Source organism: Flavobacterium procerum, from assembly GCF_042431625.1.
Lineage (GTDB): Bacteria > Bacteroidota > Bacteroidia > Flavobacteriales > Flavobacteriaceae > Flavobacterium > Flavobacterium procerum.
Genome location: NZ_JBHLYW010000032.1, coordinates 1 through 57,671, shown reverse-complemented (window position 1 = coordinate 57,671; position 57,671 = coordinate 1). Strand labels below are relative to the sequence as shown.

The 57,671-nt window shown below is 34.9% G+C and carries 45 protein-coding genes and 1 other RNA gene; 31 read left to right on the top strand and 15 right to left on the bottom strand.

Features of this window, described 5'->3' with window-relative positions; translation table 11 throughout:
- The first annotated feature begins 227 nt into the window (after positions 1-227).
- The 8 genes from ACFFLS_RS24435 to ACFFLS_RS24400 all read left to right on the top strand — a co-directional run bounded on the left by ACFFLS_RS24435 (position 228) and on the right by ACFFLS_RS24400 (position 7,135).
- Positions 228-713, top strand: a complete 486-nt coding sequence (locus tag ACFFLS_RS24435; RefSeq protein WP_379682571.1) for a hypothetical protein — start codon at positions 228-230, stop codon at positions 711-713.
- Positions 714-1,171: 458 nt separating this feature from the next.
- Complete coding sequence (locus ACFFLS_RS24430) at positions 1,172-1,969, top strand: hypothetical protein (protein ID WP_379682570.1); 798 nt, start codon at positions 1,172-1,174, stop codon at positions 1,967-1,969.
- Between the two features lie 70 nt (positions 1,970-2,039).
- Positions 2,040-2,834, top strand: coding sequence for a hypothetical protein (locus ACFFLS_RS24425; RefSeq protein ID WP_379682569.1), 795 nt, complete (start codon positions 2,040-2,042; stop codon positions 2,832-2,834).
- Positions 2,835-3,401: 567 nt separating this feature from the next.
- Complete coding sequence (locus ACFFLS_RS24420) at positions 3,402-3,653, top strand: hypothetical protein (RefSeq protein ID WP_379682568.1); 252 nt, start codon at positions 3,402-3,404, stop codon at positions 3,651-3,653.
- A gap of 465 nt (positions 3,654-4,118) precedes the next feature.
- Positions 4,119-4,769: a hypothetical protein gene (locus tag ACFFLS_RS24415; RefSeq protein WP_379682567.1), complete on the top strand. Its 651-nt coding sequence runs from the start codon at positions 4,119-4,121 to the stop codon at positions 4,767-4,769.
- 9 nt (positions 4,770-4,778) lie between these two features.
- Entirely contained in the window at positions 4,779-5,207 is a 429-nt protein-coding gene (locus tag ACFFLS_RS24410) for a hypothetical protein (RefSeq protein WP_379682566.1), read from the top strand.
- Between the two features lie 344 nt (positions 5,208-5,551).
- Positions 5,552-6,697 (top strand): N-acetyl-alpha-D-glucosaminyl L-malate synthase BshA, encoded by a 1,146-nt coding sequence (bshA, locus tag ACFFLS_RS24405; RefSeq protein ID WP_379682565.1) that lies wholly within the window; start codon positions 5,552-5,554, stop codon positions 6,695-6,697.
- 15 nt (positions 6,698-6,712) lie between these two features.
- Positions 6,713-7,135 (top strand): protease complex subunit PrcB family protein, encoded by a 423-nt coding sequence (locus ACFFLS_RS24400; RefSeq protein ID WP_379682564.1) that lies wholly within the window; start codon positions 6,713-6,715, stop codon positions 7,133-7,135.
- 373 nt (positions 7,136-7,508) lie between these two features.
- On the opposite strand, the gene ACFFLS_RS24395 is transcribed toward ACFFLS_RS24400, so the two are convergent.
- Positions 7,509-8,006: a hypothetical protein gene (locus ACFFLS_RS24395; RefSeq protein WP_379682563.1), complete on the bottom strand. Its 498-nt coding sequence runs from the start codon at positions 8,004-8,006 to the stop codon at positions 7,509-7,511.
- Between the two features lie 130 nt (positions 8,007-8,136).
- A complete protein-coding gene (locus tag ACFFLS_RS24390) occupies positions 8,137-8,958 on the bottom strand; it encodes a UDP-2,3-diacylglucosamine diphosphatase (RefSeq protein ID WP_379682562.1) in 822 nt (273 codons plus the stop codon).
- Positions 8,959-9,146: 188 nt separating this feature from the next.
- On the opposite strand from ACFFLS_RS24390, the gene aroC reads away from it, so the two are divergent.
- The 3 genes from aroC (at position 9,147) to ACFFLS_RS24375 (ending at position 13,850) form a co-directional block, all read left to right on the top strand.
- Positions 9,147-10,205, top strand: a complete 1,059-nt coding sequence (aroC, locus tag ACFFLS_RS24385) for a chorismate synthase (protein ID WP_379682561.1) — start codon at positions 9,147-9,149, stop codon at positions 10,203-10,205.
- A 52-nt stretch (positions 10,206-10,257) separates the two neighbouring features.
- On the top strand, positions 10,258-11,520 hold the full coding sequence (locus ACFFLS_RS24380; RefSeq protein ID WP_379682560.1) for a dicarboxylate/amino acid:cation symporter: 1,263 nt from the start codon (positions 10,258-10,260) through the stop codon (positions 11,518-11,520).
- A 149-nt stretch (positions 11,521-11,669) separates the two neighbouring features.
- Positions 11,670-13,850 carry a response regulator gene (locus ACFFLS_RS24375; protein ID WP_379682559.1) on the top strand — a complete coding sequence of 727 codons (2,181 nt, stop codon included), beginning with the start codon at positions 11,670-11,672 and terminating at the stop codon, positions 13,848-13,850.
- Here ACFFLS_RS24375 and ACFFLS_RS24370 read toward each other — a convergent pair.
- Positions 13,847-15,094: a DEAD/DEAH box helicase gene (locus ACFFLS_RS24370; RefSeq protein WP_379682558.1), complete on the bottom strand. Its 1,248-nt coding sequence runs from the start codon at positions 15,092-15,094 to the stop codon at positions 13,847-13,849. The two genes, ACFFLS_RS24375 and ACFFLS_RS24370, sit on opposite strands and share 4 nt — an antisense overlap.
- A gap of 135 nt (positions 15,095-15,229) precedes the next feature.
- Positions 15,230-16,267 carry a formimidoylglutamase gene (locus ACFFLS_RS24365; RefSeq protein WP_379682557.1) on the bottom strand — a complete coding sequence of 346 codons (1,038 nt, stop codon included), beginning with the start codon at positions 16,265-16,267 and terminating at the stop codon, positions 15,230-15,232.
- Between the two features lie 98 nt (positions 16,268-16,365).
- On the opposite strand from ACFFLS_RS24365, the gene ACFFLS_RS24360 reads away from it, so the two are divergent.
- Entirely contained in the window at positions 16,366-17,244 is an 879-nt protein-coding gene (locus tag ACFFLS_RS24360) for a DUF8428 domain-containing protein (RefSeq protein WP_379682556.1), read from the top strand.
- Between the two features lie 66 nt (positions 17,245-17,310).
- Here the strand turns inward: ACFFLS_RS24360 and hutI are convergent, their stop codons facing one another.
- Entirely contained in the window at positions 17,311-18,549 is a 1,239-nt protein-coding gene (gene hutI, locus ACFFLS_RS24355; RefSeq protein WP_379689710.1) for an imidazolonepropionase, read from the bottom strand.
- Between the two features lie 114 nt (positions 18,550-18,663).
- Positions 18,664-19,713, bottom strand: a complete 1,050-nt coding sequence (locus ACFFLS_RS24350; protein ID WP_379689708.1) for a glutaminyl-peptide cyclotransferase — start codon at positions 19,711-19,713, stop codon at positions 18,664-18,666.
- Positions 19,714-19,801: 88 nt separating this feature from the next.
- Here ACFFLS_RS24350 and ffs point away from each other — a divergent pair.
- From ffs to ACFFLS_RS24325, 5 genes are all read left to right on the top strand, one after another.
- Positions 19,802-19,899, top strand: an RNA gene (ffs, locus tag ACFFLS_RS24345) — signal recognition particle sRNA small type.
- A gap of 183 nt (positions 19,900-20,082) precedes the next feature.
- Entirely contained in the window at positions 20,083-20,886 is an 804-nt protein-coding gene (locus tag ACFFLS_RS24340; protein WP_379689706.1) for an SDR family oxidoreductase, read from the top strand.
- Between the two features lie 4 nt (positions 20,887-20,890).
- A complete protein-coding gene (locus ACFFLS_RS24335; protein ID WP_379682555.1) occupies positions 20,891-21,082 on the top strand; it encodes a F0F1 ATP synthase subunit B family protein in 192 nt (63 codons plus the stop codon).
- A 248-nt stretch (positions 21,083-21,330) separates the two neighbouring features.
- Positions 21,331-21,987 carry a fructose-6-phosphate aldolase gene (fsa, locus tag ACFFLS_RS24330; protein WP_379682554.1) on the top strand — a complete coding sequence of 219 codons (657 nt, stop codon included), beginning with the start codon at positions 21,331-21,333 and terminating at the stop codon, positions 21,985-21,987.
- A 91-nt stretch (positions 21,988-22,078) separates the two neighbouring features.
- Positions 22,079-22,573: a hypothetical protein gene (locus ACFFLS_RS24325; RefSeq protein WP_379682553.1), complete on the top strand. Its 495-nt coding sequence runs from the start codon at positions 22,079-22,081 to the stop codon at positions 22,571-22,573.
- Positions 22,574-22,697: 124 nt separating this feature from the next.
- Here ACFFLS_RS24325 and ACFFLS_RS24320 read toward each other — a convergent pair whose 3' ends face one another.
- The 3 genes from ACFFLS_RS24320 to ACFFLS_RS24310 all read right to left on the bottom strand — a co-directional run bounded on the left by ACFFLS_RS24320 (position 22,698) and on the right by ACFFLS_RS24310 (position 26,370).
- Positions 22,698-24,449 (bottom strand): MFS transporter, encoded by a 1,752-nt coding sequence (locus ACFFLS_RS24320; RefSeq protein WP_379682552.1) that lies wholly within the window; start codon positions 24,447-24,449, stop codon positions 22,698-22,700.
- Between the two features lie 177 nt (positions 24,450-24,626).
- Entirely contained in the window at positions 24,627-25,328 is a 702-nt protein-coding gene (locus ACFFLS_RS24315; protein WP_379682551.1) for a LytR/AlgR family response regulator transcription factor, read from the bottom strand.
- Positions 25,318-26,370, bottom strand: a complete 1,053-nt coding sequence (locus ACFFLS_RS24310) for a sensor histidine kinase (protein WP_379682550.1) — start codon at positions 26,368-26,370, stop codon at positions 25,318-25,320. The genes ACFFLS_RS24315 and ACFFLS_RS24310 overlap by 11 nt, the downstream gene beginning before the upstream one ends.
- Positions 26,371-26,641: 271 nt before the next feature.
- Here ACFFLS_RS24310 and ACFFLS_RS24305 point away from each other — a divergent pair, with 271 nt between their 5' ends.
- From ACFFLS_RS24305 to ACFFLS_RS24275, 7 genes are all read left to right on the top strand, one after another.
- Positions 26,642-29,674 (top strand): SusC/RagA family TonB-linked outer membrane protein, encoded by a 3,033-nt coding sequence (locus ACFFLS_RS24305; RefSeq protein WP_379682549.1) that lies wholly within the window; start codon positions 26,642-26,644, stop codon positions 29,672-29,674.
- 10 nt (positions 29,675-29,684) lie between these two features.
- A complete protein-coding gene (locus tag ACFFLS_RS24300) occupies positions 29,685-31,265 on the top strand; it encodes a RagB/SusD family nutrient uptake outer membrane protein (protein WP_379682548.1) in 1,581 nt (526 codons plus the stop codon).
- Between the two features lie 99 nt (positions 31,266-31,364).
- The gene (gene nagB / locus ACFFLS_RS24295) at positions 31,365-33,302 is read left to right on the top strand and encodes a glucosamine-6-phosphate deaminase (RefSeq protein ID WP_379682547.1); all 1,938 of its coding nucleotides are present in this window, start codon (positions 31,365-31,367) and stop codon (positions 33,300-33,302) included.
- A 147-nt stretch (positions 33,303-33,449) separates the two neighbouring features.
- Positions 33,450-35,516 (top strand): beta-N-acetylhexosaminidase, encoded by a 2,067-nt coding sequence (locus ACFFLS_RS24290; RefSeq protein ID WP_379682546.1) that lies wholly within the window; start codon positions 33,450-33,452, stop codon positions 35,514-35,516.
- 487 nt (positions 35,517-36,003) lie between these two features.
- Positions 36,004-40,740 (top strand): T9SS-translocated chitinase ChiA, encoded by a 4,737-nt coding sequence (chiA, locus tag ACFFLS_RS24285; RefSeq protein ID WP_379682545.1) that lies wholly within the window; start codon positions 36,004-36,006, stop codon positions 40,738-40,740.
- Between the two features lie 254 nt (positions 40,741-40,994).
- Positions 40,995-41,768, top strand: a complete 774-nt coding sequence (locus ACFFLS_RS24280) for a TlpA family protein disulfide reductase (RefSeq protein WP_379682544.1) — start codon at positions 40,995-40,997, stop codon at positions 41,766-41,768.
- A gap of 243 nt (positions 41,769-42,011) precedes the next feature.
- Positions 42,012-43,631, top strand: coding sequence for an ABC-F family ATP-binding cassette domain-containing protein (locus ACFFLS_RS24275; RefSeq protein ID WP_379682543.1), 1,620 nt, complete (start codon positions 42,012-42,014; stop codon positions 43,629-43,631).
- Positions 43,632-43,765: 134 nt separating this feature from the next.
- Here ACFFLS_RS24275 and ACFFLS_RS24270 read toward each other — a convergent pair whose 3' ends face one another.
- The 3 genes from ACFFLS_RS24270 to ACFFLS_RS24260 all read right to left on the bottom strand — a co-directional run bounded on the left by ACFFLS_RS24270 (position 43,766) and on the right by ACFFLS_RS24260 (position 46,412).
- The gene (locus tag ACFFLS_RS24270) at positions 43,766-43,936 is read right to left on the bottom strand and encodes a hypothetical protein (protein ID WP_379682542.1); all 171 of its coding nucleotides are present in this window, start codon (positions 43,934-43,936) and stop codon (positions 43,766-43,768) included.
- A 114-nt stretch (positions 43,937-44,050) separates the two neighbouring features.
- Positions 44,051-45,529: an NACHT domain-containing protein gene (locus ACFFLS_RS24265; RefSeq protein ID WP_379682541.1), complete on the bottom strand. Its 1,479-nt coding sequence runs from the start codon at positions 45,527-45,529 to the stop codon at positions 44,051-44,053.
- Between the two features lie 25 nt (positions 45,530-45,554).
- Positions 45,555-46,412 carry a pentapeptide repeat-containing protein gene (locus tag ACFFLS_RS24260; RefSeq protein ID WP_379682540.1) on the bottom strand — a complete coding sequence of 286 codons (858 nt, stop codon included), beginning with the start codon at positions 46,410-46,412 and terminating at the stop codon, positions 45,555-45,557.
- Positions 46,413-46,621: 209 nt separating this feature from the next.
- Between ACFFLS_RS24260 and pyrR the strand changes: the two genes are divergently transcribed.
- The 7 genes from pyrR (at position 46,622) to ACFFLS_RS24225 (ending at position 51,715) form a co-directional block, all read left to right on the top strand.
- Positions 46,622-47,161: a bifunctional pyr operon transcriptional regulator/uracil phosphoribosyltransferase PyrR gene (gene pyrR, locus ACFFLS_RS24255; protein WP_135221786.1), complete on the top strand. Its 540-nt coding sequence runs from the start codon at positions 46,622-46,624 to the stop codon at positions 47,159-47,161.
- A gap of 32 nt (positions 47,162-47,193) precedes the next feature.
- The gene (locus tag ACFFLS_RS24250) at positions 47,194-47,835 is read left to right on the top strand and encodes a DUF6891 domain-containing protein (protein WP_379682539.1); all 642 of its coding nucleotides are present in this window, start codon (positions 47,194-47,196) and stop codon (positions 47,833-47,835) included.
- 76 nt (positions 47,836-47,911) lie between these two features.
- On the top strand, positions 47,912-48,838 hold the full coding sequence (locus ACFFLS_RS24245) for an aspartate carbamoyltransferase catalytic subunit (protein WP_065449375.1): 927 nt from the start codon (positions 47,912-47,914) through the stop codon (positions 48,836-48,838).
- A 126-nt stretch (positions 48,839-48,964) separates the two neighbouring features.
- Complete coding sequence (locus tag ACFFLS_RS24240) at positions 48,965-49,297, top strand: ribonuclease Z (protein WP_379682538.1); 333 nt, start codon at positions 48,965-48,967, stop codon at positions 49,295-49,297.
- Between the two features lie 96 nt (positions 49,298-49,393).
- The gene (locus ACFFLS_RS24235; protein ID WP_379682537.1) at positions 49,394-50,299 is read left to right on the top strand and encodes a ribonuclease Z; all 906 of its coding nucleotides are present in this window, start codon (positions 49,394-49,396) and stop codon (positions 50,297-50,299) included.
- A gap of 82 nt (positions 50,300-50,381) precedes the next feature.
- Entirely contained in the window at positions 50,382-51,026 is a 645-nt protein-coding gene (pdxH, locus tag ACFFLS_RS24230) for a pyridoxamine 5'-phosphate oxidase (RefSeq protein ID WP_379682536.1), read from the top strand.
- Positions 51,027-51,211: 185 nt separating this feature from the next.
- Positions 51,212-51,715 carry a CAP domain-containing protein gene (locus ACFFLS_RS24225; RefSeq protein ID WP_379682535.1) on the top strand — a complete coding sequence of 168 codons (504 nt, stop codon included), beginning with the start codon at positions 51,212-51,214 and terminating at the stop codon, positions 51,713-51,715.
- 130 nt (positions 51,716-51,845) lie between these two features.
- Here the strand turns inward: ACFFLS_RS24225 and ACFFLS_RS24220 are convergent, their stop codons facing one another.
- The 3 genes from ACFFLS_RS24220 to ACFFLS_RS24210 all read right to left on the bottom strand — a co-directional run.
- On the bottom strand, positions 51,846-53,768 hold the full coding sequence (locus ACFFLS_RS24220; protein ID WP_379682534.1) for an OmpA family protein: 1,923 nt from the start codon (positions 53,766-53,768) through the stop codon (positions 51,846-51,848).
- Between the two features lie 12 nt (positions 53,769-53,780).
- Positions 53,781-54,698 (bottom strand): PorP/SprF family type IX secretion system membrane protein, encoded by a 918-nt coding sequence (locus ACFFLS_RS24215; protein WP_379682533.1) that lies wholly within the window; start codon positions 54,696-54,698, stop codon positions 53,781-53,783.
- 74 nt (positions 54,699-54,772) lie between these two features.
- On the bottom strand, positions 54,773-57,671 hold a 2,899-nt coding region (locus ACFFLS_RS24210; RefSeq protein ID WP_379689704.1), incomplete at its 5' end, for a T9SS type B sorting domain-containing protein.

The following is a 57,671-nucleotide window of genomic DNA, read 5'->3' as shown; positions in this document are numbered from 1 at the left end:
TTATTAAACCCTGTCTCGTCCTAAAATAAGTTTACATAATTTAAAAAAAAATATACAGGCACGAGCGGGACGCTCTCGCTAGCAGGGGCAAAAAGATGTAAAGCTTAGAGTTTACAGCTTTTTTTTATATCAAATAAACCCTTATACAATACAATTAAAACTAATAAGGGCATTTAAAAAAACTACAGCAATCTAAGTTTACGCTTATTAACTAAAAACTTAGCATTATGCCATTAGAAAATTTAAACGGACTGCATTACACTGCAGCCGAAAAAACAACGGTAAACACCGCACTTAATAGTTTGATGACTGCACTTTCGGCAAAATTTAAAAACCTGTTGCCAGAAGAACGCAGCAGGTATGGGAGTGTCAATGAGCAAAACAAGCTTTTAATAAATAAAGTAAAAGACTTTAGAAACAGTCAGCCAGCAATGAGTAGCCCTGATGTGGATTGGGTAGAATTTCAGAATGATTGCGATTCAAGGGAGTTTCTAGAAAGTGCCATTACTAGATTAGAAGCATTAGTTGGCAGTCTAAAAAACAACAAAACCCTGCACGATTACGATTGCTACCACGCCGCACTTACTGATTATGATTACAGCAAATACAAAGCAGGCAGTAAAACAGCTGGTTATGAAGTAAAAGTAAAAGAGTTGGCGCAGTTTTTTCCGCGAACTAATACAGCTAAAACAGCAGAAGATCCTGCTTTGTAAAAGTCTTCTATAGAAGGCAAAACCTCGTGAGTAAATTCAGGAGGTTTTTTTTATGCATTACCCCAAAACATTCTCAGTTTAGGTCTTTTCGTGATGTACTAGGGTTATTTAGCCAAACGTTTAGGCAAGCTGCCTAAAAAAATAGCCTTTCAGACGCAAAATTTTAGATTCGACAGTTAATGGTTTGGGTTGGAAGAGGAAATTTTTAGCCATTTAGTTTAAACTTTTAGGGCAATTGCATAAGCACATCACCAAAAGACCTAAACGCTTCTGCTACTTATATATTGGGTTTTATTTATGTGTAAAACAAGCTGTTGCATTCAAATTAACCCTTTTGTGATATAAATAAACCCTTTGATGGTAAACAAGCCAATGAATCAAGTTTAAGTTTGCTTCGAAAATAAAACTAAGACAAATATTATATTGAATACAATTAGTAATTTTTAAGTTCCTTTAAAATGAAAAGAATTATACTTATACTCCTGATGATTTATAGTGGGGTTATGATGCCACAAGCCAAAACAGTAGTGACGCAATACGGAGAAAAAGTTGTTGTTCACCCAAATGCCAACAATGGGCTAAACACCAATAATGGGTTTGTACAACTAGGTGGCGAATTAATGCAGCCTACCACAATAAAAACAACAGGAGCCAATACATTGGCCATAAGCGACCTTACTGTCAGCACCGATACAAGCGACACTCCAATTGTAACAACAGCAGCTGGTGTTTTAAAAAAAGGAGCTTTTCCGTCTATTAACATCATTCCCGATGACATTGGTACTGTAATGGCCATAGATGGTAAATTAGAAGTCGCCCAAGAAATTACGGCATTAATGTCTACAAACTTTCTGTTAGGTGTAACAACAGGCAAAGCTATTGGCAACATAACCAATGTACTGATAGATAACAAAGGTACATTTACAGGAACCGGTACAACAAATTCATTCAAAGTAAAAACGGATGGACTTTACTTCATTACCATAAATCTGCCCATTTTAAATGCAGGATCTGGAACGCCAGCAATTGGTGTCTATTGCGATACCGACGACGAGTGGGTAACACGCATAAGTTCTGAAGCTAAAGACGTCAGAATAAATCTTACCTTACTCACTTCGCTATCTTTATCGGCAGCCAAAACCTATTCCTTTAGAGCTGCTGTAAGTGCTGGCGCCTCTGCGACTGTAGAAGCTGTTAATTCGGGTACAACCGGAAACGGTCCTGTTGCTTTTTTCTCTGTTAAAAGATTAAGATAAGCGCAGAGCTCCAATTTATTTACAAAATAATACAGAAGCAAATTGTAGAACTTTATTTAGAGGCATCAAAATGAGAAAACTTTTCTATATACTGTTGTTGTTAATCCAGACCTGGATTAGTACAGCTCAAACTAAAACCGTTTTAAGTCCTTACGGCGAAAAAATAACTATTAATCCGTATACCCAAAATGGAGTGAGTGGCAATGCAGGTTTTATCCAACTCGGAGGAGATTTGACACAGCCAACTGTTATAAAAACCTCGACAGATAATACTTTATCGTTAGAGCTTCCAACAAGTACAGACACAAAAGACACCCCAATTGTAGTAACCTCAGACGGAACATTAAAAAAAGGCGCTTTTCCAAGCCCGAACATCGTACCCGACGAAATAGGCACCATAATAGCCATAAACGGCAAACTTGAAGTAGCGCAAGAAATTACCGTTTTATTAGGAGCCGATTTTAATTTTGATTATATATCAGCTACAACTCCTTCCATTGTAGGAAATCTAACCAATGTCTTGATCGATAATAAGAATATGTTTACAGGCAGTGCTACTACCAATTCGTTTAAGGTTGCTGCAGACGGCGTGTATCTTATTAATATAAATGCTTCAATTATTAATGGAAGAACTCCAGTAATAGGCGTTTGGTGCAATGATGACAATAAATGGATCGCACGTATAAACAGTTATACTAGCACACGCGCGAACATCACATTAATAACGGCTGTTTCAATGTCTGCTGCAAAAACGTATTCCTTCAGAACATTAACTGCAATAGCAACAGGAACTCCAGCAACATTAGAAGCTTTTAACTCGGGTACTTTGGCAGGGTCTGTTTTTTCTGTTAAAAGATTGAAATAAAAACTAAAATTGTAGCAAGAGCAATAGTTTTTACTTGTCGCAAATCCAGGACAAGCTGTGTATTTTCGAAATCGACAAGATTATGGATGTATTTTCGTGGCAAACATAGCCCGTGGTTTCAACCACGGGAACGCAATGCATATTCAGCATACCGTTTCCTGCGGTTGAAACCGCAGGCTATGTTTTATTGTGTTAGGTGTGTTCAATAATTTCAACCGATAATGCAGATTTTTGATCCTTGCCCACAAGAGCAAGACGCAATGTGTTTTTTCTCTATTGAGATTCCATGTCCACAAGGATAAGATGCAAAGTAAAAAGCTGTAAAACCTAAGGGTTTTACAGCTTTTTTTATGTTTCGATAGCTCTAATTGTAATTTTAGATTTGATGCAAAATCCGTAAAACTACGTGGTGTTGATTTTTAATTTATTGGTATAATTGTCTGGAAATAAATTTGGTAGATTATGGATTTCTGTAAAATTGAGAATTTTTTACTTATGAAATTTGTTGTATTAAAGAAGGAGTAATTAAATCATCAGTATAATTAATCTTAAAAAATAACAACTATCATGATTACAGTCGTAAATAATGTCAAAAAACTAAAGGAAAATCCTAAGTTGTTTATAGATGCAAATGCTATTATGAATGATCAAGTTCAAACAATTATAAAAGACATAACCCAGAAAATTAAAAGAGTAAGTACACCACACAATGCGAAAGTTGTAATAAATGGAGATTCTAAAGGTTTTACGTTTACTATTGATTCAGAAGATGATGAAACGATTAAATTAATTGAAGATGTTTTAAATAAATTAAGGTAGCTAAAATAAGAAGAGGGAAGTTTTTTATAATTTAAAGTCATGATAGAAGCTACTTGTCTCGTCCTAAAATAAGTTTACATAATTTTTTAAAAAAAATATACAGACACGAGCGGGACGCTCGCGCTAGCTGTGAAAAAATAATTAAGTTGCTTCTTAAAATCGATTGACAATAAAATCAGCGCTAGCAATCTTTTCGTTATAGCTTCAAAGGATAAGCCTCGCGCTATCGGGGGACAAGATTATGGCTATATTTTCGTGGCAAACATAGCCCGTGGTTTCAACCACGGGAACGCAATGCATATTCAGCATACCGTTTCCTGTGGTTGTAACCGCTATGTTCCAGAATTTTTAGCAGCGCCAAAAAAAATCCTTTTTTTATGTCTTTTTTGATGTTTTTTCTGAATATTTTTTATCTATATTTACCCACGAATTACTAAGAAAATAGTTATAAAATTTAAAATTTTTATGAAAGAAGAAATTAAAATCGCAGCCAAAATTACCGCAAAAACCTCTCTAAAATGGTTTACTATTGTTTTTATCGGAGGATTATTTACCCTGATTTGTTTTTTAATCATTTTGTTCCAGAATATGGGGCTTGGTGGTGGCGGGCACGGAAATGCATATGCGTTTACTGTAAATTTATTTTTGAATAACATATGCGGTTTTCTTCTTTTTGTAGGTGCTCCTGCTTTTGCAGCGGGTTATTTTATGATTGCTAATAAAGTGGCTATTCAGACCATGATTCATCAGGTTTGGGAAAATAAAATGGGGAAATATATTGAGGAAAAAGTAATTCTGCTGGTTGATAAATTGACCGCTTCGCAAAATTGGGCTAATTCTGCTTCGAATGCGACTATGCTACGATTAAAACTTTTGGAAGCAAACAAAAATGACAAAGAAACCTCTGTAATTAAGAAAAGGATTATCGGTTATTTTTTTGCTAAAATCAATTTGGATGATATCGATTTTAGTAATAAAGATTTAAAATTATCTGAAATTATTTCTTTTAAACTGAATAGGTTTATTTCTGAGACTATCGAACCATCGTTTTTATTTTTCTGGCTTTTATTGGCTTTTCAGCTAATATTGATTATTGCGGCTCAGTTTTTTAATTAAATTTTAGTGATGATAGACGGGAATTTGGGTTTTCGCTGGATGAAAGTTAAAAACAGCAGATTACATTTTGCTGCAATCGAACTGGATGTTCAGAAGAATAATCTGAAGAATGAGATTGTAGAAAACTACTTGATAAACGGTTACGATAATAATTCGGAAGGTATCAAAATATGGAAATTGGGATTGCTTAAAGGTTTGGAATTTGCACTTTCAAAAAGTTCTGATTTCTGGACGATTACCATAAAAAGTCTAGAAGCTCCTGTATTGGATTCTAATCCGACAATTATTGGTTATACTGCTTTATTGGCTTTTAGTGAAAAGGCTAAAATTACAGTTGATTCGAATGATTTGGACAAGGTTGAAAACTTTGTTTATGACAGTTGGAAAGGTAACAATGCAGAAAAAATCCCTAATTTTTTTAAACTGATTTTCGAATAGTAGTTTTATTGCTTGGTTTCTTCTGAAAAATAAAACAATCTTTTTTAGCCCCGATGGTAGCGGCATCTCCCGATTTAGAAAAACAAGGCTTTTTCAGCCGTAGTTTTTGTTAATCGGGAATATAGCGAACAGCGGGACGGTCGTCTTAATTAGAACAAAACGTTCTGCTCCTGATAAAAGAAAATATTTTTCTAGCCAAACTTGAAACCTGAAACCTGAAACCTGAAACTTGAAACCTGTAATTTGAAACAAATCGAACCATGAAACATTTCGCAAAAATGTAACAATCTAAATGTTCGATTAACCGCTATTTTTGAGTATTTTCGTAGCATTAAATTTAATACATGAAAATAGCAATAGTTTGTTATCCTACTTTTGGCGGGAGTGGCGTTGTCGCTACAGAACTCGGTCTTGAGTTGGCCAGAAGAGGACACGAAATACACTTTATAACTTACAGCCAGCCGGTAAGATTGGCACTTTTGAATCCGAATGTACATTATCACGAAGTAAATGTTCCGGAGTATCCTTTATTTCATTATCAGCCGTATGAATTGGCTTTGTCAAGCAAGCTGGTCGATATGGTGAAATTGTATAAGATTGAGCTTCTGCATGTGCATTATGCTATTCCGCATGCTTATGCGGGCTATATGGCAAAACAGATGCTTAAAAATGAAGGGATTAATCTGCCAATGATTACAACGCTTCACGGTACAGACATTACGCTGGTCGGGAATCATCCGTTTTATAAACCGGCGGTGACTTTTAGCATCAACAAATCAGATTATGTTACTTCGGTATCGCAGAGTCTGAAAGATGATACTTTGAAATTGTTTAAGATTAAGAATAAAATCAAGGTTATTCCGAATTTTATTGAGCTTGATAAACCTAAAAAAGATCCACAGGCGCCTTGTCATCGTTATGTAATGGCAAAGGAAAACGAGCGAATTATTACGCATATCAGTAATTTCAGGAAAGTAAAACGTATTCCGGATATTATTAAGATTTTCTACAATGTGCAGAAAGAGATTCCGGCAAAACTGATGATGGTAGGAGATGGTCCTGAAAAAGAAAAAGCAGAGATTTTATGCCAAGAACTGGGTATTCTGGATAAAGTGATTTTCTTTGGAAACAGCCATGAAATCGATAAGATTTTGTGTATGACCGATTTGTTTCTGCTTCCGTCAGAAACAGAAAGTTTCGGACTTGCGGCTTTAGAAGCTATGGCTTGCGGGGTTCCGGTAATATCGAGTAATTCGGGCGGTCTTCCAGAAGTAAATTTTGATGGATTTTCGGGTTATTTAAGTAATGTCGGAAATGTAGAAGAAATGGCGACCAATGCGATTAAAATTTTGAAAGATGATAAAGTCTTAAGTCAGTTTAAGGCAAATGCGCTTGAAGTGGCCAAGAAATTTGACATACACAATATTCTGCCAAAATATGAGGCATTATATCAGAAAGCAGTTGACGATTATAAATTGGAAAAACATTAATTAAAAAGTAAGATAATGAAAAAAGTAGTTTCGATTATAGCAGTTTTTATTTTGTTTTCCTGCGGAGCTAAGAAAACATCGGGTGCTGCGCCTCTTTATGAAGTTTTAACGACGCAGTCTAGCGGTGGCGGAAATATTAAGTTTTTTGAAATCCTGACAGAACCGAACGAAATAAAAATGCTTGAAAATGATCCGTTATTGGCAGATAAGGTAAAAGAAACCGATACGAATAGTGCTAATTATGTTATTCTGAATATGGGTGAAAAAAATACTAGCGGTTATAGTATTGAGGTTGTAAACGTGGAAGAAACGGACAAAAACATCATCATAACGGTTAAAGAAAATAATCCTTCTCCGGATGCTATGACGATGCAGATGATCAGTTATCCGTATACGGTTGTAAAAATAAATTCTAAGAAGGAGATTATTGTTAAGTAGAGAAAAGAATATAGAATATAGAATATAGAGGCTTGGATTTAGTTTAAGCCTCTTTTTTATAAGCTTCGGAGAAGCGAAATATTTATAGCAAACATTATGATTTGCAATATAAAGCTCCAGCGGAGCGACACATTTTTTGACAATGAATAATTTATGTCGCTCCACTGGAGCTTTTTTTATTTGTCTTGTCGGAATTCTATAAATATTTTACCCCGCTGGAGCATTTGCTAATATTGTTGTTTGCAGATATTTCGTCTTGTAAAAAGTGTTGCGCTTTGATTGTAGATTTTATACGGAAGCAAAATGTTTTTATAAAAAAAACCTGCCGATTTAACGCGACAGGTTTCTTCTTACAATTATTTTTTACTTTTTTTTAGAATCTGAATTTAACCCCTAAACCGACGTCAAATCCAAAATTGTCATCATCATAATATCCTGAACCAATCTCTGGTCTAGCATCTAATGATAACGTAATTGGCACTTCTTTGAATCTGTATTCAATACCAATATCTCCTGCCGCAAAAACATAAGTTCCACGGTCGTCATATCTGAAATTGTCGTTGTAGTAATCGTATCTCCATGATGCAACACCTCCACCGACACCAGCGTACCAGTTAAAACCGCCATCAATGTTCCAAACCCATTGGTAAAGAGCAACCCCTTTAACAGCGTCAACATGTCTGTTGTTTCTCCAGCCTAAATCAAATTCCAGTCTGTTTTTTTGGTTTAGTCCAAGCTGATAGGATACCTCGCCTCCAAATCCGTTATTGTCTCCTAAACGTAATCCTAGAGCATGTTTTGAAATTTCTTGCGATTGAGCCGTAAAGGCTAAACCTAAAATCATAATGGCTGATAAAAATATCTTTTTCATAAAAATGGTTATTAATTTTTGTCAAAATTATTATTCGAGTCGTAAAGAGAACGTATAATATTTTTGAAAATTGTTATATAATTTACATTTTTATGTGGAGAATCTGTAAAATGCTGGTTTTAAAATGCTTTTATTTTAAAATAATAGACGAGATGAGTTGAGAGGTTAATATGTCTTCCATTTCAAAAAGGTTGTCTTCTTCTATAAAATTACTGGCTTTATAAGAGAATAATTTCCAACGTTTTTTGTGATATTCGAGAGCGGTAAGGTTTTCTACCCAGTCGCCCGAATTTAGGTAAAGGGTTGAGCCGTGCTTGTTTTCTTTGGTCATGATTTTAGGTTCGTGTATATGACCGCAGATTACATAATCGTAGTTTTTTTCAATAGCAAGATCGGTTGCTGTGGTTTCAAAATCAGAAATAAATTTGACTGCTTTTTTTACGCTGGCTTTGATTTTTTTAGAAAAAGAGTAGGGTTCACGCCCTAGTTTTGCGAGACACCAGTTTACGAAACGATTGATCAGAATCAGGTAATCATATCCCAGACCGCCCAGTTTTGCAATCCATTTTGAATGCTGTACAGAAGCATCGAAGACATCACCGTGAAAAATCCATGCTTTTTTATCGTCTAATTCTAAAACTAATTTGTCAACCAAAGCAAAATTTCCCATATTCATGTCGCTGAATTTGCGAAGGATTTCGTCATGATTTCCGGTAATGTAATACACCTTTGTGCCTTTAGAGGCCATGCCTATTATGCGTTGTATCACACGCAAATGAGCTTTAGGAAAATACGATTTTCTAAACTGCCAGGCATCAATAATATCACCGTTTAAGACTAGAGTCTTTGGTTTAATGCTTGAAAGATAGTTGTTTAGTTCTTTTGCGTGACTTCCGTAAGTTCCCAAATGAACATCAGAAAGAATGACCAACTCGACATTTCTTTTTTTCAATTTTTCGTAATTTGAAGTTTAACAAATAAAAGAAAGTTTGATCATTTTTATTTTATCAAAAGGTTATGAAAAAGAGGATATTTTTACCAAATTGTAATTTTTAGTCCGTTTAATGTTTCGTTAATAATACCAGTTTTAAATTTTTTAATTTAATTCATAAAACTTACATTTGCTCAAAACTAATTACAATGGCAGGAAACAGCTACGGCACACTATATAAAGTTACTACATTTGGAGAATCTCATGGCGAAGCCTTAGGAGGCGTTATTGATGGTTGTCCTCCAGGAATACAACTTGATTTTGAGGCAATTGAATTGGATATGGCCCGCAGAAAACCAGGACAGTCAGCAATTGTAACCCAAAGAAAAGAACCAGATGCGGTTCAGTTTTTATCCGGAATTTTTGAAGGAAAAACCACAGGTACTCCGATTGGGTTTATTATTCCGAATACAAATCAGAAATCAGACGATTATTCGCATATAAAAGACAATTACAGGCCAAGCCACGCAGATTACGTTTACGACCAGAAATATGGTTTTCGCGATTACCGTGGAGGCGGAAGAAGCTCTGCCAGAGAAACGGCAAGTAGAGTAGTGGCGGGAGCAATTGCAAAACAGATGCTTCCGGAAATTAAGATTAATGCTTATGTTTCTTCTGTTGGACCAATTCATTTAGAAACTCCTTACCAAGAATTGGATTTTTCAAAAATAGAAAGTAATCCAGTTCGTTGTCCAGACGAAAAATCGGCGGCAATTATGGAAGAATATATTCGTGATATCCGCAAACAGGGAGATACTGTTGGTGGTGTTGTAAGCTGCGTTATTCAGAATGTTCCGGTTGGTTTAGGTGAACCTGTTTTTGATAAGCTTCATGCTGAGTTAGGAAAAGCAATGCTTTCGATAAACGCAGTAAAAGGTTTTGAATACGGAAGCGGTTTTTCGGGTTCTGAAATGAAAGGTAGCGAACATAATGATTTGTATAATCCGGACGGAACTACAAAAACAAATCTTTCTGGTGGTATTCAAGGTGGAATCAGCAACGGAATGGATATTTATTTCAGAGTTGCGTTTAAGCCGGTTGCTACTATCATGCAGACTCAAGACTCACTAGATAATAAAGGAAACATTACACCAATGACGGGAAAAGGCCGTCATGATCCGTGTGTAGTGCCTCGCGCAGTGCCAATTGTAGAAGCAATGGCAGCAATTGTTTTGGCAGATTTTTATTTAATCAACAAAACATATTAGTAAAAGGTAAGACAGTGAGGGTCTTATATTTTAATAATCAAAAAATAAATTAATGCAAGAAGTTAAAGAAACTAAAAAAAAATCATTCCTTTCAGGTTTAACAGGGCAGATTATAATTGCAATGGTTCTTGGGGCTATTCTCGGAATCATATTGCATAACACCATTTCGCCTGAAGCTGCGCAATCTTTTAGCTCTAAGATTAAGATGCTGGCAACCATTTTTATTCGTTTAGTACAAATGATTATTTCTCCTTTGGTTTTTACAACTTTGGTAGTGGGAATTGCAAAATTAGGAGATGTCAAAACGGTTGGAAGAATTGGTGGAAAAGCTATTGGATGGTTTTTTACGGCATCATTTATTTCTTTGTTGATTGGTTTGTTCTATGTAAATATTCTAGAACCAGGTGTCGGTTTAAAACTGGAACATGTCGATATGTCGGCAGCTTCTGAAGTTACAGGTAAGACACAAAATCTTTCTTTTGATAATTTTGTTGAGCATATTGTACCAAAGAGTATTGTTGAAGCTATGGCCACAAATGAGATATTGCAAATTGTAGTATTTTCTATTTTCTTTGGTTTAGCGGCAGCTTCTTTAGGGGCGACTGTAAAGCCTATTATTGGCGCTTTTGATAAATTGTCTCATATTGTTTTAAAAATGGTGAACTATGTAATGAACTTTGCTCCAATTGGAGTTTTTGGTGCCATTGCAGCCGTTTTTGCTGTCAGAGATGCTGAAGAATTGATAATTACTTATTTTAAATTTTTCGGGTCGTTTTTAATCGGTATCGGTACTTTATGGGTAATTCTGATTGCTGTTGGTTATATTTTCTTAAAAGGAAGAATGACAGAATTGCTGAGACGTATTACAGGACCTTTGGCAATTGCTTTTGGAACAACAAGTAGTGAAGCTGTATTTCCTAAATTGACTGAAGAATTAGAAGGTTTTGGTGTAAAGGATAAAATTGTTTCTTTTATGCTTCCTTTAGGCTATTCTTTTAACCTTGACGGAAGTATGATGTACATGACTTTTGCGAGTATTTTTATTGCTCAATTTTATAATGTGCATTTGGATTTAGGAACTCAAATGGCAATGCTTTTAGTCTTAATGCTCACTAGTAAAGGAATTGCGGGCGTACCTAGAGCGAGTTTGGTTGTTGTTGCGGCAACTTGCGGTATGTTTGATATTCCGATTGAGGGTATAGCTTTGATTCTGCCAATCGATCACTTTTGTGATATGTTTAGAAGCGCTACAAATGTGTTAGGAAATGCTTTGGCAACTTCTGTAGTAGGACAGTGGGAAAGCGATAATGAATAAATAATTAGGGTAATAATACATGTCTTTTCTGCGAAAGAATTGTTTAATGTGTTTATTATTAGTTGTATATAAAGGTTGAAAGCTGTATTTTTTTTAAATACAGCTTTTTTTTTATTTTAAAGTGTATATTTGATGAAATTAGCCTATTAATGCTCCCAAAACGAATTTTCTTATTTCTGCTTATTTTATGTAGTTTCGCTACCATAGCGATAGGGCAGTCTGATCCTGTTTCTGAGAAACAGATCAATAAGCTTACTAAAAAGGCTTGGGGATATTACAAGGAATCTAATTTTGAGAAATCACTTATCACTTCCAGAATAGCGCTGAATCATGCTTTTGCAGCAAAAAACAATTATTATACTGCAAAGGCATACAAGATTATTGCCGGTAATTATGGTGAACTTTCGGAGTTTAATAAAGCAATCTTTTTCTATAACAAGGCATTGTATTACGCTTCCAAAACAGATAACGATTCAATAAAATACAGTCTCTATAACAATCTTGGAAATATTTACTGTTTTGAAAGAAAACAATTTGATAAAGGGATTAAATGCTACAAGAAGTCAATTGCTTATGGCTTTAAGATCAATAATGTAAGGCAAGTATATTTTACGAATGTCAACATTGCCTGGGCTTATTTTGATGTTGGAAAATTTCAGGAAGGATATCCATATCTCGAATTTGTTGGAAATAATATTCGGAAATATGGTGATGAGTCTACAGAGATTGCAATCAATATGCTGTACGGAATGTACTATAACCATACCAATCAGAATAGTCGTGCCGAAATGTATTTCAAAAAAGCCTTAGAAGCTGGAGTAGACAGCGAAGAGCAATCTGATTTGTCTTATGCACATCTTGAGTATTCTAAGTTTTTGACTAAGGTCAAAAAATACAAAGAAGCTTATGAAAACCTTATTTTATTTAATCAGATAACCGAAAGGCTGTACAGTGAAGAAAAACTGAAAAAAGCTTCAGTGGCAGGTTTTAATCTAGAACTTGACGAATATAAAAGACAGATTGATAAAATCGAAAACGAGAAGACTATACAGTCGCAAAGCTTAAAAAAATCAAGGATTATCGTTGTGCTTTTCATCTTGATTTCGTTTATCCTTATTTTCCTGATTATAACTTTGGTGAAGAATATTCGTTTTAAAAAGAAACACAATTTGGAGCTCCTAGAGGCAAAAGAAATTGCAGAAGAAGCTTCGCTCCTCAAAACTCAATTTATTTCGACTATAAGCCACGAATTGCGTACACCGCTTTATGGTGTGGTCGGTATCACGAATATGTTGCTCGAAGAGCACAAAGAATTGTCAAGAAGCCAGCATCTGAGTTCGCTTAAGTTTTCTGCGAGGTATTTATTGTCGCTGGTAAATGATCTTCTTCAGATTAATAAAATTGAAGAAAACAAGGTGGTTTTGGAAAGTCTTACTTTTAATATTTCAGATGAAATTAATATGATCAAAAATTCGTTGTCTTTTTTATCGCAGAAAAACAATAATAAGATAACCGTTATTATTGATCCGATGATTCCCGAATATTTAATAGGAGATAAATTAAGGTTGGCGCAGATTTTAATGAATCTGGTAAGCAATGCATTAAAATTCACGAAAGAAGGCGAGGTAGAAATTATCGTAAATCTCCATAAAAAAGAAGGAAAGCTTCATTATTTGGATTTTTTGATAAAAGATAACGGAGTCGGAATTGCAGTAGTCGATCAGAATAAGATTTTTGAAAAGTTTGTTCAGGTAGGCAGAAAAGAAGAAGATTATCAGGGAACGGGTCTTGGACTCAGTATCGTTAAAAAATTATTAGGCCTTTTTGGCAGCTCGATTACGCTTGACAGTGATCTAGGAAAAGGAACTTCTTTTTCTTTTATTATTCCGTTTGAGCATGATTTGGAAAAAACGAAAAATATTATTGACGAAATAGAAGTTGATCTAACTTCTGATGAGGTTTATCGAATTTTGGTCGTTGAAGATAATTTGATTAATCAGCTGGTTACACGAAAAATTATCGAAAAAAACAATTATCTCTGCAAAGTAGTAGATGATGGTTTTGCCGCATTGAAAATTCTAGAAGAAGACGAATTTGATTTGATTTTAATGGATATCAATATGCCTTTAATGAATGGATTTGAAACGACAAAACGAATTCGTTTGATGGGTATTGAAACGCCAATAGTTGCGCTGACAGCATTTGATAAAGATGAAATAGCAGATGATGCATTTTCGTCAGGAATGAACGATATTATTATAAAACCATTCGAACCGGTAAAACTCTTTAAAATAATCAATCATCTTATAAACGAAAAAAGCGCTGTTTAGTACCAGCGCTTTTTGTTTTTCTTTGATGCATCGGATTTTCTAGATTTATGAGCACCACCGCTTCTGTTTGAGTTTTTTGGTTTTTCTCCAGCTTCAGGACTGCCTGAATGCCATGGGTAAGGATGGTCTGAAATCGTTTTTACATCAACTTTTATAAGTTTTTGAATGTCTTTCCAATAAGGAAGTTCATCTTTTCCGCAGAAGGAAATTGCAATGCCGCCATTTCCTGCACGTCCCGTACGGCCAATGCGGTGTACATAAGTTTCAGGAATGTTAGGAAGGTCAAAATTGATTACAAATGGTAATTGTTCGATGTCAATTCCTCTTGCGGCAATATCTGTTGCAACCAGAACGCCGACTTCTTTGTTTTTAAAAGCATCCAGAACACGTTGTCTGGCATTTTGAGATTTATCACCATGAATGGCCTCTGCAGGAATATCTTTTTTGCGAAGTGCTTTTACAACATTATCTGCTCCGTGTTTTGTTCTCGAAAATACTAGTACGTTGGATAAGTTTTCTTCCTTAATTAACTTGTATAATAAATTTCGTTTTTCAGTTTTATCTACGAAATAAACGCGTTGTTCAACATTTTCTGCTGTTGATGAAACAGGCGAAACTTCTACTTGTTCTGGATCTTGCAGAAACATTTCGGCAAGTTCGCGTATTGCAATTGGCATTGTTGCAGAAAAAAGCAATGTTTGTCTGTTCTTTGGCGTAAGTTTTACAATTTTTTTGACATCATTTATAAAACCCATATCCAGCATCTGATCGGCTTCGTCTAAAACTAAAGTATGCAGATGATTTAAATCTAAAAAACCTTGTTTTTGAAGGTCTAGCAAACGTCCAGGCGTAGCAATTAGAATATCAATTCCGTTTTTGAGTGCGTCAACTTGCGGATTTTGTGACACGCCTCCAAAAATTGTAAGCTGTGTTAAATTGGTGTATTTGCCATAAGTGTCAAAGCTCTGACCTATCTGAACGGCAAGTTCGCGTGTAGGTGTTACTATAAGAGCACGAATTTGTTTGGCTTTTTTAGAAGAACCTACAATTCGATGTAATTGATGTATGATTGGAATGGCAAATGCAGCTGTTTTTCCTGTTCCGGTTTGCGCGCAACCAATTAAATCACGTCCAGATAAAACAACCGGAATTGCTTTTTCTTGAATTGGAGTCGGATTTAGGTAGCCTTCCTCAAATACGGCTTTTTGTATACTTTTTGAGAGTGAAAGATCTTCGAATAACATATCTTGGGTATTAAGTATTTTAGCTTTAAGTACTAAAATGCTGTGCAAAGATAGGCTTATTCATTCAATCGTTTATTTTAATTGACTTTTATTTAGGAAAAATGCTTTTTCTTTTTCTTTTAAAATTATAGAATTTTAAATTTTTTCATTGCTGGCTTTCATAAAATCGGTTACGAGATAACCAATCAATTTGCCAATTAAATTATTGTTTGGCGAATTATCTAAATCTGGCGCTCCTTCGCAGATATGCAGATATGCCGCATTTTTATGTTCTCCAAAAAACGATACAAACTGACGAAGCTCTTCAACAGAAAAACCGCTTATAGTCATAGCGCTGCTGGCAATGTTTGGAATAGCGTCCAGATCAATTTCAATTCCAAAGGCATCATTTTTTATAAAGTCTAATGCACCAATCATTTCTCTATTAAAATCTTTCTCTTTTCTGATATTGATGCTGTCATACGTGTTGTATCTTACACGGTCTTCGAGTTTTTTTATAATATCAAGAACGCTTTTTGAAGTATAGTTTTCATGAAGCCCGAAAATAAAATACTTTTTTAGAAAACCTTCTTCATAGGCATACGAAAAGCCATTGCCGCTATGGCGTCCTTCGAGAATTCTGAAATCTGAATGAGCATCAAAATTAATCGCGTTTACAGGTTTTCCTTTCGCTAGAGCGGCACCTTTGATATTTCCGTAAGCATTATTATGACCGCCACCGATAATAATAGGTATTTTTCCGGCTTTGATGATGGTAAATATGATATGAGATACTTCCTTGTCAATTTTTTCAACCAATTGGCTCAATTTAGAGCGGTCGTCTATGTCGTTAAAATCCAGATTTTCGACATCTCTCATTTCTTCGGCTACATTGATTTGTCCTAAAACAATAATCTGGCTTCCTTTAGAAAAACGGTTATGCTGGATGTTGGCAATGCTTTTGATGGCGCTCTGCCAAGCCGATGCTGCACCAGGTCTTCCGTAATTGGCGCGCACACCGATATCCTCCGGAATTCCTAGCAGAACATATTTGGCTTCGCTTTCTTTAAGAAAATCAATCTTGTCAACCCCATTAGGAATGATAATCATCTTTTCTCCGAACTTTATTTCACCACTTCTATGATTGGTGACTTTTGCCAAATCATTTATAGTAAAAGGGATTAATTTCTCCATGAAAAAAATTTATTTTCCAAAAATAATATAATTGTAGAAACTTACGTTATTACCTTATATTAATTCTTAAATTTGTTATTAAAGAAAATTATTTAAATATGGAAAACCCAAAGAACAACAATTCAAGTCTAAAGGCGGTAATCGCAGTTTTAGCAGTCCTACTAGTTGGTAGTTTAGTTTATATTTTTAAATTGTCGTCTGATTCTGATGTTACAAAGACAGAACTTACAACGACCTTAACAGAGAAAGAATCTGTTATGAAAGATTTGCAGGAATTAAAAGCCACTTACGATGCTGCAATCGCTGAAAACACTTCTATGTCTGACGAATTAATCCAAGAAAGAGACAAAGTAGTAGCTTTAATGGATGATTTGAACAAATCTAAAGGAGATGTTTCTAAATACAAATCTCAAGTTCAGGCAATGCAGAGCAAAATGAAAACTCTTGTTGCAGAAAATGACGAATTGAAAAAACAAAATGGTGTTTTAACAACTCAAAGAGATAGTACGATTGTAGTTTTAGGAGAATCTAAAAAATACAACGAAGTACTTGTAGGTCAAAACGAAGAATTAGCTAAAACTGTAGAAAAAGGTTCTAAGCTGTCAATTTTAAACACTAAAACTGCAGCTTATAAACTTAAAAGTTCAGGAAAACAAGTTGAAACTGATAAAGCAAGCCGTGCGGATGTTTTAAAAATCAGTTTTACAATTGCTGAAAACCAAATCGCAAAATCTGGTGATAAAACGTATTATGTACAAGTTATCGATGCTAAAAACAATGTTTTAGGAGATAAGAAAACAGAAAATTTTGGTGATAACTCATTAACTTACAGTTTTAAAACTACAGTACAGTACGAAAACAAATCTGTAAACGTAGTTCAAGATCTTCCTGGTAAAGATTTTGCAAAAGGAACTTATTTTATCAATGTTTTTGATAATGATGAATTAGTTTCTAAAACAAGCTTCAGCTTAAGATAATCAGCCAAAGGGATAATACCACTTTGATATTAAAGGTCTGTGATTTTCACAGACCTTTTTTTTATGTTAATTTATGAGCTTTCCTTCTATAAAAACGCTTTCAATTAAATTACTTCCAAAAGCATAAGGAATCTGGTAATAAGAAGAAATAGGTTTGGTTATAATTAAATTTGCTTTTTTTCCTTTTGTAATGCTTCCATGAGTTTCAGAAAGCCCCATTGCATAAGCGCCGTTTATTGTCGCGGCATTGATGGCTTCTTCAGGAGTCATTTTCATTTTAATGCAGGCCGTTGATACAACAAAATTCATATTTCCCGATGGAGTAGAGCCTGGATTAAAATCAGAAGCTAAAGCTAATGGGAGTCCAGCTTTAATCATTTCACGAGCGGGAGTGTACGGAATACTTAAAAAGTAAGAACAAGAAGGCAGTGCAACCGGCATAGTTTCCGAGTTCTTCAAAGCTTCAATATCTTCCGGATTCATAATTTCTAAATGATCTACAGAAAGTGCATTAAATTTGACACTCGCCAGAACACCTCCAATTGAGTTAAACTGATTGACGTGTATTTTTGGTTTTAAGCCAAAAGCAATTCCAGCTTCCATGATTTGCTCAGTTTCTTCAACAGAAAAATAACCGCTCTCGCAAAAAACATCCACAAATTCAGCTAGATTATTTTTAGCAATTTCAGGAAGCATTTCGTTAATAATTTGGTCGATATAGCCTTTTTTGTCTTCTTTAAAATGAGCTGGAAAAGCGTGTGCACCCAAAAAAGTTGATTTTATGGCAATAGGGTAATTTTCTGCCAGTTTTTTAATGACGCGAAGCATTTTCAGCTCGCTGTCTACTGTTAGTCCATAACCCGATTTTATTTCTACGGCTCCGGTTCCTAGACGCATTACTTCTTCTAGACGTGTTTTAGATTGTTCGTAGATTTCTTCTTCGGTGCTTTCGTTTAGTTTTTTTGCAGAATTTAAAATGCCACCACCGCGATTTGCAATTTCCTCATAAGATAATCCATTAATTCGGTCCACAAATTCTTGCTCCCGATTACCAGCGTAAACAATATGTGTATGGCTGTCGCACCAAGAAGGCAGAACAACTTTTCCTGTCGCATCAATAATTTTGTCGGCTTTGATTTCAGGAAGGTTTTCCATTGAGCCAAAATCTTCAATAAGCTCATCTTTCAAGATTAGATAAGCGTTTTTTATTGTTGGGAGTACAGCCATTTCAGCTCCAGAAACTTTAGCAATTGAAGTTTCTCTTACCTGAAGCAGTTCTTGTATGTTTGTGATTAATGTTATCATTATGGATATTGTTATAAAACACAAATTTCACGAATTTTCACTAATGAATTGCGAAGACTCGTGAAATTTGTATTGTTTTGAAATTTGGAATTTAAAGATTGAATATTGTTTTCTTTATTCCGAAACTGTTATTTCAAACATTTTTTCCCAGTATTTTCCAGTTACAAAAATAGTTTTGGTTTGAGAGTTATAAGCGATTCCATTTAAAACTTCAGCTTTTGGAGCTTTAATAAATTTACGCAACCCAGAGAGATCTAATATTCCTTCAACTGCACCAGATTTTGGATCAATTACCGCAATTGCATCTTTCTGCCAAACATTTGCATAGAATTTTCCGTTTATTAATTCTAATTCATTGAGTGCTTTAATTTTTGAAGTTCCTGAATATACATTTATATAATCAATTAGTTTTTGATTAGCAGGATCCATTTTCCAGATTTTTTCTGTTCCGTCAGAATGATAAATGAATTTGTCGTCATGAGTCATTCCCCAGCCTTCGATTTCTTTATCATAAGTAAAAGTCTTTTCTAATTTAAAGGTTTTAGCATCATAAACATATCCCTTTTTTTGTTGCCAGGTTAATTGATAAATTTTATCATTGATAAAAGTAATTCCTTCACCAAAATCTTCTTTAGGCAAATCTACCTGTTTAATTACTTTTCCCGTTTTATAATCTAACTCTCTAAAATATGAATTTCCTTCTTGTCCGGTACTTTCGAAAAGCCTTCCGTCATGAAATTCTAATCCTTCAGTAAAAGCTGTAGAGTCGTGTGCAAAAGTATTTACGATTTTATATTTTAAAGCTTTTGGCTGTACGTCAGATACAACTTCAATTCTTTTAGTGGCATCAGAAGAATCTCCGTCAAAATATACAGTCGCTTTTAAATACTGATAGCCTAATTTTTGATCTATTAATTCAAATCTAAATTCTTCAGCACCTTTTGTCCCTCCAACTCTTTTGTCGTTTATGAAGTAGGCAACGCTGTCAATTTCTTTCGATTTTGGGTTTAAAATTCCGATTGTAAGCGGATCTTTCTGTGTAAAATGTGCTGGAAAAGCAGAATCATCAATAGTAAATAAAGAATTTTCACCTTTATTTTTATCGCCGCATCCGATTAATGTAGTTCCTAATAAAATGACAGCTAAGAAGTTATGTTTTTTCATGATTTAAATTTTGAATAAGCCAATATACGACGATATTTTTATAGCAACAAAGTACTTGCAAAAATATAAAAAGATTGTATATTTGCACCGGCAAGTCCTACACGACCAGCTCCTGCAGACTCCCCCAGGATGGGAACATAGCAAGGGTACGTGGTTGAGCGGTGCGATGTAGGTCGCTTGCCATTTTTTTTATTTTTAGAATTTATTTAGTTTGTAATCTTCCTTTTCAGGAGGATTTTTTTATTTTTACCCTAGCTGAAGTTAGAGGTTATTGGTTAGAAGTTAAAAGCTGGGTGTTTTATGTGCAACTCAAAAAAAGACGAATTTCCAAAACTTATAACTCGTAACCAAAAACTCATAACTTAAAAAATGAATAAAGTCGTTTTAATTACCGGAGGATCATCTGGAATTGGAAAATCTATTGGTGAATATTTGCATCAAAAAGGTTTCGTGGTGTACGGAACGAGTAGAAATCCTGAGAAAGTATTAAATTCTGTTTTTCCTTTGGTCGCTTTGGATGTTAGAAATGCGGCGTCTATTCAAACAGCGGTTTCTAAAATTATAGAAACTTCTGGAAGGTTGGATATTGTAATCAATAATGCTGGAGTTGGAATTACAGGGCCTTTGGAGGAAATTCCGACAGAAGAGATTCGAAATAATTTTGAGACTAATTTCTTCGGACCAATCGAAGTTATGAAAGCGGCACTGCCGCAAATGCGCAAGCAAAAATCAGGTCTTATTATCAATATTACTTCAATTGCAGGTTATATGGGGCTTCCGTATAGAAGTGTTTATTCGGCATCTAAAGGAGCTTTGGAATTGATTACTGAGGCATTGCGAATGGAAGTTAAATCTTTTGGAATAGCAATTACAAATGTAGCTCCAGGTGATTTTGCAACCAATATTGCAGCAGGACGTTATCATGCACCAGTTGTTAAAGATTCGGCTTACGAAAAGGTTTATGGCGATGTTTTGTCAACGATGAATGAGCATGTTGATGCAGGAAGTAATCCAAATGAAATGGCAGAGGCAGTTTATAAAATTATTCAGAATCCAAAACCAAAAGTACATTACAAAGTAGGGGCTTTTATGCAGAAATTTTCAATAGTTCTGAAACGAGCGCTTCCAGATAAGATGTATGAAAAAATGTTGATGAACCATTATAAATTATAGAATTATGGAAAAATTTATGGAGTATTTACCAACTGTTTTTGGTGTTTTATTTTTATTGATCATTTGGTTTGTTATTCGTAGGGTTTTACAAACTATAAGCGATAAAATCAATAATTCTGAAAGTTATAAGGAAGATACTTTGAGAGTTTTGGAAGAAATTAGGGATGAATTGAAAGAACTAAACAGAACTAAATAATTTGCTGTTTACAGGTATTTTGTGAATTGTGATAGAATTAACAAATTGATTTGGTTTTTGAAATCATTATTGGTATTGATTTCGTAATTTTGCAGCTGGATTTGCGTGAGGGATAGAAGCTAACTACCGAAGTAGTGCGGATAGCCCGACCAGATTTGGAAAAGGCGCTCATAAACGATATGAGGAGTGCGCCTTTTGCAAATAGGGTCACGCCCAAACAATCAACCACAAATTAATATAAATAAATTATGAAATTTTTTATTGACACAGCTAACTTAGCGCAAATTAAAGAAGCACAGGCTTTAGGTGTTTTGGATGGTGTAACTACTAATCCGTCATTGATGGCTAAAGAAGGCATTACAGGAAAAAATAATATTTTAAAACATTATGTTGATATCTGCAATCTTGTAGACGGTGATGTAAGTGCTGAAGTAAACGCCCTTGATTTTGACGGAATGGTTAAAGAAGGCGAGGAATTGGCTGAACTGCATGAGCAAATCGTTGTAAAACTTCCGATGACTAAAGAGGGAGTTATGGCTGCAAAATATTTTTCTGATAAAGGAATCAAAACTAACGTAACTCTTGTATTCTCTGCAGGACAAGCTCTATTGGCTGCAAAAGCTGGAGCGACTTATGTTTCTCCTTTTATCGGACGTTTGGACGATGTTTCTGTTGATGGTTTGAATCTTATTCAGGAAATTAGAGAGATTTACGATAACTATGGATATGAAACTCAAATTTTAGCTGCTTCTGTGCGTCACACGATGCATATTGTAAACTGTGCTAAAATTGGTGCTGATGTTATGACTGGACCGCTTTCTGCAATTTACGGATTGCTGAAACATCCATTAACAGATATCGGTTTAGCACAATTCGTAGCTGATTTCGAAAAAGGAAATAAATAATCCTTAGATACTTATAAAATTAAAATCGTCTTTTTTCTAACGAGAAAAGACGATTTTTTTTTACTTTTATATGACTCTTAAATGATTGAATATGAAAGTGATATTGATTATGTTGTGTTTTTATACCGTTAGCTTTTCTGCAAATGCCCAAGCAAAAGTAATTACTTCGGTTAATGATGCTGGAGATGTGGCAACTTATGAATTGGATTGTTCTGTTAAATTTCAAAGTCTGGCAAAAGGTCTTCGGTATAATATTACGAGACATGAGTTTAAAGGTCCTGAAATGAAGAACAGTTACAGGCTACTTTTGGTTATGGATGGTTTTTATGCTAAAACGTTAAATAAAGAAATGACTATTTCGGCAGTTTTAAATGATGGAACTATTTTAGAAGCCAGAAAGATTATTGAAGATGATGGTTATTTTGATGGCGCCTGTACTTTGAGAATTAAAGATCCTCAAGCGCTTTTAAAGGCTGCTATTGACAAAATAATTGTTCATGCCGAAAAAGATGTTGTTTATTCTATTTCGGCTCAAAATAAAGCTCTTTTTAAAAAGAATCTTGAAAATATTATTAAGGCTAGATAAAAAGGGTCAAAGGCTAAAAGTTGCAAAGGCTCAAAGGTTTTCTCTCTTGACCTTTTGTATAAAAAAATCCAAATTCCGTTTTTAAATTGGAATTTGGATTTTTTATATTGAGATTCTTTAAATATTAATGTCCTCCGCCTTCGCTTTCTACGTGGCTGATTCCTTGTCTTTTTAAAATTTTAGGACAATAGAATCCGTAGAATGCTAAATATGCAAAACCAATAAGTGGTACAACATATGAGAAGTGTGTGTAAGTAATTCCGAATATTCCGTCTGGATGCGTTCCATCCAAATCACAGATTCCTCCTTGTACCAATGGAATAACACCACCTCCAAGAATCATCATGATAAGGAAAGAAGATGCTTTTCCGGTATTTTTTCCTAATCCAGCAATGGCTAAATCAAAGATAGAAGGCCACATGATAGACAAGAACAAACCGCCAGAAATAAAGAAGAATTTAGCAACTTCTGGATCTCTCCATACTAATCCAAGAAACATCATTAGTAATCCTGAAATTCCGAAAAGCATTAATGTTTTTCCAGCATTTTTTCCTCCAACGAAACTTACTGCAATAAATAACAAAATCCAGATTGGGTAAATGTAGAATGAAGAAACGTCGTGTGCAGCAAAAATATTAGCACCAATAATTACTCCGAATGCTAAAGCTGGAACAATAAATTTAAGCGCTGTATTTACTAAGTTTGAAGTGTTGAAAACGTTTACACCACCATTCCAACGTCCGATCATTAAACTTCCCCAGTAAAGGGCGATAAAAGGAGCTATAGAATCTTCTAGGATACTTCCGAATTCGCTTGTTTTTAATAAAGCAGGAAGATTACTGATGATGGTAACTTCTGTTCCAACGTAAATGAAAATCCCTAACATTCCCAAATATAATTGAGGATAATCGAAAATGCTGAACTTGCTTTTCTCTTGTTCGATTACAGCTTCGGCATCAACTTTTGCAGGGTCTTCGATTTTAGAGAAATACATGAAAATTGCAACGATAATGAATGCAATTCCTAAAATTGTAAATGGAAATTTTACTAATTCTAGTTTTGATTTTACTACTTCTAAAGGCAATTCTACTTTTGCAACGTCTTTTTCAATTGTTTCGTACTGTTTAACAAAAGGCTTAACTGGTGCATCTTTTGTACTGCTCGAAATTGCTAACAACTGAGCGTCAACCTTAGCAAGTTGTGCTGTTAAAGCGTTTGAGGCAGTTTCTGTAACTGTTTTTGGATCAACATTGTCGCTGTTGATTTGTTTGATATTTTCGGTGATTTCATTTTTTAATTTAACGAAATCGCCTTGAATGATTTCTATAGAACTTTTGTCTTTTTTGCTTTCTTCTTTATTTCCCATTCCGAAAAGGGCAATTCCAAGTAAGATCGCACCAATTGTCGTTCCGAAAGAGTTAACACCTCCAGCAAGAGTTAAGCGGTGTGCTCCAGTTGCAGGGTCTCCCATTTTGATGGCAAGAGGATTGGCAACAATCTGCTGGATTGAAAAGCCTAATCCAACAATAAATAAGGCTGATAAAAAGAATGGAAAACTTCCGAAAGATGCGGCTGGAATAAATAAAAATGAACCAACTGCAGAAAGAATTAATCCGGCTGCCAGTGTTTTTTTGTATCCAAATTTTTGTAAAACGTCTGCTTTAAGAGATACAATAAAAAATATGATTGATCCTACGAAATATGCAGCATAAAATGCCCACGCTACTAATTGCGATTGTACCTGCGATAACGTAAATACTTTTTTGAATACTGGAATAAGGATGTCATTGGCAGAGCCGACAAAACCCCAAAAGAAGAAGACAATTATCAGTGAGATAAACTGCCCCCATTTGGTTTGTACATTTTCTGAAGTCATAAGAATGAGGTTAATTTTTTTATATAATTTGTTTTTTGAAGACCGTAAATATATTTGTTAACGGTTTCAAAAAAAAATAAAACGATATAAATAATGTTAAATTTAAACCAACGACATCATTTTTTCAACAAAGTGTTAGTTTAAAGTGCTTTATGGAAAAACATTTAAATAGGAGAATTACTCCAGAATTTTGTTTTTAACGTCTTTGCTGTAGTTTCTTCCGATTGGAATATTATATGACTGAATCTGAACGCGGTTTCCTTCGATGGATTTTACTTTGTTTAAAGCAATCACATAAGACTTATGAATGCGTAGAAAACGCTCGGCAGGAAGTTCTTCTGATAAGGAAGTTAAGGATTTGTGCGTGATATAAGTTTTATCGGGAGTTACGACTTTAATATATTCTTTCATGCCTTCAACAAAGAGAATTTCCTCAATATTGATCTTCATCATTTTTTTATCAACTTTAATAAAAATATGGGAGTCGCCTTTTGAGTTTTCTACTTTGATGTTGTTTTTAAGGTTGTATTCGGTCGTAATTTTATTGATGCATTTGATGAATCTTGGAAGCGGAATCGGTTTTACCAGATAATCTAAAACATCAAGATCGTAGCTTTCGGCAGCAAATTCTCTAAAAGCTGTTGTGATGATTACTTTCGTCTTGTTTTCTATCAGACTAATCAATTCAAAACCAGTCATCATTGGCATGTTGATGTCCAGAAAAACAGCATCGACAGGCGTACTGTTGATAAAATCAAGTGCCTCAAGAGAGTTGTTGAATGTGCCGACAACTTCAAAATCTGTAAAATTGACAAAGTAATTCTGCAGAACCTTGATTGCTAAGGGTTCGTCATCAATTAATACACATTTAATCTTCATGCTCGATAGGTATTTGTAATCTGATTATGTAGAAATTTAGTTTTGTTTTGTGTTTTAGGCTGAAATTGTTTTTGTAAATGAGTTTTAATCTTTTTTTGGTATTTACCAGTCCAATCCCTTTTTTTGGATTATGATTTTGTGAAAGTACGAAATTATTTAAAATTTCAAAATCCAGCGTCTTATTGTCTATAACTTTGCAATTGATTTTGATTTTGAGGTTGTTATTGTTTAAGCCTCCATGTTTGAAGGCATTTTCTACCAATGAAATAAAGATTAGAGGCGGTACTACAACATCTTCTATGGCCGATTCCAAATTTATAGTTACTTCCACATTTTCAAATCGCAACTTTTCAATTTCAATATAATTCTGAATGTAATCTATTTCTTTAATCAGAGGTACAAATTTGGTTCCTTTTATATCATACAAAACATATTCCATCAAGTGGGATAATTTTATGATTACATCTGGAACTTTTTTGGAAGATTCGAGTGATAAGGCGTAAAGATTATTTAAAGTATTAAAAAAAAAGTGTGGCTGGATCTGATTTTCGAGGTATTTCAGTTTTATTTTAAACTGATTTTCTCTTAATGAACGGTTTCTTTCTCTTTCGCGCAACCAAGTAAGAGTAAGATATACTGATGATGCCATTGCCAAAACGTACAATTCTCCAATGCACACCGCTACAATATGATTTATTTCGAAAGGATGGTATTCGCGATTGGCTTCAGGCCAGATGTTTTCAGAAACAATGTAATACGTAAGTGCCGTTTTGAGCAAATAGATTGCAAATAGACTTAGTATTAATGAAGCTGTGTATTGAATGTATTTTTGTCTCAATACAAATTTTGGAACCAGAACAAAGAGATTAAAATAAACGAGCGGAATATGAAGTGAAAATTCAATCAAATTAGATTTGAATGAATAGGGATAATCATTAAAGTAGGCTCCCCATCTTAAAAAGTTTAATGTAAAGTAGCCTCCCCAGAACCAAAGATGATTTTGAAGTTTTATGTTGAATTTAATTTTTTGAATTTCTTTCAAAGTAATTTCCTTCTCGGATTATGATTTTCTTAACAGTGAAACAATAAAGTGCAACTTTAAACAATTAACTGCAAAGAGCCAATTCTTTTGCATAAAATTTTATGAAAAAAGAGTATAGGTATTTATTTTTTAAGTAAAAACGTTTTCGTAAAACACATTATTGAATGATTTATGTCGTTGGTTTAAATTTTTTTGCTGTTGGTTTAATTTATTTTTTTTAACACTACCTTAAGAATAATTTTACGTCATAACTAACAAAATAAAAATAAACATGAAAAAAATTTTCTTAATCTTTATGATTGTTTTTACGGCGCAAGTTTCGCTTGCGCAAGTGAAAAGTGTCAAGGGTGTGATTACAGATTCTGACGGGATGCCGTTACCAGGAGCATCTGTTGCTGTACAAGGAAGTCAAAAAGGTGCCACAACCGATTTTGACGGATTGTACACGATTGAAGTGCAAAAAGGACAAAGCTTAGTTTTTACTTATGTAGGTCTTGAAACACAGACTATAGTTGTAGGAGATGCAACAACAATCAATGTAAAAATGCTTCCTGCTGCATCAAATGCCTTAAGCGAGGTTGTCGTAACATCGCTGGGTATCAAGAAAACCAGAAAATCACTTACTTATGCAGCTCAGGAACTTAAGGGAGATGAATTAGTTCGTGTAAAAGATGCCAACGTTATCAATACAATTGCGGGTAAAATTGCCGGTGTTGCTGTTACTAAAAGTTCAGGAGGAACTGGTGGATCTACAAAAGTTGTAATTCGTGGAAATTCATCTGTAGTAAACAGCCAGCCTTTATACGTTATTGATGGTATTCCGATGTTGAACTCAGGTTCAGGACAGCCGAATGAATCGTTTGGTAGTTTAGCTGGCGGTAACCGTGATGGAGGAGACGTTGTTTCTTTGATTAATCCAGATGATTATGAGGGTATGACGGTTCTTAAAGGTGCAGCAGCTTCGGTACTTTATGGTTCTCAGGGAGCAAATGGTGTTATTTTGCTTTCTTCTAAAAAAGCTAAAACAGGAAAAGCAAACATCACAGCTTCATCTGTAACAACTTTTGAGGAAGCAGCTTATATGCCTAAATTCCAAACAGATTATGTTGCTGCTACTGGAGCAGATGAAACATGGGGGCCTGCTGGAAAAACAAAAGATCACGTAAAAGATTTTTTTAATACAGGAACTACTCAAATTACTTCGATAGGATATTCAATTGGTTCTGAAAATTCTTCTACTGCTTTTTCTTACGCTAATACTTCTGCTACGGGTATTATTCCTGAAAACAGTTTAAAGAAAAACAACTTTGGAGTTAGACAAACGGCTAAGTTTTTTGGAGACAAATTAGTTTTTGCAGCTAATGCCAACTATACTTCACAGACAATTATTAACAAACCAGTAAATGGTTTCTACTTTAACCCTCTAACGGGAGTTTATTTAATGCCAAGAGGTTATGACTTTAATTTTTACAAAGATAATTACGAAGTTTTTGACCCTTCAAGAAACTTAATGGCGCAAAACTGGATGACAAATAGAGATATTATGCAGAATCCGTATTGGGCAGTTAATAGAAATAAATCTGAAGATAAAAATGATTTCTTCAATGGTGCTTTATCATTAACTTATAAAGTAAATGATTGGTTGAGTATTGCTTCAAGATACAGCTATAACAGGGTGACCAGTATTTTTGACAAGAGAATTTATGCTACAACACAAGGAACTCTTTCGCATATTAATGGTCGTTACATCAACGAAAATGCTTTGAGCACACAACGTTATGGTGATTTGATTGCTACAATTAATACAAAAATTGGTTCTGATTTTACTTTTAATGCCAACATTGGAGCAAGTATCAACAACACAATGACAAATCAAAAAACAATTTTAGATTCTGGAATTGGTGGCGGTTTGAAATATGCGAACTGGTTTACATTACACAACTTCAACAATAATGATGGTAACTATCAGACAATCGATTCGCACAGAGAGATCCAGTCTATATTTGCTGCAACTACATTTGGCTATAAAGACATGTTGTTTCTTGATCTTACAGGAAGAAATGACTGGTCGTCTACTTTAGTAAATACAGGTACTCCAAGTTATTTTTATCCTTCTGTTGGTCTAACTGCTTTGATCAGCGAAATGGCTACAATGCCAGAATGGATCAATTATGGTAAAATTCGTGCTACCTATGCACAGGTTGGTAATGATATTTATCCGTTTATTTCAAGTCCAAGCAACTATTATACAAATGGTAGTGGTGCTAAATTCAACGCTTTGGTAGCACCAAAACCGGGAACTACATTAAAACCAGAATTAAAATCAGAGTTTGAATTTGGTACAGAGTGGAGAATGTTTAATAACAGATTAGGTTTTGAGATTTCGTACTACAACTCAGAAACAAAAAACCAGTATTTACAAGTAGTTGCTCCTGTTGGAAATATTTATGGTGTTGATTTTTATGGAATTAATGCTGGTAGCATCGAAAACAAAGGTTTTGAGGTTGTCTTAAATGCAGGAATTGTGAGAAATGATAAATTCACTTGGGATTCAGCTATTAACTTTTCACAAAACAAAAATAAAGTAAAAGAAATCCCAGCAGAATTAGGAGGAAAAGTAAATTTAACCGATCCAGGAGTTAACGGATATAAATACACTTTGACAGAAGGAAGACCATTCGGTGTTATCGAAGGTTATAAAATGCTGAAAGATGCTCAGGGAAGAATTTTATTAAATAGTGATGGAAAAATTCAAAAAACTGAGTTTGTTGAATTAGGAAATTCAAATCCTGATTTTATGCTAGGTTTTTCTAACTCTTTCAAAGTTGGATCTTTCTTTGCAAATGTTTTAATCGACGGACGTTTTGGAGGAGATGTTATGAGTTTGACAGAAGCACAGAATGACTCATTTGGAGTTTCTAAAGCGACAGGAGATGCTAGAAATGCAGGAGGTGTTAAAATAAATGCTGTAATGCCAAACGGTACAGCGGTAACAACTATGGATGCTCAGTCTTATTACACTCAGGTAGGAGGAAGAGCAGGGATTACAGGTGAATATATGTATGATGCAACGAATGTAAGTGTTAGAGAGGTTTCTATCGGATATAATTTCAATCCTAAGTCAGTGCCTTTTATTCAATCAGCAAGTATTTCCTTAATTGCAAGAAACTTATTCTTCATTTACAAAGATGCACCATTCGATCCTAATATCGCATTGAGTACAGGACAAGGTTTACAGGGAGTAGATATTTATGGTTTACCATCTACCAGAAGTATCGGTCTTAATTTAAATGTAACTTTCTAATTCTAAAATCATGAAACTAAATAAAATAACAAAAGCGGCTATCTGCAGTTTATTACTCGCATCTGTGGGTTGTACAGATAACTTTGAAGATATAAATTCGAATCCTAATGGTATTTCGCTTCCGGATTTTGAGCAGGATTTTAATCACATTAAAGGAGGTTTTTCTCCGATGTTTAACAATATCCAAGTTCTGACTCCAGAATGGGTTTATCAATTGCAACAAGGTCTTAACTCTGATATTTGGTCAGGATACATGGCTACACCAACAGGTTTTGAAGGTGGTGTAAATAATACAACGTATTCATTAATGGATAACTGGAATGGATTTATCTGGGATTACGGTTATAAAAATGTAATGTTTAATGCATTTGATATTGCCAATAAGTCGAAAGGAAAATACGATCAGTTTTATGCTTTGTCATTAATTCTTAAAGTAGAAGGAATGCACAGAATGACAGATACTTTCGGGCCAATAATTTACTCTAAATTCGGTTCAACAGATGCAACAATCGGATACGATTCTCAAGAAGAAGTTTATACTCAAATGTTTGCCGAATTGGATACAGCTGTCGCTGAATTGACAAAAAGAGTTGATGCCGGAGAAGCTTCAACTTTTGCTTCGACAGATATGACTGGTTACGGCGGAAAATATGAATCTTGGGTGAGATTTGCCAATACTTTGCGTTTAAGGCTGGCGATGCGTATTGTTAAAGTTAAACCAGCTTTAGCAAAAACAGAAGCAGAAAAAGCCGTAGCTCATAAATTTGGTGTAATGCTGGTTAACGATGATTCGTTTAAAATTGTTTCGCCGGTATATACAAATCCAATTGCAACAATCAGCGGTTCTTGGTTGGATATTCGCATGTCTGCTGATATGGAATCTATCTTGAGAGGATATCAAGATCCTAGAATTGCTTTTTATTTTGATACTTCAAAACAGTTCGCTGGTCAATATAAAGGAGTAAGAACCGGAATAGCAATTAGCGGAAAATCAGATCATCAAGACTTTTCAGGAATTGGTGCTGTCGTAAAATCAAAAGAAATTTATCTTATGAATGCTGCAGAGGCTTATTTTTTAAGAGCTGAAGGTGCTTTGAGAGGATGGGCTATGGGCGGTACAGCTCAGGAATTGTATGAAGCTGGTATTAAACTTTCATTTGATCAGAGAGGAGTTTCGGGAGCAGCCGCTTATATCGCTGATAATGTAAAAACTCCGATTGCATATGTTGATCCAAATTTCCCAGAAAACAATTCACCTGCTGTAAATAATGTTACGGTTGCTTGGGATGCCGCAGCTACAAACGAAGTTAAATTACAAAAAATCATTACTCAAAAATGGATTTCTGGTTTCCCTGAAGGACAAGAAGCATGGTCTGATTACAGAAGAACTGGATATCCTAAATTGTTCCCAGTATTAAAGAATTACAGCGGTGGAGCAATTACTACAGAATTTGGTGTTAGAAGGGTAAATTTTGTTCAGTCTGAAAAAGCTGGAAACTCTGGTGGAGTAGCTACCGGTGTTGCAAAATTAAACGGACCTGATAATGGTGGTACCAGAGTTTGGTGGGATACTACAGGAGCAAATTTTTAAGAACAATATAAGTTTTGGTTAGTAGGATGGTATAGGCGGTGAAAGCCGTTTATACCATTTTAAAAAATCATTTTCATAATTACTACAAAAAAGAAAAAAATGAAAAGTGCTTTAGAAATTAAACCTGATATCAGCTATAAAAGTGCCGGAAAGTTTGAAGAAACCCGTTTTGAAAAAATTCACAACGAGATTTTCAAAAGTTCTGCCGAAGCTTCTGTAATCGTAGCCCAGGAAATTGCACAGCTGATTCGATCTAAACAGGAAAAAAACAAATCTTGTGTTTTAGGTTTAGCAACAGGCTCTTCTCCTATAAAAGTTTATGAGGAATTAGTGAGAATGCATAGGGAAGAAGGCTTGAGCTTTAGTAATGTAATCACTTTTAATTTGGATGAATATTATCCAATGACAAAAGAGAACAATCAGAGCTATCATTATTTCATGCATCAGCATCTTTTTAATCATATCGATATCAAACCAGAAAATATTAATATTCCCGACGGAACTATTGCTTTAGATGAACTTAATCAGTACTGTATTGATTACGAAATGAATATTAAAAATGCTGGAGGACTTGATTTTCAGCTTCTAGGAATTGGACGTACAGGACATGTGGGATTTAATGAACCAGGTTCACATATAAATTCTGGAACCCGAATTATTACGCTTGACCATATTACAAGAGTTGATGCTTCGTCTGATTTTAACGGTATTGATAATGTCCCGAAACGTGCTATTACAATGGGAGTTTCTACAATCCTAAGATCAAAGAGAATTGTATTGATGGCATGGGGACAGAATAAAGCCGACATTATTAAAAGAACTGTTCAAGGAGATATAAGTTCTGAAGTTCCAGCAACTTTTTTACAGAATCACCCGAATGCTACTTTTGTTCTGGATCAGTCTGCCGCTGCCGAATTGACACGTTTTAAAACGCCTTGGCTGGTTGGTGAATGTCTGTGGACACCAGAACTTAAAAGCAAAGCTATTGTATGGCTCTGTCAGAAAACCAAACAGTCAATCTTGAAACTGACCGATCGTGATTACAACAATAACGGAATGTCTGATTTATTGGCTCAGGAAGGCTCTGCTTATGATATGAATATCAATATGTTTAATATCCTGCAGCATACCATTACAGGTTGGCCGGGCGGAAAACCCAATACAGACGATTCATTTCGTCCCGAAAGGGCGCATCCAGCGAAGAAAAGAGTAATTCTTTTCAGTCCGCATCCTGATGATGACGTGATTTCGATGGGAGGGACTTTTTCAAAATTAATCAAACAAGGACACGATGTTCAAGTGGTTTATCAAACTTCGGGAAACATTGCGGTTACAGATGATGAAGCTTTAAAATTTGCTGAGGTTGGTAGTGATTTTATCGGTGCAGCTGTAGCTGATATCAACTTCAAGTCGGTAATTGAATTCCTGAACAATAAGTCTGAAAATCAAATTGATTCCTTAGAAGTTAGAAAACTCAAAGGTTTGATAAGAAGAAGAGAATCCTATGCGGCAACTCGTTATATTGGTCTCAAAGATGAGAATACACATTTCTTAGACCTTCCTTTTTATGAAACTGGGCAGGTAAAGAAAAATCCGCTAGGACCTGAAGATATTGCCATTGTAAAAGATATTATTGCCAAAATCAAGCCACATCAAGTCTTTGCAGCAGGAGATTTGGCAGATCCGCACGGCACACATGAAGTTTGTCTGAATGCCATTTTTGCTGCATTAAAAGAGCTGAAATCGGAACCTTATATGAACGATTGCTGGTTATGGCTATACAGAGGCGCTTGGCATGAATGGGACATACACGAAATCGATATGGCTGTTCCGTTGAGTCCTTCAGAAGTATTATTAAAGCGCCACGCCATTTTGTATCACCAGTCGCAGAAAGACAGAGTTATGTTTCAAGGCAATGATTCGAGAGAATTCTGGGTTAGGGCAGAAGACCGAAACAAAAATACCGCCATACTTTATGATGAATTGGGTCTGGCTGAATACGAAGCAATTGAAGCTTTCAAACGTTTTGACTATTAAAGTTAACGATTCGAAACCGTTCGAGTCAAACAGCAAAATTCAGAGAGATTGTTTTGTGATTGGTGAGGTTCGATAAAAGTCTTTCTGAGCTTTGTTTTTTTCTAATTACAATATTATCATGGGATAATATTAACCAAAAAATTAAAAATGAAATATTTATTTGTACTGCTGTTAGCAGGCGTAACGGTTGGTGCTCAAGTTAAAAAAGAGCAACTAAACCTTATGCCTTGGCCTCAAAGTGTTGTTTTAAACGATGGAAATTTTACTTTAACCAAGAATTTTAAAGTAAACATAACCGGAAATCCGAATTCGAGGATTTTTGGAGGAGTAACTCGTTTTTTACGCCGATTAGACAACAGAACAGGTATTTTTTTTGAACAAGGATTTATTGCAAAACTAAATGAAGTCCCGAATGCAGAATTGCAAATCAATTGTACTAAAGCAGGAAAAATTGGTCTTTACGAAGACGAAAGTTATCATTTGGATATTAAATCAAATAAAATCACAATAAATGCTTCAAGCGATTTAGGAGCTTTACACGGTCTTGAAACTTTGTTGCAGATTCTTCAAAATAACAGTACCTCATTTTATTTCCCAGTCTCGCAGATTTCAGATTTTCCTCGTTTTACTTGGAGAGGCTTAATGATTGATGCTTCAAGGCATTTTCAACCAGTAGATGTAATCAAGAGAAATCTCGACGGACTTGCGGCAATGAAAATGAATGTTTTTCATTGGCATTTGGTAGATGATCAAGGCTGGAGAATCGAAATGAAGAAACATAAGAAGTTAATAGAGCTTGCTTCTGATGGTTTGTATTATACGCAGGAAGAAATTAAAAACATAGTTAAATATGCAGAGGAAAGAGGAATTTTGATTGTTCCTGAAATAGATGTTCCGGGTCACGGATCGGCTATACTTACAGCTTATCCTGAAATAGGAAGCAAAGTGATTACGCTGACTGGAGGAACTTCCGAAAAAAATAGTAAAGGCACTGCAATTGCATCCTACGGAATTGAAAGGAATGCGGGAATTTTCACTCCTACATTAGACCCTTCAAATCCTAAAACATATCTGTTGTTAAGCGAAATTTTTGATGAAGTCTGTCCGCTTTTTCCAGGAGCTTATTTTCATATCGGAGGAGATGAAAACGAAGGCAAAGACTGGGATGGAAATCCTAAAATACAAGAATTTAAAAAGAAACATAATTTAAAAACAAATCACGAATTGCAGACTTATTTTACCATGCAGTTGGTACCCATGCTTAAAAAACACGGCAAACAGCTGATGGGCTGGGAAGAGATTCTAACCAAAGATTTGTCTAAAGAAGCAATCATTCATTCGTGGAGAGGACCAAATGAAGGAGTTGTTGCAGGAAAGTCATTGGTAGATGCAGTGAAAAAAGGTTATAAGACAGTATTGTCTAATGGTTTTTATATCGATTTGATGTATCCGATTGCAAGTCATTACTTAAATGATCCGATGCCGAAAGGAGCCAATTTATCTACAGAGGAAAAAGCAATGATTCTTGGAGGAGAAGCAACCATGTGGACAGAACTTGTAACACCGCTTACGATAGATTCGAGACTTTGGCCAAGAACAGCTGCAATTGCCGAAAGGCTTTGGTCTGCAGAAGAGGTAACAGATATTGCGAGTATGCGCAGACGTCTTGAAACAGTTTCTTTCAGATTGGAAGAATTAGGATTAACACATATTCGAAACAAGGCGGTGATTTTGAGAAATATCTCAAACAATCAGGATATTAAGGTATTGGAAGAATTTTCAAATGTTTGCGAGCCTTTAAAAGGATATACGCGAAATAAAGACGGAACAGAATATCAGATGTATTCGCCTTTAACGCTTTTTGCAGATGCTTGTACGCCAGACGCAAAAGATGCTTTAGCATTTGATGTTGTGGTAACGCAATATTTGGCTAATAAATCGGCAGCTAATAAAGCCAAAGTAACTTCATTTTTCAATAAATGGATTACTGTATATAAAGATTTAACCGCATTAGGCGCAAATGCACCATTGGTGGAGCCCATATTACCATTATCTAAAAAACTAAATGATGCTTCTCAGGAATTATTATTGGTTTTGGATAATAAATCAACTTTAAAGTCAGAAGATCTAAAAAAATTGATAGAGCAATGTAATACAAAAGATCATGCAGATGTTGAGCTGTCTGTTTATGAGAGTTTAAAAAAATTACTTTAAGGTTTGATTTGAATCAGTATTTAGTACGTTTTTAATGCTGCTAATGTTTTTTTTAGAGTAGTAATTATCTCTGTCATAATTATTTGACAGGGGTAATTACAAAAAAAATGAATTTCAGGAATCTATTTGTAGATCGAAATATAAATCAAGTAAAAAATAACCAATAACGGAGTATTAACCTTTAAAAAACCAAATAAAGAGAATACAATAAAACATGACAAAAAAAGAGTATAGATTGATGAGTAGTCCCAAATTTATCATTTGTATTTGACATTAATTTTTTTTGAAAATTATAAATAAATATCAATCACTACTATTTGCTAATGATTATGCATGAATCAGTAATAGTAATATTTATCTATAGAATGTAATTTGAGTTTATTTCCGGTCGACCGCGGGGCTCCAATCTGCAGTTGAACGAAACCCAGAAGATTTTAGATTTCTGTGGCCCAATTATTTATTTTCTATTAACTAATATTTATTAACTATGAAACATTATTACAGATTGCTTTTTTTGTTATTGTTTCCCTTACTAGCGTTGGCTCAATCAGCTCACGGGAAGAAAGTAGTGGGGTATTATGCGCAATGGTCTATTTATGCCCGGGATTTTAATGTTCCGAAAATTGATGGAAGTAAAATTACGCATTTAAATTATTCTTTTTATGGGACAACTTATGATCCTGCCCATCCAGAGAATACAAAGTTAAAATGTTTAGATACTTATGCCGATTTTGAGCATATGGAAGGAGGTATTCCGTGGGATGCTCCAGTAAAGGGTAACTTTTATGATTTAATGAAATTAAAAGAAAAGTATCCTCATTTGAAAATTTTAATTTCTGTTGGAGGCTGGACAAAAGGACAAGATCTTTCTCCAATTGCTGCAAGTCCAGTAGCGAGAGCAGCTTTAGCAGCAGATATGGCAAACTTCATTGCGACATATCCTTTTATTGATGGTTTTGATATCGATTGGGAATATCCTCTTTCGGGCGGAACTGATGGTACAGAAATAGTAAACGGTTCGCCTGTTCCTCCGCAAAAATACAGTCCTGATGACAACAAAAATTTGGTTTACTTATTAAAAGCCATGCGTCAGGCCATGCCAAACAAATTGGTTACGATTGCTGCGGGAAACAATGTTAGAAATGTTTCTAAACAATATTTAGGACCAAACAACAGATCGCAATACGGCATGACCGAAGATATTTCGACTTACTGTGATTATATTACTTATTTCGGATATGATTTCGGAGGAAATTGGTATGATAAAACCTGTTACAATGCACCATTATATGCGAGCGGAAACACCAACGATCCGCTGTATGGAGCAACTCAATCAGAATCGTTAGACGAATTAACAAATCAATATTTAAACGTAATTGGTTTTCCTGCAAATAAATTAATCATGGGACTGCCTTTTTACGGAAAAAAATTCGATAACGTTGCCACAAATTCGACAAATGGTTTATTCGTTGCAGCGCCAAGATATATAGTTCCGGGATGTACAAATCCGCAAAACCCAACAGGAACATGGGATGGTTCTGGAGCTTGTGAAAAATCTGGAAGTATCGAAATCTGCGATTTAGTCGGAAATCCAGTAACAAACTCACATGCTTATTTGGACCCCAATACCATGATGGTAACGCCATCTGCAGCTTCGGCAGGATGGGTTCGTTATTTTGACAACACAACAAAAGTTCCTTATTTGTATAATGCTACTTTAAAACAGTTTATTTCTTATGAAGATAAACAATCAATAGATTTAAAGGTACAATACATTAAATCAAGAAACTTAGCAGGAGGTATGATTTGGGAATTATCTCAAGATACTAGAGGCGCCATTCCGAATTCGTTATTGAACCAAGTTGATGCTTCTTTCGGAAGTGTTGTTCCGGGAACAGTAAGCATTGCAGGCTCTGTAAAAAACGGATCATCTTTAGTTACTGATGTTACAGTAGAGTTGCGTAATGCTGCCAATGTAGTTATTCAGACAGTAGTTTCTGCTAATGGAAATTTTGCATTCAATAATTTAACTTCAGGACAAAACTATTCGCTTACAGCGTTAAAAGCGAGCTATACATTTGTTCCAGTAACATTAACGAATGTTACGACAAATCAAACCGCAGTTTTGATTAACGGAACACAGCCAATTTACACCGTAAGCGGAACAGTTCTTGACGGAACAACTCCTGTTTCTGGAGTAACCGTTTCGGCAGTTTCAGGAAGCACAACTTTAACAGCAGTTTCAAATGCAAGTGGAGTTTATAGCATTGCAGGTTTAACAGCAGGATTGAACTTTACAGTTATGGCTGCAAAATCTGGATTTTCGTACACACCAGCTTCAACGGTTTACAATGCAATTGATGGCAATAAAACGTTGAACTTCACTCAAGGAGCCGCAGTTGTAAACTACACTGTAAGCGGAACAGTGCTAAACGGAACAATTCCAGTTTCTGGCGTAACGGTTACTGCATCTTCTGCAGCAGGGAATTTTACAGCAGTTACCAATGCAAGCGGAGTTTATTCTCTTACATTGGCTTCTGGCGGAAATTATACGGTAACAGCAGCTTTAACAGGACAAACATTTGCTCCGGCTTCAACAGTTTATTCCAATTTGAATGCTAATAAAACATTGAACTTTACACAAAATGTTGTAACAACTTCAAGTAAAATTAGCGGAACCGTAAAGAATGGAACCACTCCTGTTGCTGGTGCAAAAGTAGAATTGGTTTTACCTTGGACAGATAATACACACAACTGGAAAAGTGTTCTTGCAACGACAGATGCACAAGGAAAATACAGTTTTGACAATTCTGTTATAGACGGTTATACACAAGCTTTAAGTTTAAAACTAAACTCATGGGAAAATGGAGAAGTGGCTTATTATCCAAACAATTTGACAAACTTTGCTATTCCGGCAACTCCAACTGTTTACAATTTTAATACAAGTTCTACAGCAAAAGCTGCATTAGCTGCGGCCACAAACTTAATTAGCGGAACAGTTAAAAACGGAACAACTCCTGTTGCTGGCGCAAAAGTAGAAATTGTGTTGCCTTGGACAGATAATACGCATAACTGGAAAAGTGTTTTAGCAACTACAGATGCATCAGGAAATTATGCTTTTGATAATTCGGTTGTAGCAGGTTATACGCAAATTTTAAGTTTAAAGTTGAATTCATGGGAAAATGGTGAAGTGACTTATTATCCAAACAACTTAACCAATTTTGCCGTTCCGACAACTCCAACGATTTACAATTTTAATAGACAAGCGGTCGTTGCAACTAAGCCAGTGGTAGCGATTACAGCACCAACAGCTTCGGCGATTGCTATAAATTTAGGGTCGGGAATTAATTTTGTTGCAAGTGTTGGGTTAAGTGCTGCTGATGCTACTACAATTTCATCGGTTGTATTTAGTTTAGATGGACAAAATTTGACTGCTACCAATTCTTCGGGAACTTATACAGCAAGTTGGACACCAGCGGCAAATCAGTTTTCAGCTTCTCATACGTTAACCGTTACGGCTACTGCATCAAACGGAACAACAGAATCTAAAACCTATAGTTTTACCTTAAATTGTTCAGGTGCAAACTGTCCCAATACATTACCTGTAATTACTTGGAATTCACCATCAAATACGACTGTGTACCAAAGTTCTTTCCAAGCCGTGCCAATTTCAGTTACAGCTGTTGATAGTGACGGATCCGTTTCAGGTGTTACTATTACCATAAATGGAGGTACATTTAACATGACAGGAGGAGCAAATAACACCTATACGTATAATTTTACACCAGTTGCTTATCAGGATTATCCAATTGTAATAAGAGCAACCGATAATAAATCTGGTGTAACTACATTAAACAATACCATTAAAATTGCTACTGTAGGCACTAATAGATTTATCCCGCTTCCTTCTAAAATTATTTTAGGATATGCCCATTCTTGGGAAAATGCTTCAGCTCCGTTTTTATATTTTTCTCAAATGGTAGGAAGCAAGTTTAACGTTGTCGATTATTCCTTCATAGAAACCGTTAATCGTGACGGTTACACACCAGTATTAACTACAAACGATACTAGGTATTTAACCAATGGTGTTTTCAATAAACAATTATTGAAAAATGATATAAAAGCCTTAAGAGATAGCGGCGTTCCTGTTATTGTTTCTATCGGAGGTCAAAACGGACATGTTGTTTTAGAAAATGTAACTCAGAAAAATATTTTTGTGAATGGTATAAAAGCCATTATTGATGAATATCAATTTGATGGAGTTGATATTGATTTTGAAGGTGGATCGATGAATTTTAGCGCAGGAGGCTTAAGAGATATTTCTTATGCGGGTATTTCTGCTTATCCAAGATTGAAAAACGTAGTAGATGCTTTCAAAGAATTAAAAGCGTATTATGGCCCTGGATTTTTATTAACTGCAGCTCCAGAAACACAATATGTACAAGGAGGATATTCTACTTATACAGATACTTTTGGTTCGTTCCTGCCAATCATTCAAAACTTGCGTAATGAACTGGATTTGTTAGCGGTACAATTGTATAATACAGGAGGAGAAAACGGATTAGATGGCCAGTATTACGGTACGGCTAAGAAAGCAAACATGGTTACAGCCTTAACCGATATGGTGATAAAAGGCTATAACATTGCTTCTACAGGAATGCGTTTTGATGGTTTGCCAGCTTCAAAAGTTTTGATTGCATTGCCAGCTTGTCCAAGTGCAGCAGGAAGCGGTTATTTAACGCCAGCAGAAGGAATTAGTGCTATGGATTATTTAAGAAACGGAACCACTTTTTCTGGAAGAACCTACACTATGCAGCCAGGCGGACCATATCCTTCTTTAAGAGGTTTAATGACTTGGTCTGTAAACTGGGATGCTTCCTCTTGTGGTAATTCATCTGAATTGTCTAAAGCTTACGCCGCTTATTTTGCATCACAAGCTACAGCAAAAACATTGATTCTAGATGACATTTCGGCTGAAAGTAATAAAACGGTTGCCTATTTTAGAAACAATACCTTATCGGTATCTAATGATGCAGAAGACATTACTCAGGTTGATGTATTCAATACAATAGGACAAGTAGTTACAAGTCATAGAAACATTCAAAATAATAAAGAAGTACTGCTTAATAGCCCAAGTTTTGCTAGTAAACAGATTTTTGTAGTGATAGTAACAGACAAATCAGGTCACAAAAAGTCACTTAAAGTGATGAATTTTTTAAATTAAAATGAAATGATTGAAAATTTAGAAATAAGAAAATTGGGACGGTTAAAATTGAGTTTGGTTATTTATTTTTTAACCTAATTTTTATTTCTTAAATGCTGTGAGTTGAGGTAATTTGTTATTTGGTTTTTGCCTCAAATAAAGCATTATGAACCTGGCAATTTTTGTTGCCAGGTTTTTTTATTAAAAAAAGCAATAAAGGCAGTGCGAGACTTTAATTCAATTTTTGATTATTTTTGAAACCAAATATAGAATTCATGCAGAAATTGATCACTTTAATTACATCACTTTTCATTTTTACAATAAATACAGCTCAAAACAAATTCGGAAATCCAGAAGTAGATCCCATTCAAATTCAGAAAACTTACGAGCAATGGTCGGTTTATCAGAATAAAAAAATCATGCTTTCGAGAGATTTTACAGCGCTGGATGTTGCATCAAAAGAAGTCTCAAAAGAAACTTTTTTAGATCAATTAGCAAACGGAAATTTCATTCCAGTTCGATTGAAATCAGATGCGAATATTTACGTTTACAAGTTATTTAAAATTCAACCTAAAACTGATAGTAGTATAAAAGCAACAATCAATCAAATGGGTTTTGATGCTTATAAAAACTTTAAGATGGAAGGAACTGCTTTTCCTAAATTTTCATTTCAAGATTTAGACGGAAATTTAGTTACCAATGAATTCATGAAAGGAAAAATCATTGTAATAAAATGCTGGTACATTCATTGTACGCCATGTATTAGAGAATTCCCGCAAGTCAACAAATTAGTCGAAGATTACAAAGACAGAAAAGACATTGTTTTCATGAGTTTAGCCGAAGATTCTCCGGAACAATTGAAAACGTTTTTAGCTAGAAAACCTTTGGCATATTCTGTTATTCCAAACATGAAAGAATATATGAATGATGCGTTGCAATTGAATTCTTTTCCAACACATTTTATCATTAACAAAGAAGGAATGATTTTGAAAGTGCTTCCTAATTTTGAAAGTTTGGAAATTGCTTTAGCGAAAGAAAGTAAATTGTAGTTGAATCTCGAAGAAGCGAAGACGCAAAGTTTTTTTACCATATAAGTAATATAAGAAAATTTAAGACTTAGTTTAAATGAACTTATATTACTTATATGGTTTTTTTCTGTAAAGTTATTTCTTCGCGTCTTTGCTTCTTTGCGAGAACCTCTCAGCAGCAGCAAAAAAACTTAGTCCCTTTGCATCTTTGCAACTCTGAACCTTTTTCCGTACTTTTGCACCAAATTAATTAAAAAGACATTCATGTTAACAGTCAATAATTTATCAGTTCAATTTGGTAAAAGAGTTTTATTTGATGAAGTAAATACAACTTTCACTCATGGGAATATTTACGGCGTTATTGGGGCTAATGGTGCGGGAAAATCTACTTTCCTTAAAATCATCTCAGGTGATATGGACCCAACTTCTGGGCATATTCATTTAGAGCCGGGAAAACGTATGTCGGTTTTAAACCAGAACCACAACATGTTCGACGAACATACCGTTTTGGAAACCGTTTTAATGGGAAATAAAGTTCTGTATGCTGTTAAAAAAGAAATGGATGAGCTTTATCTAGATTATAATGATGCCAATGCAGACCGAATAGGGGAACTACAAGTTCAGTTTGAAGAAATGAACGGATGGAACGCCGATTCTGATGCTGCAGCAATGTTGTCTAACTTAGGAATCACAGAAGCAGATCATTATACTTTAATGGCTGATATGGAAGGGAAAATGAAAGTTCGTGTGCTTTTGGCACAGGCGCTTTTCGGAAATCCTGATGTATTGATTATGGATGAGCCTACCAACGATTTGGATTTCGAGACAATCGCTTGGTTAGAAAACTTCTTGGCAAACTACGAAAATACTGTAATCGTTGTATCTCACGACCGTCACTTTTTAGATGCGGTTTGTACACATATTTCTGATATTGATTTCGGAAAAATCAATCACTATTCAGGAAACTATACGTTCTGGTACGAGTCTAGCCAATTAGCCGCAAAACAGCGTGCACAGCAAAACAAAAAAGCAGAAGAGAAGAAACAAGAGTTGGAAGAATTTATTCGTCGTTTTAGTGCAAACGTGGCGAAATCGAAACAAGCGACTTCTCGTAAAAAAATGATTTCGAAATTGAATATCTCTGAAATCAAACCTTCTAGTCGTCGTTATCCTGCAATTATCTTCGATCAGGATCGTGAAGCTGGAGATCAGATTTTGAATGTAGAAAACTTATCTGCTTCTGTAGATGGTGAAGTTCTTTTTAAAGATATTAACCTGAATATGGCAAAAGGCGATAAAATCGTTCTTTTCTCTAAAGATTCACGTGCTACAACTGCTTTCTACGAAATCTTAAACGGAGAACAAAAAGCAGATTCAGGAACTTTTGATTGGGGAATTACAACCAATCAAGCCTATTTGCCAGCTGAAAACCACAAATATTTCGAAAACGATTTGAGTTTAGTTGACTGGTTACGTCAATATGCTAAAACAGAAGAAGAGCGTGATGAGGTATTTATTAGAGGTTTCTTAGGAAAAATGATTTTCTCAGGAGAAGAAGCTCTTAAAACGTCTAGAGTTTTATCTGGAGGAGAAAAAGTACGTTGTATGTTGTCTAGAATGATGATGGAACGCGCTAACGTTTTAATGTTGGATGAACCGACAAACCACTTAGATTTGGAGTCGATTACGGCTTTCAACAACTCATTGAAAAACTTTAAAGGTTCTGTAATTTTTACAACGCATGACCACGAATTTGCACAAACTGTTGGTAACAGAATCGTAGAGTTGACACCAAACGGAGTAATTGATCGTTACATGACATTTGACGAATATCTTGATGACGAAAAGATTCAGGAGCAAAGAAAGAAAATGTATAATCTATAAAATTACAATGTTGGAAATTCCAAATTCCAATCTTTGACCTAACAACTTTGTCAAAGCTTAAACTTTGACAAAGTTGTACATCCATAAAAAAATCCCAAATTCCAATTAATAGAATTTGGGATTTTTTATGTTTTTTATTTTCTGAAAAACTTAGCAAAAATCCAGATAATAATCGCAATGATAAAAATTACAATGAAAATTCCTACTCCCATTCCGGCTTTAAAAATGTCTCCAATAACTTCACAGCTTGTAAATGAAAACAGTATTACAAATACCATTAACAATCTTAGTATTATATTTTGCATGACTTTGATGTTTAAAATTCATAATTAAAATTATAGCAGAAGTCACGAAATTGTGTTATAGAATTTTTTGGAAATGTTTTAGGATTATCCTTTGATTGTTGAATTGTATAAATATTAAGTTAAAAAAAGCTCATCAATATCATTGTCAAAGTCTGCTTTATATATTTTCTTTAAATCATTAACAAAATTATATGATATTTCGGAATAGCCAAATAGATCTTTTATGAACTCACTTAAAATTTTGTCTTCGTGTTTGTCAGAATATTCAAATATATCTTTCCCGATTTTAGGAATGATGTATTCTCTCATTAATATTTGCTCATCTAATTCAAAAAGAAAATTTAGCAATGTTAAACTTAAATAAAATTTATTTTCACTTACTACCTTTCGATAAAATGTTCTTTTCTGGTCTAAAGGTAATCTAGAAATAAATAGAGAAGCTAAGTATTCAAGTACGAGAATGTGAGGAAAAATATAAAAGTCATTTATAACAACAAGAATATTTACAGAGATTGTCAAATCATAGATTAGCCTGTCGTTTTCAAAATCAAATTTTTGACTACGTTTTATTAATTCTAATTCTTTAATAAGTAAATCTTTTGAAAATGCACTAGTAGAAAGTAGTAAACCTCTAAAAGCTAATAAAGTTGAAATATATTCAAGCTGATCTTTATTTAAACCTGATAATTTTGTTCTTACAAAACCTAATTTACTTACCGAATCATGTTTTGAAAACAGAGTGTCAATTATGTTTCTAAAGAATATTGATTTTTTCTTAGGGATATTTCTGTCTGTATGATTTAGAATATAATCTATGTAGATTGCTAAAAACAGCGGTGATGTTAAGTATTTGTGCAAATATGTATCACTTTCTATTGAATCATAAAATAATTCTTTTTTAGAGTTTGGTAATTTTAGATTTTGTACATAAATATATATATCATGCTCATTCAATTCTGCAATTTCATATATGTGAAATTCATTCAAGCTTTCGATATTTGTACCAGGTCTAGAAGTTATTACAAATTTATTAAAGTTATATTGCGTAATGAAATCTTGTATTTGGCTAATTGATTTCTGTCCTTCTGAAAAATTTATTTCATCAAATCCATCAAATAGAAATAAAAATTTTCCCGCTTTGAAAAGTATTTTTAATTCATTTTTTAAGTCTTGAGATATTAGTGAGGTGACATAATCATGAAAATCATAATTTTGACTGGTAAATAATCTTAACTCTACGAAAACTGGAATTAAATTGTCAGACTCTATTGCTCCCAAAGTTAGATGCTTTAAAAGAGTTGTTTTGCCACTTCCAGCGTTGCCAATTATGGCTATTTTATTTATTTTTTCAAATATATCTACAGGCGATTTAACTCTGATGTAGTCATTTTTACCCGTTAGTGTTAGGGGAATGTAATTTGAATAAAAATCTATTGGTTCATTTCTAAATAACAAATTTTTTGTAAGACGAAATTTTTCATATGTATTGTTTAAATATATTTTTAATGAACGAGATAATTCAATTTTAGACATTTCATTTAAGAACTTACCTGAAATTGTATCAATTATCTCTGAAATTACATATTGTAGCATAAGATTAAAAATTTAAGGTATTGGTTTAATTGAATCCAGCTGGAGCATTTCTCGGTGACAAAAAGCTTGCATCCGTTTTGTTGACCATATTTTGCCAATTTTTAATATCTAATAGATTACATCTTTCAAATACGGCATCTTTTACATTAGAAGACTCGAAATTTACTTGTGATAATTCACAATTTACAAATTTCGATTTTGATAAATTGGTTAATTCGAAATTAGCACCGTCAAATTTGCAATTTTCTAATGTTGCATTGGTTAGAACTACTAATCCCATTTTTGCTTCAAGAAAATCTACGTTTATTCCTGTTGCTTTATGTAATGTGGCTTCATAAAAAATTGCTTTATGGGCTTTAGCATTGTCCATTTTGCAATTTTCGAGAGTTGAGTTTAGAAATTTAGTTTCAAATAGAATGCAATTTTTTAAATTTGCATTGGTTAAGTTAGATTTGCTTAAATCGGCAAAGCTTAAATCAGCACCTTCTAGATTTATTCCACTTAAATCAAGGTCTGTTAAATTAGCTTTTTTTAAATCAGCATTTACTAATGTTCCATTTTCTAACCAACCATATTCTTTTAATTCCTTTAAAGCTCTTTTTGTAAGTCCATTTTCCTCACTTCCTAATTCTCTAATTAATCGAGATTTTAGATTTTTCTTTTCTTTAACCTCATATAAGTAATCAATAAGTAGGATAGTTATTGCAATACTTATAAATTCAGCACTAAAATTTGCGTAAAAATTATTAATAAGAATATTGCAAGGCCAATCTTTTGGGTATTTATGGAGAAAAACAAGTGATAATCCGATTATTAAAATTATAAAGCCGAAAATTTTAACCCTATCAATTGATTTCAACTTTGAACCTAATTTTCCTAACATGCTTATACAAAATTATAATTTATAAAAAATAAATAGATTTACAAGAGCTTCTTTCCTATAATTTTGGTTTAGAAGATTTGAGCGAAAATATGATTTAAAAGTAAAAAGTCCTATAGAAATTAAGATTATATTTTTAATTATGGAAAAAATAAGATTAAAGTTTAAAATCAGATTCCGTATATTTGCGCGACCAATCATTACAATTAATTATGAGCCAGAAAGTATTACTTAATTCAAAAGAAGTTACTATCATACTTCACCGTTTGGCTTGTCAGTTAATCGAAAAACATCTTGATTTTTCAGATACTATTTTAATCGGTATTCAGCCGAGAGGTGTTTTTTTGGCTGAACGTTTAAAGCAACTTTTAGAAAACGAATACAAAACTCCCGAGATTTCACTGGGTTATCTGGATATCACTTTTTTTAGAGATGATTTCCGTAGAACCGAAAAACCGCTTGAAGCCAATAAAACTCAAATTAATTTTATCGTCGAAAACAAAAAAGTCATTTTTATAGATGACGTATTGTTTACAGGTCGCAGCATTCGCTCGGCGTTGACCGCTGTTCAATCTTTCGGAAGACCTTCAGAAATCGAATTGTTGGTTTTAATCGACAGACGTTTCAGTCGTCATTTGCCAATTCAGCCTGATTACCGCGGTCGTCAGGTAGATGCTATTAATGGCGAAAAAGTTATTGTAAGCTGGAAAGAAAACGACGGCGAAGATGTAGTTCATTTGGTTACCAATTAATATGTTAAACATTAAAAATTGAAAAAACAGTCATGACAGAGAACGAAGAGTTTATTTATGAGTCAATTTTTAATCAGGTAAGAATGGGATTTCTTTCTATTGATGATATTAAAGAAAACATCATAGAAGAAATTGAAGACAACGAATTTGAAGATGAAATCTCAGAAGCTTGGGCTTTTGAAAAAATCGATCAAGAATACCAAAATTTGCTTGAAGAAAGTAAAAATTGGAACAGCCCGACAGATACTGAAAAGCTAATAAAAGCGTTTGATGATTTATGTGATCGGAACATCATTGCGCTTCACAATGCCGGATATACTACAAGCGACGGCGAATACGAAGTGGTGGAGGTTGAAAGAGAACTTCAGGAAAACGGAGTCGTATCTGACGGTTACTGCTTTTATCACGAACAAGATTTGGCCAGAGCCATAATTCCGGATCATCCGAGTTTGTATATCGCTTTTCAAAAAGTAGATAATTCAGATGAAGAAACTACTTTAAAAGTCGGAAATAAAGTGGCAGAAGTTCTAAGAAATAACGGATTTGAACTCAACTGGGACGGGTCAGCTAAAAGAAAAATTGAAATTCCGAATTTCAGATGGCAGCAGGTTTATGATGAAGACGGAAGAGATTTGCAAGATTACGGCGAAGTCGTCGACAGAATGATTCAATAGAGTTGCTTCTCTAAAAAGCATTGAATACGAATATTTCGTTATTCAGAATTTGACAAATAATATTAAAGAAACAAAAATGAAAGAATTAAGCGTAAATCATTTATTAGGAATAAAATATATCAACGAAAATGATATTAACCTGATTTTTGAAACGGCAGATCATTTTAAAGAAGTCATTAACAGACCAATTAAAAAAGTTCCTTCATTACGAGATATTACTATTGCCAATATTTTCTTCGAAAACAGTACAAGAACCAAACTCTCTTTTGAATTAGCGCAGAAACGTTTATCTGCTGATGTAATCAGTTTTTCTGCAGCTCAGTCATCGGTTAAAAAAGGAGAAACTTTGATTGATACTGTAAACAATATCCTTTCGATGAAAGTAGATATGGTTGTAATGCGCCACTCTAATCCCGGAGCGGCTTATTTTTTATCTAAAAACGTCAAAGCGAGTATCGTAAATGCAGGTGATGGTGCACACGAACACCCGACTCAGGCTTTGTTAGACAGTTATTCAATTAGAGAAAAACTAGGCGATGTCGCCGGAAAAAAAGTGGTTATTGTAGGAGATATTCTGCATTCGAGAGTTGCCTTATCCAATATATACGCTTTGCAAATGCAAGGTGCAGAAGTAAAAGTATGCGGGCCAAAAACGTTGATTCCGAGATATATCGAATCGCTTGGTGTAACAGTTGAGCCGAATTTGCGCAAAGCTTTAGAATGGTGTGATGTTGCGAATATGCTTCGTGTACAAAACGAGCGTATGGATGTGAATTTCTTCCCTTCGACAAGAGAATATGCACAACAATATGGAGTCGATAAACCGCTTTTGGATTCGCTTAACAAAGAAATCGTAATCATGCACCCAGGACCAATCAATAGAGGAGTTGAAATTACTTCAGAAGTAGCGGATTCTGATCATTCGGTAATCTTAAATCAGGTTGAGAATGGTGTTGCAATTAGAATGGCGGTTATTTATTTATTGGCGTCTAAGATACAGTAGTTTGTTGGTTTCAAGTTTCAGGTTTCAAGTTTTGCCATCTTAATTAACAAACCTGAAACCTGAAACTTGAAACCACAAAAAAACTTATTAAATTTACATAAAATATAAGCTCCATAAATTTATAAAATGAAAGTAGATCAAAAAGGACATACCGTAACGATAAAAGACACACAGGGCGATTACAACGGCTTTGTGGAGAAAGTAACGCAACAGTTTAAAACCTTTGAAAAACAAAATGTTATAATCGATTTGTCTTCAGATTCTGAATTGACAGAAACTGATTTGAAAGCTTTTTTGCCGCTTTCAAAGCTTCATAAAAAAGCAAAAAAATCTTTTGTAATTGTTGCAACTGATCTTGATTTTAATGCTATTTCAGATAAATTAGTCGTTGTCCCTTCACTTTTGGAAGCGCATGATATTATCGAAATGGAAGAAATAGAGAGAGACCTCGGTTTTTAATTGTAGATTTCTGGTTTTAGATTTTAGATTTTTTTAATGTTACTTTTAAAATGTTTTATGAATCTAAAATCTGCAATCTAAAATCTAAAATTAATAATGAAATTAACCATACTCGGCTGTTATGCCGCAACTCCCAGAACACTTACCAACCCGACTTCGCAGGTTTTAGAAATTAAAAATCGATTGTTTTTAATTGATTGTGGAGAAGGAACTCAGGTTCAGCTTCGCAAAAACAAAATCAAGTTTTCTAAAATCAATCATGTTTTTATTTCACATCTTCATGGTGATCATCTTTATGGTCTAATAGGAACAATTTCGACTTTCTCTCTTTTAGGAAGAACAACAGATTTAAATGTTTACGGACCAAAAGGAATAAAAGAATTGATTCTCTTGCAATTGAAGCTTACAGAATCATGGACGACTTATAAATTGTTTTTTCATGAATTAGAGTCCAACGAAAGTGAAGTTATTTTTGAAGACAAAAAGGTAATAGTAAGAACAATTCCGCTAAAGCACCGCGTTTACACAAACGGTTTTCTTTTTGAAGAAAAACCAGACGAAAGAAAATTAAATGTTGAAGCTGTTCAGCAATACGATATTCACGTTGCTTATTATCAAAAAATTAAAAACGGAAGCGATATTACGCTTGATGACGGAACAATAATCGAAAATGAAAAATTGACTTTCGATCCAATTGCTCCAAAAAGTTATGCTTTCTGTTCGGATACCGTTTACAATGAGGCTGTAATTCCGATTATTCAGAATGCAGATATTTTGTATCATGAATCGACTTTCTTGGAATCAGAAGCAAAATTGGCAGAAAAAACATTGCATTCAACAGCAAAAGAAGCCGCGACAATTGCTTTAAAAGCCAATGTAAAACAATTGATATTAGGACATTATTCTACACGATATGATGGCTTAGAGCGTTTTAAAAAAGAAGCGGAAGAAGTGTTTCCAAATGTGCTTTTAGCAGATGATGGATTGAGTTTTGACTTTTAAAGTTGCTAAGATTCTAAGATACTGAGATACTAAGTTTTTGGATAACTTGAAACCTGAAACTTGAAACAAAAAAATAAAAATTATGAATGATTTAAGCAATTACAGAAGATCTTACGAAAAGAGCGAATTGCTCGAAGCGAATATTCCGGAAGATCCGATTAATCTTTTTAATCGATGGTTTCACGAAGTTGAGGATTTTGAAGGAAGTGGAGAAGTGAATGCAATGACTGTTTCAACCATTGGTTTGGATGGTTTTCCGAAATCACGTGTGGTTTTATTGAAGAAATTTTCTGAGGAAGGATTCATCTTTTACACCAATTATAATTCTGAAAAAGGAAAAGCGATAGAAGCTAATCCAAATGTTTGTCTGTCTTTTTTCTGGCAGGAAATGGAACGTCAGGTAATTATAAAAGGCATTGCGCAAAAAACTTCAGAAATTATTTCAGATAATTATTTTGACTCAAGACCAGACGGAAGCAAGCTTGGTGCGATTGTTTCGAACCAAAGCGAAGTAATTCCATCACGCGTTTTTTTAGAAGAAAAACTTAAAGAATTAGAAACTGAATACAGCGAAAAACCGATTCTTAGACCTGAAAATTGGGGTGGTTATCTAGTAACTCCGTTGCAGGTCGAATTTTGGCAAGGAAGGCCAAACAGGCTTCATGATAGGATTCGTTATACAAGCCAGTCAGATTTTTCTTGGAAGATAGAAAGGTTGTCTTCGTAAAAGTATTTTTACGTAGGATTTTTACTTTGTAAAATATAAAAAAGATGCATTTCATCGATTATTTTTGCTGTTTAACGGTAAAATAAATATGTTTGACTCAGAAATAAAGAGAAAAAAATTATTAAAAATAAATTTAAAGGATTTGCCCCAACATTTACTTTAAACCGCAAAAAATGCTATTGATTATGAAAAAGATAATGCGAGCCATGTTGTTCATTGCGATTCTCTTCGCAATGAACTCATGTTCTGCCGACACTGTCGAAGCGAGCGTAAATACACCGGGTCCTGAAACGCTTATTACCAATTATAACTATAACGATACCGAACTTGAAACGATGAGATTGATAAACGAATACCGAAAAAGTATTGGTTTAAAAGCTTTAGAGGCTATCAATCATATTTCTAACAAATGTGAAGAGCATAATGAACATATGATTGCTAATAATAATGGGATTAATCACAATGGTTTTACAGAAAGGTCGACAAATATTCAAGAAGTCTTAGGAGCTAAAAAAGTAGGCGAAAATGTTGCTTACAATTATAAAACTCCAGAAGCTGCGGTAAAAGCATGGCTTGAAAGTCCAGGACATAAGGCAAATATCGAAGGAGATTATACACACTTTGGATTGGCGGTTACTACCGATAGTTCGGGTAAAAAATATTACACAAATATATTTGCAAAAATATAAACGATAAATTGAACAGGTTGGTTTTTTAGAGGTCGTTGCAATTCTTTGAGTTGCGACGACTTTTTGCATTATAGAAGTTCGCAAAGTCTCGCGAAACTTTGCGAACGATATTTTTTGAAAAGCAAGCTATTTACAGTTTTGTAATAATAAATTCACTTCTTCTATTTGCCTGATGTTCTTCTTCAGTACAGTTTACGCCATCTGAACAGCCATTAACTAGTTGTGTTTCACCATATCCTTTTCCGGTTAAACGACTTTTGTCTACGCCATTTTTTATCAACCATTCTACAGTAGATTTTGCACGTCTGTCTGACAAAGATTCGTTGTATTGTTTACTAGCTCTGCTGTCTGTGTGCGAACGAATATCGAGTTTCATTTGTGGATAATCATTTAAGACTACCAATATTTTCTCAAGATCTATTGCGGCTTCAGTTCTGATATTCGATTTATCTAAATCAAAATAAATCATTTTGATTCCGAAGCATTTTCCTAAATCATCTCCAACAGCAACTTTACAGATTGACCTTTCAAGTGCGATTGTCAAATTTGTCTTTCCAGTTGTTTTCGGAATGGTAATACTCACTTCTTTTGTTGAATATTCTGGTTTTTCAGCTCTCACATAATAGGTTTTGCCACATTCAACCGAAAAATTGTACTTTCCTTGGGAATCCGTCATTATCGAGTTTTTCATTTCCATGTTTTCATACAACGTAACTTTTGAATCAGGAAGCGTTTCGCCTGTTTCAGCATCTGTAATTATGCCTTCTAATTCTTGCAGGCATTTTAATCTTCGGGTTTCCAAAAAACTGTAAATGTCATCCGAACCAAAGCCGCCGTCTTTATTAGAACTGAAATATCCTTTTCTACTTACGGGATTAATAATGTAGGCAAAATCATCCTGGGGAGAGTTGATATCGTTTCCCAGATTTTGAATATCGCTAATAGTGCCATTGTTGTCAATCTGCCCCACAAAAACGTCCAAACCTCCAAGTCCAGGATGACCATCTGATGAAAAATAGATTTCATTTTCATTTGTTACATACGGAAAAGTCTCTTTTCCTTCCGTATTAATTACCTTTCCCAAATTTTGAGGCGATCCAAAATGATCACCATTTATACTTACTCTATAAATATCAGATTGTCCGACTGAACCTGGCATATCTGATGCAAAATACATTGTTTTTTCATCTGGACTCAGTGCTGGGTGGGCTGTGCTGTAATTGTTGCTGGTAAAAGGAAGAGGTGAAATATGAGTCCATTTGCCATTTTCCAATGTTGCTTTATAGATTTTTACGAGTGTAATCTGATTAGCATCTTTTCCTTTTGTTCCATCAATAAAGTTGTTTCTGGTAAAATAGACTGTTTTTCCGTCTTTTGTAAAAACAGGAGATGCTTCGTGAAACCGGCTATTGAGTTCCGTTTTTATTTTATTTACTTTGGAGGACGCACCGTTTTCATCTAGATTGGCATTGTAAATATTAGTGAAATATTCTCCTGTCCATTTATGTTTTCTTTTACTGAAATTACCAGTATCTCTTGCTGATGCAAAATAGATTTTGTTGTCGTACACAAAACTCCCGTAGTCGGAATATTTAGAATTAATTCCTGCATCTTCAATTTTGTATCTTCCCGAATTGGCTTTAATCTGATCAAGATAATTTTTGTCGTTTTTATAGAGAATTCCTCTGGAGTCGTTTTTGTTTTTAGCGTTAAATTCTTCCAAAATTTTATTAGCTTTATCAACTTGTCCAATTGATTTTAAGGATTGCGCATATCGGTAATAATATTCAGCTTCTGGAGTAGGATTCATGGCAAACAGTTCACCATACCACTTTGCTGCATTTTCAAATTCTGAGTTGAAATAATAGGAGTCACCGAGTTTTTTGAACAGACTTTCCGATTTGTAACCTTTGTTGGCGACTCTTTCATAGGTTTTAATGGCGTCTATATAGGCGTAACCATCAAATTTTTTATCTCCAGAATTCATCTTTTTTTCCTGTGAATAGCAGAAGAAAAGATTAAAAGTGATTAAAAGAAGTGTAAAATTTTTCATGATACTTAGTTTTTAGAAGAAACGTGGAGTGGTCATTTTACCAGTGTTTTTGAAGAATTCATAACGAAGGAAAATTTCATGAGAACCCGAATTGTAGTTTTGCAGGTTCGTTGTTTCACGATCGTATCCATAACCTATATACAGCCCGTCTGTAATTTGAAAACCTGCCATTGCACTCATAGAGGCGCTCCATCTGTAGGCAATTCCTAAAACTATTTTATCAATAAGCATGAAATTGGCTGATATATCTACCTGTAGAGGCGCACCTTCCACCATTTTGGCTAATATGGCAGGTTTGAATTTGTAGTATTCGTATTGGTCCAGATTAAATACATAACCTCCCATTAAGTAGTAGTTCATTTTGCTTTTGTAGATAGCAATGTCATTATCATTGTATTTGTTGGTTTCAATAAAATTGGGAACAGATAAACCGATATAAGCTTTATCTGAATGGTAATAAATTCCGGCTCCAACATTAGGCGAGAATTTGTTATTGAAATCCTGAAACTGTGGGTCATTCTGATTCGCTGGATTCAGTTTGTTGATGTCTAAATTGAATAAATTGGCCGTTCCTTTAATACCAAATGACAATTTATAGTCTGCTGAAGTCTGAATCGTATATGAAATATCTGCCGCTATATTGGTTTCGTTTGTGGGACCAATTTTATCATTAACAATAGAAAGCCCTACTCCGAGATTACTATTGTTGATGGGAGAGTTAACCGATACCGTAGAAGTTTTAGGCGCGCCGTCAAGACCTACCCATTGCGTTCTATAGAGCCCAAAAATGCTTAATGCTCCTCTTGATCCTGCATAAGCTGGATTTATATTGATGGTGTTGTACATATACTGAGTATACTGTGCATCTTGTTGTGCGTTACCACTTAAGCTAACGAACATAATGACGAAAAAAAATAATTTTGTTCTCATAATAGATGTTGTTATTGATTAGTATGTAATGCATTATAAATTGAGGCGGTTTTATAATGCATTACTTTTTTACTTTATCTGGACAGATATAAAAACCCATCTTTTTTATTGTTGTGAATGACATTATTTCCATCTACAGATTGGAAGTTTAGGATGTAGAAGTAGGTTCCTGTAGGCAGTCCTTCAGATTGTTTTACTGTTGTTCGTCCTCTAGAATTGCCGTCAAAGGCGTTGGTCGAATTGTTATAATTGGTAGTTTCAAAAACTAAAATTCCCCAGCGATTATAAATTTCTACCGTATTTCCGGGATAACAGGTCAACTCATTAATGTTGTCGATTTCGAATACATCATTTATTCCGTCACCATTTGGAGAGAAAGCATTGTGGACAATAATATTTCCACAGGCTAAGACTTTGCAATCGTCATTTATAAGCATATTTAAGACGATTTTTTTGGTGCAGTTTTCGTCGGTTATTTGATATTCAAAAGTGTAGTTTCCTAAAGCCAAACCAAACGGATTTAATATATTTCCTTGTAAAGCATTAGAACCGCTTGTATCTGCCCATACTCCTGTAGTAAGGGTTCCGCCAGGAAGAAGAGTAGAAAGATTTATCAAAGTTGAATCATCCGTACATGCCTCACTTGTTATATTGGTAACACTTTCAACACTGAAGGTCTGAACCAATACGGTTTTGTTTCCTGCACAGTCAGATAAAGTGTAGCTTCTTGTGAGAATGTAAGTGTTTCCTGCACATCCAGTTCCTTCATTACTACTATCGGTAATAGTGATAGCTACATTTGGACTGCAATTGTCTTTAGCATCAGTAATAATCTGCGGATTTGGAGCTGGAATTTCAGATCTATTTCTTAAGCCAGTTACATTTGCGGGAGCAGTGCCTGTTGGAGGTGTTGTATCTCGAACGGTTATAATCTGAGTATAAGAAGCTGTATTTCCACTACAGTCACTTGTTTTCCAATTGCGAGTCAACGTATAATTAGAAATACATCCATTTTCACTAAGCGTCTTTGTTTCTGTAAAGACAATGGGTAAGTTTTTGTTGCAACTGTCTGAGGCTGTCATTTCTGTTGGTGCAGGCACAGCATCGCAGGAAACTGTAATATTTACAGGAAGATTACCAGTAAAAACGGGCGCTTTTGTATCTTGGATAGTAATCACTTGAATGAAAATATCAGAGACGTTGCCGCAATTGTCTTTTGCAATCCATGTATTGGTGTATGTTCCAGAATTAGAACAAGATTCAGAGACTTTAAATGCACCATTTGATTTAGTATAAATAATGTTAGAACTGCAAACATCAGTTGCGTTTGGTGATTGAGCAAATGCTGTTGCCAATCCAGTTGCGTCGCTGCATTCCAAAACGACATTTAATGAGCCAGCCTGAGTCGTCCAAGTCGGTGCAGCAGTATCCTGAATCGTGATTACCTGAGTGAAAATGTCGGAGGTATTGCCACAGTCATCCTTCACGGTCCAAGTGTTGGTGTAGGTTCCGGAATTGGCGCATCCCTCTGAAGCCATGAACTGTCCGCTTGTTTTGGTGATATTGGAAATATCGGCATCGCATGAGTCTGAAGCAGTCGGGAACATCGCTTGCGCTGAAGCCAAACCGGAAGCGTCGCTACATTCCAAAGTTAAATTCAATGCATTTGCAGCAGTCGTCCAAGTCGGCGCAGCAGTATCCTGAATCGTGATTACCTGAGTGAAAACATCAGAAATATTGCCGCAGTCGTCTTTTACGGTCCAAGTGTTGGTATAGGTTCCAGAATTGGCGCATCCTTCGAAAGCGATGAACTGTCCGCTTGTTTTTGTGATGTTGGAAACATCAGCATCGCATGAGTCCGAAGCAGTCGGAATCATCGTCTGCGCTGAAGCTAAATCAGAAGCATCATTGCATTCTAAAGTAACGTTTAGAGAACCAGATTGAGTCGTCCAAGTCGGTGCAGCAGTGTCCTGAATCGTGATTATCTGAGTGAAAACATCAGAAATATTGCCACAGTCGTCTTTCACAGTCCAAGTGTTGGTGTAGGTTCCAGAATTGGCGCATCCTTCGAAATCGATGAACTGTCCGCTTGTTTTGATGATGTTGGAAACGTCGGCATCACAGGAGTCTGAAGCAGTCGGAATCATCGTCTGCGCTGAAGCTAAACCAGAAGCATCATTGCATTCTAAAGTAACGTTTAGAGAACCAGATTGAGTCGTCCAAGTAGGTGCAGCAGTATCCTGAATCGTGATTACCTGAGTGAAAATATCGGAGGTATTGCCACAGTCATCCTTCACGGTCCAAGTGTTGGTGTAGGTTCCGGAATTGGCGCATCCCTCTGAAGCCATGAACTGTCCGCTTGTTTTGGTGATATTGGAAACATCGGCATCGCATGAGTCTGAAGCAGTCGGGAACATCGCCTGAGCATTGGCAAGTCCGGAAGCGTCACTGCATTCTAAAGTAACGTTTAGAGAGCCGGCCTGAGTCGTCCAAGTCGGTGCAGCAGTATCCTGTATCGTGATTACCTGAGTGAAAACATCAGAAATATTGTCGCAGTCGTCTTTTACTGTCCAAGTGTTGGTGTAGGTTCCGGAATTGGCGCATCCTTTGAAAGCGATGAACTGTCCGCTTGTTTTGATGATGTTGGAAACGTCGGCATCGCAGGAGTCTGAAGCAGTCGGAATCATCGTCTGCGCTGAAGCTAAACCAGCATTATCACTGCATTCTAAAGTGACGTTTAGAGAACCAGCCTGAGTCGTCCAAATCGGTGCAGCAGTATCCTGAATCGTGATTACCTGAGTGAAAATGTCGGAGGTATTGCCACAGTGGTCCTTCACAGTCCAAGTGTTGGTATAGGTTCCAGCATTTCCGCAGCCCGCAGTAGCCATAAATTGTCCGCTTGTTTTGGTGATGTTTGTCACATCGGCATCGCATGAGTCTGAAGCTGACGGGAACATCGCTTGCGCTGAAGCC

Excerpts from the sequence above, each read along its gene's own strand:
- ACFFLS_RS24435 (WP_379682571.1), top strand. The coding sequence starts at position 228 with ATGCCATTAGAAAATTTAAACGGACTGCATTACACTGCAGCCGAAAAA.
- ACFFLS_RS24430 (WP_379682570.1), top strand. The coding sequence starts at position 1,172 with ATGAAAAGAATTATACTTATACTCCTGATGATTTATAGTGGGGTTATG.
- ACFFLS_RS24425 (WP_379682569.1), top strand. The coding sequence starts at position 2,040 with ATGAGAAAACTTTTCTATATACTGTTGTTGTTAATCCAGACCTGGATT.
- ACFFLS_RS24420 (WP_379682568.1), top strand. The coding sequence starts at position 3,402 with ATGATTACAGTCGTAAATAATGTCAAAAAACTAAAGGAAAATCCTAAG.
- ACFFLS_RS24415 (WP_379682567.1), top strand. The coding sequence starts at position 4,119 with ATGAAAGAAGAAATTAAAATCGCAGCCAAAATTACCGCAAAAACCTCT.
- ACFFLS_RS24410 (WP_379682566.1), top strand. The coding sequence starts at position 4,779 with ATGATAGACGGGAATTTGGGTTTTCGCTGGATGAAAGTTAAAAACAGC.
- bshA (WP_379682565.1), top strand. The coding sequence starts at position 5,552 with ATGAAAATAGCAATAGTTTGTTATCCTACTTTTGGCGGGAGTGGCGTT.
- ACFFLS_RS24400 (WP_379682564.1), top strand. The coding sequence starts at position 6,713 with ATGAAAAAAGTAGTTTCGATTATAGCAGTTTTTATTTTGTTTTCCTGC.
- ACFFLS_RS24395 (WP_379682563.1), bottom strand. The coding sequence starts at position 8,006 with ATGAAAAAGATATTTTTATCAGCCATTATGATTTTAGGTTTAGCCTTT.
- aroC (WP_379682561.1), top strand. The coding sequence starts at position 9,147 with ATGGCAGGAAACAGCTACGGCACACTATATAAAGTTACTACATTTGGA.
- ACFFLS_RS24380 (WP_379682560.1), top strand. The coding sequence starts at position 10,258 with ATGCAAGAAGTTAAAGAAACTAAAAAAAAATCATTCCTTTCAGGTTTA.
- ACFFLS_RS24375 (WP_379682559.1), top strand. The coding sequence starts at position 11,670 with ATGCTCCCAAAACGAATTTTCTTATTTCTGCTTATTTTATGTAGTTTC.
- ACFFLS_RS24370 (WP_379682558.1), bottom strand. The coding sequence starts at position 15,094 with ATGTTATTCGAAGATCTTTCACTCTCAAAAAGTATACAAAAAGCCGTA.
- ACFFLS_RS24365 (WP_379682557.1), bottom strand. The coding sequence starts at position 16,267 with ATGGAGAAATTAATCCCTTTTACTATAAATGATTTGGCAAAAGTCACC.
- ACFFLS_RS24360 (WP_379682556.1), top strand. The coding sequence starts at position 16,366 with ATGGAAAACCCAAAGAACAACAATTCAAGTCTAAAGGCGGTAATCGCA.
- hutI (WP_379689710.1), bottom strand. The coding sequence starts at position 18,549 with ATGATAACATTAATCACAAACATACAAGAACTGCTTCAGGTAAGAGAA.
- ACFFLS_RS24350 (WP_379689708.1), bottom strand. The coding sequence starts at position 19,713 with ATGAAAAAACATAACTTCTTAGCTGTCATTTTATTAGGAACTACATTA.
- ACFFLS_RS24340 (WP_379689706.1), top strand. The coding sequence starts at position 20,083 with ATGAATAAAGTCGTTTTAATTACCGGAGGATCATCTGGAATTGGAAAA.
- ACFFLS_RS24335 (WP_379682555.1), top strand. The coding sequence starts at position 20,891 with ATGGAAAAATTTATGGAGTATTTACCAACTGTTTTTGGTGTTTTATTT.
- fsa (WP_379682554.1), top strand. The coding sequence starts at position 21,331 with ATGAAATTTTTTATTGACACAGCTAACTTAGCGCAAATTAAAGAAGCA.
- ACFFLS_RS24325 (WP_379682553.1), top strand. The coding sequence starts at position 22,079 with ATGAAAGTGATATTGATTATGTTGTGTTTTTATACCGTTAGCTTTTCT.
- ACFFLS_RS24320 (WP_379682552.1), bottom strand. The coding sequence starts at position 24,449 with ATGACTTCAGAAAATGTACAAACCAAATGGGGGCAGTTTATCTCACTG.
- ACFFLS_RS24315 (WP_379682551.1), bottom strand. The coding sequence starts at position 25,328 with ATGAAGATTAAATGTGTATTAATTGATGACGAACCCTTAGCAATCAAG.
- ACFFLS_RS24305 (WP_379682549.1), top strand. The coding sequence starts at position 26,642 with ATGAAAAAAATTTTCTTAATCTTTATGATTGTTTTTACGGCGCAAGTT.
- ACFFLS_RS24300 (WP_379682548.1), top strand. The coding sequence starts at position 29,685 with ATGAAACTAAATAAAATAACAAAAGCGGCTATCTGCAGTTTATTACTC.
- nagB (WP_379682547.1), top strand. The coding sequence starts at position 31,365 with ATGAAAAGTGCTTTAGAAATTAAACCTGATATCAGCTATAAAAGTGCC.
- ACFFLS_RS24290 (WP_379682546.1), top strand. The coding sequence starts at position 33,450 with ATGAAATATTTATTTGTACTGCTGTTAGCAGGCGTAACGGTTGGTGCT.
- chiA (WP_379682545.1), top strand. The coding sequence starts at position 36,004 with ATGAAACATTATTACAGATTGCTTTTTTTGTTATTGTTTCCCTTACTA.
- ACFFLS_RS24280 (WP_379682544.1), top strand. The coding sequence starts at position 40,995 with ATGCAGAAATTGATCACTTTAATTACATCACTTTTCATTTTTACAATA.
- ACFFLS_RS24275 (WP_379682543.1), top strand. The coding sequence starts at position 42,012 with ATGTTAACAGTCAATAATTTATCAGTTCAATTTGGTAAAAGAGTTTTA.
- ACFFLS_RS24270 (WP_379682542.1), bottom strand. The coding sequence starts at position 43,936 with ATGCAAAATATAATACTAAGATTGTTAATGGTATTTGTAATACTGTTT.
- ACFFLS_RS24265 (WP_379682541.1), bottom strand. The coding sequence starts at position 45,529 with ATGCTACAATATGTAATTTCAGAGATAATTGATACAATTTCAGGTAAG.
- ACFFLS_RS24260 (WP_379682540.1), bottom strand. The coding sequence starts at position 46,412 with ATGTTAGGAAAATTAGGTTCAAAGTTGAAATCAATTGATAGGGTTAAA.
- pyrR (WP_135221786.1), top strand. The coding sequence starts at position 46,622 with ATGAGCCAGAAAGTATTACTTAATTCAAAAGAAGTTACTATCATACTT.
- ACFFLS_RS24250 (WP_379682539.1), top strand. The coding sequence starts at position 47,194 with ATGACAGAGAACGAAGAGTTTATTTATGAGTCAATTTTTAATCAGGTA.
- ACFFLS_RS24245 (WP_065449375.1), top strand. The coding sequence starts at position 47,912 with ATGAAAGAATTAAGCGTAAATCATTTATTAGGAATAAAATATATCAAC.
- ACFFLS_RS24240 (WP_379682538.1), top strand. The coding sequence starts at position 48,965 with ATGAAAGTAGATCAAAAAGGACATACCGTAACGATAAAAGACACACAG.
- ACFFLS_RS24235 (WP_379682537.1), top strand. The coding sequence starts at position 49,394 with ATGAAATTAACCATACTCGGCTGTTATGCCGCAACTCCCAGAACACTT.
- pdxH (WP_379682536.1), top strand. The coding sequence starts at position 50,382 with ATGAATGATTTAAGCAATTACAGAAGATCTTACGAAAAGAGCGAATTG.
- ACFFLS_RS24225 (WP_379682535.1), top strand. The coding sequence starts at position 51,212 with ATGAAAAAGATAATGCGAGCCATGTTGTTCATTGCGATTCTCTTCGCA.
- ACFFLS_RS24220 (WP_379682534.1), bottom strand. The coding sequence starts at position 53,768 with ATGAAAAATTTTACACTTCTTTTAATCACTTTTAATCTTTTCTTCTGC.
- ACFFLS_RS24215 (WP_379682533.1), bottom strand. The coding sequence starts at position 54,698 with ATGAGAACAAAATTATTTTTTTTCGTCATTATGTTCGTTAGCTTAAGT.